The organism is Paracoccus sp. Ld10, from assembly GCF_045064235.1.
Taxonomy (GTDB): Bacteria; Pseudomonadota; Alphaproteobacteria; order Rhodobacterales; family Rhodobacteraceae; genus Paracoccus.
On the sequence record NZ_JBISHD010000029.1, the window covers coordinates 1 to 57,064 of the forward strand.

Genomic DNA, 57,064 nt, shown 5'->3' on the forward strand with positions numbered 1-57,064 from the left:
TGCTTGCGCGCCAGCCACTCTCGTTCATCGGGTGCCCGGGAACCTGATCCCCGTGCTGTCGACCAGCAGGTTCAGCGACCCCGCTTTGCGACGGTGGGTGATCTGCACAGCAAGGGTCTTCTGCCTGTGGCTCAAGGTGGAGAAGTCCGGCACCGGCCAGTCGCGCCCTGCCATCGCCGATGCTGGTCACCATGCCATCTCGCCATGGTCACTCGGACCGTCGCCCATCGGGCTTGAACCGATGGCGCCGCGATGGGCAACCGTCCTCATGGCTCGATTTGCCGAAGCGGCAGGCTGAAGAGGACCTTCACCATCAAGCAGAACTGGACCGCAGCGTCGAAGAACACGGGCGGTCGGCCCTCCCTGATCGCCACCCACGCCATGTCCTTGTCCAGCCAGCTCAGCAGCGAGCCGCGCTGCTTGAGGGCGTCATTGCAGGACTTGCAGTTCGTCGTGCGGGAGCGGGCAGGCTCGGGCTTCGTCATGCCAGGGCGCTGAACCTACAGCAGCCCCCGCGGGAATCCTCGCCAGGGAGAGTTCTGCAACAATGCCGAGTCACTGCCAAAGTCCATCAATGATGACCGTGCGCTCCTACGTTGTTTCCGTCGAATAGCATGGCTAGCGGCATTCATATAAGACAGAATAAATGTGCCCCCGTTATACCCCTAAACGAAAACAGGGCTTAGCCGCGAACGGCTAAGCCCTTGTAATCTTTGGCTCCGGCGGTAGGGGTCACACCCAATCCGCAAGAATCGAACCTAAAATCAAGTCTCTACGACTGACGCGCGGACAACTGACCGTAAACAACATGGACATGATGTAGCAGCACGGCCAACTCTCAGCAACAGGCCTCTTTGCGTTCTCAAGAATTTCAACCTATTGGAATGTTTGTGACTTGTGCACTCTTCTGCAAAAAGCCATTATTTTCTAATAATGCAGGGGTAGCACATTGAATCAACCTGTTCCGGTTTGGATAAATTATAAGCTAAAGTTTGATGGTCGAGACGCAGACCGGCATATGCTCGAAGCACATCCTGCCGGACAGAGTATCGAAGGCTTTTCATGGGCTCTGGCTCTCACTTTAAATTACGGGATCACGGGGCGTCTTCGCTACTCCAGGGATCTATCGAAGTCTGCAAAGATATTTATTTCTCCGCCAAAGCAAGGAAGCCTATTCTATGACCTCAACATACTGGTGCAGGAAAACCCGTTCTTGACTGTTGTCGTTGGCAGCTACGCTATGAATACTGTCACACCCTACATTAACGGCTTGATCGGATACGTGTTCAAGCAGGCGATGGGAATTGGCGAAGATTTTGTCGATGGTGCTGATAAATACCTGAAAAAATTAAAGAATGACGATTTAAAAGAAGTAATTAAAAGGATCGAACCTCCGCTAACACGAGCGCATTCCGTGATTGGACGAACTGCGGACGAAATCACGCTTCATCGTGGCAGCGCTGAAATCGTCAAGCTCGATCAATCAACGAAGGATAACCTGAAAGCTAAACCAGTTGGAAAATACGACACAATAAATAGCAATGTCACATCATTTAATATTCTGACGGAAAATGGACGAATTTACAGTCAAGAATTACAGGCAACCGTCCCCTTCGGACTTCGCAAAACCTATCGCTACGGAACCACGACAGCGCTAATTTCCAGCATGGAGCAATATGCGATTCAGCGGACCGGCACCATTCGAATTGTTGGGGAACGTGTTGAAACATCCAGCGGACGTTTGGTTAAGTATATTGTTGGCTCTGCAGAAGAGATACCCCAATCGGATTGGATCGACGGTATTGATCCGATGCGTCAAAGGCGGGAGCAATAAGTTCCGAATTGCCAAGCAAAGGTTATGACTGCGAACCTGCAGATCCTGACGCCAATCCGTAATGCCGCCGCACTGTTCATCAGTGGGTCAAGGTCCGGCTCATGGCGGACTGATTAGACGTTGGGTGTTCCAAGAAGGAGACCCAAACGCTGAAGAGGCGGCCGCCTCCAAAGCAGTTTTCGAAAGTGTTGGAAAGCTCAAAAACAGTGGCACACGATTACCGTCGGGATTTTCAAAGAGGCTGAAAGCCGATTGATCCAGCGGGAGGCGTAGGGGTTTCGAAAGGGGATAAAAAGCCGTTAGGATTTTTCTCCCCTTCGCCGGATATCCATAACGCAACCCCCTTGCGGGGTGAGTTATGGATAGTAGGTTATGATATGGCGCAGCCAACCCAAAACAATAAATCTCCCAACGGCAATCCAAAAGCCGCTTCAACTCGAATTCAACTGAAAAATGTCCGCTCTTTGGCTGGTCAGCGCAAGCATGACAAGCGCATTGGGAAACAGCCAGACTATATCGACGAATCCCGAAAATACCTCAACCGGATATTGATGGAGCCAGAGCCGCCCAGTGCGATGAGGGCCATCTGTGAGGGGCGCAGGTCCAATCGCGAAACAAGCCGTAAGATGAAAAAGGACGCGTCAGTTGTGGCCTGTGGTATCATCACCTTCGGCACGGAGGCGGCAGAACTGTTCAGCGCGCTGTCTCCAGAGGTCCAAGATGCGGCTTTTCTCGATCTTGCTGAATCGATAGCAGAGAGGTTGAACACCACGCTTCATGGGCTTGTCGTTCATCTGGATGAAACAACCATCCACGCTCATTTCCAGACAGCGGCCTATAATCTGGATGGGGTGCCGCTTTCTCAGGCGACAGGGCCGGCAGTAATGTCCAGCCTTCAAGATCTCACGGCGGAAATTATGACCCGGCACTGCCCAGGCATTGAGCGCGGCAACCGATATGGCGACAGGATTGCGGCCGGGGCTAATTTTCGTGAAACCCTCAATCGGTCGGTTCGGCAACTTCATAGGGATCTTCCCCGCGAACTGGAAATGAAGCGCACAGAAATCGCGGAACTGGACGCGATAGAAGGGGCAGCGCAGGTCCGTGTCGATGAGATGCAAGGCCGGGTTGATAAATTGATGATGAAAGTGGGACTTTCAGAAAAAGAAGCCAAGCGTCTGCAAACCTATGAGAAGCGACTTGCTGACAGAGTTGCGGAACTTGAAGCCGCGACGGTTTCCGCACAGGCCGCTACTGCGGAGGAACACCGGCTTGCGGCCATTGCAAGGTCCGATGCTACGGAGGCGCAGGAACGGGCTATAAAGGCCGATGAGGACGCGCGCAGGGTATCGCAGAAGGCAGGTGCGCTGTTGACTGCGACGGAGGCACTTACCGCCGAAATGGCGGCAGGCACTTTGCGCAGAACAGATGCAGGCAAGGTCAAGGCGGCGAACCCAGATGCCATCCGGCCCGGCCTACCCGACTTGGCCGCAGCGCTGAATGCGGCGACGGACGCCGCAGAGGCTCGCAGGCGTGAGGAGGCAGCGGCAGAGGCGGCAAGGTGCCAGCGTATTGATGACGAGGCAAAAGCCACAGACGCGCGCAGTGAGGCCGCAAGGCTTCTTGCTCATGCGCAGAGAGAACGGGACGAGGCCAAGGGGATATGGGCAGAGGCTCACAGACTACGCACGAAGTTTGAAAAAGCGTTCGGGTTGGTGTCCGGTTGGCTGAAGAGTCCAAATCTTACGGACAAAGCACGGAAGGAGGGCGAGGTGCTGGTGCAGGTCATCAATGAGGATAAGGACTTTACACCAGCTACCAAGCCTGATGATCTCGGTGAGGCTTTCGTGGTGTGATGACGGGCCGGGGAACATCCTCGAACGCTGGCGCAATCTTCAACGCGTGAAGACGCCGCCAGCCACAAATAATCGGTCAGTCATTCTTAGACGAAATGCGGACCTCTTGGAAACCGGGCCTCGATTTTAGGCGCAATTCCGAAGCGTGGGAACGAACCCAGCACTTCCAGAAGTGCGGCCCGATTTTCTGGGTCTGCTTTCCTGATGAGATCAATTACAGGGTTTTCCTCTACGCGGTTGAGGAAATTCGCGAGAGCATCAGCAAACCCGCCGCCGCAGTCGACCGCCTCCAGAAGCGTATCATTCGCGGCTTCATATCGCGCCTTGTCCGCTTCTTTCGTGTTTTCGTTTTTGATTTCCTGTCGAACTGCATTTTTCAGTTTGGCGAGTGCGTCATTGTCAGTCATAATCATTTGTCCTTTATAGTTTTGATGTGAACACACCGTGTGTTCACTTGTGATAGAATTTTTATCAGTTCAATTATGGAATTCCCCCTGATTTTTCTCAATAGATCCTTTCTTTTGTTGTTTATTTTTACCTGATTTTTCTCCTGCATCAGTTTTTGACCGAAGCATTCGCACTTGCGCTTCAAGCGCGTCTGTGTCTCGGCGCGAGACGATTGCCTGTGTATGGAATGCCGCAAATTTTTTATACTTATCCGCACTTTTCCAGACCTCATCAGGATTTAATGCGTAGATGAATGCTCCGGTGCCCATCTTAAAGCGAACAACAATGCCATTATCGACCAGATATTCAGCAGAACGGCGCGCCGTCATTTTTGATATATCCAAGGCTTCTGCAATCGTTTCATAAGATACACATACAGCCCCACCAAGCGGTGCGATATGCTTTGAAAAAAAGGCATAAAGCCGTGCGACATGCGGACTTCTTGACGGCAAACTTAGCAAAAGATCCCATCCGGCAGGATAAACCTGGACAAAATCACGGTTCTTTTTTTCAACCGGCTCGGCTTCCTCTTTTAAAATATCAGATTCTTTCATAATCTACCCTCCTCCCTTCAAAGGGTTAGCGCTTAAATCTCAAGACAGGCTACCTGTCAATATATTTTTCAACTGTGATAAATATATTTCCACAATTTGATAAATATCATATATTCCGAGTGTTCATCTGAAGAACACTTCGGGTGTTCACCTGAAGAACACTTGGAGTGTTCACAGCTATGAACACATGCAGATCTCTAAGATATTGAAATTGTTCATTAACTCAATAGGTCCCTCTCATTCTCCTCTTACCGAAACTTCCTTCGTCGTTTGCGGTGCGATGAGACCTTATTGATAATGCCGGGGGACACCCCCGGACCCCCAGCGCCTTTGGCGCATTCTCTCAAGAAATCAGTGAACTATAACAGAGCACAAGCAAGCGGCGAAGGAAGTTTCGGCCCGCCTTCGGAGTGCCCAACACTTTGGCCACGCCGAAGGCCCGCGCGTTTCACGCGCGCTCGCCGGTCAGCCTCGGCTGACCGGGCCAGCCCTTGTGGGGCTGGAAGAATAAAAGGAATCCTTAAAATACGCGGGGCAATGCCTCGACAGCGGCGCGCAGCGTCGCAATAGGTGCCCGTCCGCCATAGCGGTCATCTTCGACATCACCGACAAGATGGCCAAAAAGTTCAGCCCTGACATGCTTTTCAACGTTGGATTCCGCCCGCAGCCCCTGCACAGCATAGTGCCGAAAGGAATGGAATGACTTTTTCATCTGCGGCCCGATCTGGTCGCTCTGAATGTTCCGCCACAAATAAGCCGTCGAATCGCCAATCTGGGATTTTGGGCTTTTCCGGTTAAGGTCGTGAAACAGGTGGCCGCAATTGCGCGCATGCTGTTCCCCAACATAATCCAGAAAACCCAGATCAATGAGATGCGAATGGATCGGAATCCGCCGCTCGGATTGGGCGTTTTTCAGCCCGCGCCGGGTATTTGGACGTATCAGAAAGACCGGGATTCCGTCCTCTTCGGCTATGTCTGCCGTCTCTAAACCGCAAATTTCTTCACGGCGTGTCCCGGTATAGGCGGCGATAAGGGGAACCCAGAAAAGCCAGTCCTTGACTATCACGTTCCCTGGTTGGCGGCGTCGTTTCACGCTTTTGGCTCCCGTCCACACCGGGGCCGCGAAAAGTCGCTTCACGTCATCCGGTGTGAAGGGGTCGCGGTCGTCCTTGACGTTCTTCTTCTCAAAACGCCGCAACAGGGACGGATTCACGCTTGGGTCAATTCGAATCCCCTCGGATTGTGCCGCTTTCAGAATCTTGCCGATCTGAATCAGGTTGCGGTTGATGGTCGCGGCAGAAAGTCCGGTTTTGAGGCCTGCGGCCTCAGCCTCGGCGATTATGGCGGCAATAGGCTTTGTCCGCTCGGCCTCGGATCGTCGATAGGTTGGCGGCAAGCGGTCCAGCGTATCGACAAACCCGGCGATATGGGCTTGCCGGATGGTCCGTGCGTCACCTACCCCGGTGATCTCAATGAACAGGGACGCAATTCCGGCGCATTGCTCAATGGACTTGTCCGACGCGCGGCCGGTGCGTTTGTGAACGCGGGACAGCCGGGCAACTACATCCTGAACCAATGGGGAGGGGCCCGAAAACGGCTTTGCGCGCTGTGGCGCGGCTGTTTGGGGCGGTAAGGGGGCTAACGGTGCATGACTCTCCGGCACAGGCGCAGAGGGCGTTGAAACAGGGGGACGTGGTGGCGGTTCAGGGCCATCACCGGCGCGCATATCATCGGACGCCGCCTGATGTTTGAGGGGCTTCTTGGGCGGCTCCGGTTCGTCGTCCGGGCAATCGGTGGGGGGATCGAAAAAGAAAAAGAAGGCGCGTCCTCCGGGTCGTGAATGTTCGGGATCTCCACCGGCGGCTTCATAGTCCAAGGCCAGCCGCTCACGCGCCACCGCGTTCAGAATCTCTCGCTTCACATCGTGAAGGGTGGTTCGCCCCGCGTCAAGAAGACTCCACCCGACAGAAGCGGCAGCAGTCGCAGTGGCAGCGAGTCGGCGCGCTGTGGCGGGGTCGGTCGTCGCAAAGGGGATCTGGACGGCCTGTCCGCGCCAGACGCGCCGCCACGCATAAAACGTGCCGCGTCGGATGACATAATTCGCAATAGCCACTATTTGGCCCTTCGGTGAAGGGTCAGCGGGCCGGGCGTGGTGTCATGCGATGGACGCGGGGTCCATAACATACCAAATAGCCTTCAAAGCATTGATTCAGAAGGATTTGGCTCCGGCGGTAGGGATCGAACCTACGACCAATTGATTAACAGTCAACTGCTCTACCGCTGAGCTACGCCGGAACACGGGGCGGATATAGCAACGTCGGTTGGGGGCGTCCAGTGGTGTTATGGGGTTTTTTGTCATGGAATTGAAAAAACCGTCTCGATCGACAAAACGCCGGTAAAATCAATGGCTCCGATCTGGGCGAGGGCGATCAGGTGGGACAGGACATTGCGTGTCGCGATAGGCAGGACCGGCTCGGGGACCGCATAGATGCGTCGGGCTAGCCCCGCGGCGGAATCGGGGGTGGCACGCAGCGCGGCCAGGATCTGGGCGGTACGCTGGCGACGGTGATGCGCCAGTTCGTCGATGCGCGCTTGCGGGGTCGTGATCGCAGGGCCGTGTGTCGGCAGCAGGACGCGCGGGGACAGCGCGGTCAACCGTTCCAGCGAGCGGAAATAATCGCCCAGATCCCCGTCGGGCGGAGAGATCAGTGTCGAGGACCACCCCATTACCAGATCGCCGCAAAACACCCGGTCGCCCCATTGGAACGACAGATGCCCCGCTGCGTGACCGGGCGTATGTAGCGCGGTCAGCGACCAGTCGGGCGTGGCGATGACCTGTCCGTCGCGCAGATGTTGGTCGGGGGCAAAGTCGTGGTCCAGACCCTCGCCGCCGGCCAGGCCGTCCTGGGCCAACCGGACCATCAGCGGTGATTGCCCGGCCAGCGCATCGCCAAAGGCCAGAATGGGCGCCCCTGTCAGACGGGACAGGCGCGCGGCCCCCGCGCTGTGGTCGCGGTGGGCGTGGGTGATCAGGATATGGCCGATGCGGTCGCGCCCGGCGCGGGCCACGGCCTCGATATGGGCGGGGTCGTCGGGGCCGGGGTCGATGACGGCGACATGGGCATTGCCGAGCAGGAAGGTGGTCGTGCCCGGCCCGGTCAGGGGGGACGGATTCGGGGCCAGGATCTGCAGCGGCTCTTTCGCAAACGAGGTCATGCGGCTAGCCTAGCGCGCAACGCAGGAGGCCGCCATGCCGAACGATAGTGACGTCAAGCAGATGCGCAAGCTGGTCCCGCCGGGGCTGTATGCGCGGGCGGCGCTGATCCTGTTTTTGCCCGTGGTTGTCGTCACGACGGTGGTCAGCGTGATGTTCCTGCAGCGCCATTTCGAGGGCGTGACACGCCAGATGACCATCAGCATGTCGCACGAACTGACCTTTGTCGCGCGGCTGATCGACGGGGCCGCCACGCCTGATGCCGCACGCCGCGCGGGTGTGTCCGTGGCCCGCCCGCTGGATCTGGAACTGATGCTGCCCGCAGATGCCCCGACCGAGGACCAGCGGCTGTTCTATGATTTCTCGGGCCGGGTGGTGACCGAGGTGCTGCGCGATGCTTTGCCGCAGGTGATCTCGGTCGATCTGGCCAGCGACGACCGCCGGGTGGCCGTGGCCTTGGACGGTCCGCACGGCCCCTATGCGCTGATCTTCGAGCGGCGCAGGGTCAGTGCGTCGAATCCCCACCAGCTGCTGGTGCTGATGGTGTTCACGTCCCTGCTGATGACGGGGATCGCAATGATCTTTCTGCGCAATCAGCTGCGCCCGATCCGGCGGCTGGCCTACGCGGCCGAGGAGTACGGCAAGGGGCGGATCGTGCCCTATCGTCCGTCCGGCGCGGTCGAACTGCGCAGCGCGGGGACCGCGTTCCTGGACATGCGCAACAGGCTGGAACGCCAGAACGATCAGCGAAAGTTGATGATGTCGGGGATCAGCCACGACCTGCGCACGCCGCTGACGCGGATGCGGTTGGGCCTGTCGATGATCGGGCCCGACATGCCCCCCGAACCCGGCGACATCACCGCGATGGAGGCCGACATCGCCGAGATGAACCGCATGGTGGACGGGTTTCTGGACTATGCCCGCGACGACGCGCAGGACAGCGCGGCCCAACCGGTTGCCGCCGCCGGCTTTCTGGAGGCTCTGGTCGCTGATGCACAGCGCGCGGGCCAGGACGCCAGCCTGATCCAGTTCGAGGGCGACCCCCAGGGGCTGGCCACGTTCCGACCCGACATGCTGCGCCGCGCGCTGGAGAACCTGATCGGCAACGCGGTCCGCTATGGCACCCGCGCCGAGATGGATGCGTCGCTTGGCCCGCGCAGTCTGCGCATCGGGATCGAGGATGACGGGCCGGGCATCCCCGAGGACAGTCTGGACGCGGCCATGCGCCCCTTTACCCGGCTGGACCCGTCACGCCGTCGCAACAGCGCGCAGGGGGCCGGGCTGGGCCTTGCCATCGCCGCCGATGTCGCGCGGGCGCATGGCGGACAGTTGCGGCTGGGCCGCGGGCCGCGTCTGGGCGGTTTGCGGGCAGAGATCGTCATTCCGCGCTGATGAAATAGGTGGCATTGTTTCGGTCATATTGAACGTGGGGGGCGACACCCCTAGATTGATCGCATGCAGAGGTCGCGCGTCGCCATGACGGGACCGCGGCTTCGGGCAGAAAGGACATACCATGACGGAATTCACCACACAGACCTATCCGGTGCTGCCCCTGCGGGATATCGTCGTCTTCCCGCACATGATCGTTCCCCTTTTCGTCGGACGTGAGAAATCGGTTCGCGCGCTGGAGGCCGTGATGGAATCGGACAGCCCGATCCTGTTGGCTGCCCAGAAGGACGCAGCCATCGACGAGCCGACCGAGGAGGGCATTTTCCGCGCGGGCGTTCTGGCCAACGTGCTGCAGCTGCTCAAGCTGCCGGACGGTACCGTCAAGGTTTTGGTCGAAGGCCGCGAGCGTGTCGAGATCACCGATTTCGTGCCCCATGACGACCATTTCATGGCCGAAGCGCGCGTTCTGGACGAAACCATGGGCGATGAGGACACCGTCGAGGCCCTCGTGCGCACCGTGACCGAAGAGTTCGAGCGTTACGTCAAGGTCCGCAAGAACATCCCCGAAGAGGTCGTGACCGCCGTGTCCGAGGCGTCCGAGCCCGGCAAGCTGGCCGATCTGGTCGCCGGCCACATGGGGATCGACCTGGAGCGCAAGCAGGACCTGCTGGACACGCTGGAGGTCGCGGCGCGTCTGGAGAAGATTTATGGCCACATGCAGGGAGAGATGTCGGTCCTGCAGGTCGAGAAGAAGATCAAGTCGCGCGTCAAAACCCAGATGGAGAAGACGCAGCGCGAGTACTATCTGAACGAGCAGATGAAGGCGATCCAGAAGGAACTGGGCGACGGCGAGGACGGACAGAACGAGCTGGCCGAGCTAGAGCAGAAGATTGCCGCGACCAAGTTCAGCAAAGAGGCCCGCGACAAGGCCGACAGCGAGCTGAAAAAGCTGAAGTCGATGTCGCCGATGTCTGCCGAAGCGACCGTCAGCCGCAACTATCTTGACTGGCTGCTGTCGCTGCCGTGGGGTGTGAAATCGCGCACCCGCAAGGATCTGGGTCGTGCCGAGGCGATTCTGGATGGCGACCACTATGGACTGGACAAGGTCAAGGAACGGATCGTCGAGTATCTGGCGGTGCAGGCCCGCAGTCAAAAGCTGAAGGGTCCGATCCTGACGCTGGTCGGCCCTCCGGGCGTGGGCAAGACCTCGCTTGGCCGGTCGATCGCAAAGGCGACGGGGCGCGAGTTCATCCGGATCAGCCTGGGCGGCGTGCGCGATGAATCCGAGATTCGCGGCCACCGTCGGACCTATATCGGATCCATGCCGGGCAAGATCATTCAGGCGCTGAAAAAGGCCAAGACCACCAACCCGCTGATCCTGCTGGATGAGATCGACAAGATGGGCCAGGATTTCCGGGGCGATCCGGCATCCGCCATGCTGGAGGTGCTGGACCCGGAACAGAACTCGACCTTCGTCGACCACTATCTGGAGGTGGAATACGATCTGTCGAACGTGATGTTCGTGACCACGGCCAACAGCTATAACATGCCGGGCCCTTTGTTGGACCGAATGGAGATCATCAGCCTGTCGGGTTATACCGAGGATGAGAAGCGCGAGATCGCCAAGGGCCACCTGCTGTCCAAGCAGGTTGCCGCGAACGGGTTGCGCAAGGGAGAGTTCAGCGTCTCGGACGAGGCGCTGACCCGCATGATCCGGTATTATACCCGTGAGGCTGGCGTGCGTTCGCTGGAGCGCGAGATCGCCAAGCTGGCGCGCAAGGCCGTGACCGAGATTCTCAAGGGCAAGGTCAAGTCGGTCGACGTGACGCCGGAGAAGGTTGAGGAATACCTGGGCGTGCGTCGCCACCGCTATGGCCTAGCCGAAAAAGAGGACCAGGTGGGCGTCGTGACGGGTCTGGCCTGGACATCGGTCGGCGGCGATCTGTTGCAGATCGAGGCGCTGCGTCTGCCGGGCAAGGGTCGGATGAAGACGACTGGGAAGCTGGGCGACGTGATGAAGGAATCGATCGACGCTGCCTCCAGCTTCGTGCGGTCAATTGCGCCCGAAATCGGGGTGAGGCCCCCGGAATTCGACAAACGGGACATCCACGTCCACGTCCCCGAAGGCGCGACCCCCAAGGACGGGCCGTCCGCGGGCATCGCCATGGTGACGTCGGTCGTGTCCGTCATGACCGGTATCCCGGTCCGCAAGGACATCGCCATGACCGGCGAGGTGACGTTGCGCGGCAACGTCCTGGCCATCGGCGGGCTCAAGGAGAAGTTGCTGGCGGCTTTGCGCGGGGGCATCAAGACGGTGCTGATCCCGCAGGACAATGAAAAGGATCTGGTTGAGATCCCCGACAACGTCAAAGAGGGTTTGACGATCATCCCGGTCAGCAACGTCCGTGAGGTTCTGCGCCATGCGCTGGTGCGCCAGCCCAAACCCATCGAATGGGACGAGGCCGCCGAAGAGGCTGCTGAGGCCGCGCGTATCGCCAGCCACCGTGGCAATGACGGTCAGGGTAGTACCGTCGCGCACTGACAGAAAAGGGCCGGGGGCAACCCCGGCCCTTTTTCAATGACATAGCCCCAATGTCGGAAAGATTGATGCAACGTAAAATTGCTCAAGGGTCCTGATAACGGCCAAGCCAGAACGGCCCCAACCAGAACAATAGCGGAGGAGCAGTTTACCGGCCGCCTGTCGCATCATGCTGCAACCTGTGTCCCATCGTCCTAGCGGCCGAACATGTTCCCCATCCTGTTGTGCCGTCTGAAGCAGCGCTTATCGTATTTTCAGGGATCTGAGGGAACGTCCTGCTGGGAATAAAGGTGTTCACCCCTTTCGTAGTACAACGCTTATTGCTGCCGGTCGGCATCGTGGCCTTGATGCTCTAGGATCAATAGGACTGCGGCAGGTTGCCCGAAGGCGCCGCCGCCCCAGTGAGATCACTGGCCTAGCTCGCCTGTATGAAAAGGCGAATGAGCCGACGTTTCGCATCAGTATCGGCGCGCAGCTTTGGGCTCATGCCGACTTTCGTTCGACCGATCTGGCGGCCGCTTCTGCTTTTTGGCGCTCAGGCTGCAAGCCGTGCGATGCTCCATCAGATATGAGGTATCGATCATGATGACCTCTGGATCAGCGCTCTTGGTGGCGAGGCCGACCATGATCCGGGCAAACAACCCGTCGTCGCGCCGGCGCTGCCAGCGACCATAAAGGGTCTTGGCTGGCCAATATTCCTCTTCGGGGCATTCTCTCAAACCGATGTCGTTCATGCCCTTGTCGTCGCACCATCGGGAACGCGTGCGGTTGATCAAGATGATGCCGCCCAGTAGCCGTAGATCCCCTTGGCCCTTGGAGGAACGAACGGAAATGGGCAATCGGCACCTTGGCAAGTCAGGACGGAGTGCCCATCGCTCAGGTCTCTCCATAGCGAATGAACCAACCAATACCCTCAAAAACAATGGGCATGGAGCCTAGGTTCAGGACTCGCTCTTGATCACAGCCAGAACAGAACGGTTGCGGGCAACGCGATTGCGGAGAGGTAGGTCTCTGGGCACCTGTCGTAACATGTGGCGACACGTCTCCAGTCCTTCAGACGACCGAACATGATCTCGATGCGATTGCGCCTTTTGTAGCGGCGCTTGTCGTATTTTATGGTCTTCTTGCGCGACGTCCTGCCGGGGATGCAGGCTTTTATCCCTCTGTCCTGCAACGCTTTTCGCAGCCAGTCAGCGTCATAGCCCCGGTCTGCCAGAAACCAGTCGGCCTGCGGCAGGCTGTCCAGAAGCGCCGCTGCGCCGGTATAGTCACTGACCTGTCCTGCCGACATGAAGAGGCGAATGGGCCGACCTTTCGCATCGGTGACGGCGTGCAGCTTGGTGTTCATGCCGCCTTTCGTTCGACCGATCTGGCGACCGCGCCCCCCTTTTTCGCACGCAGGCTACAAGCCGTGCGGTGCGCCTTCAGATACGTCGCGCAGGTCATGATCGTCTTGGAATCGGTGTCCTTTGCGGCCAGGCCGACCATGATCCGAGCAAAGACCCCGTTATCGCTCCAACGCTTCCAGCGATTATAAAGCGTCTTGGCCGGTCCATATTCCCTCGGTGCGTCGCACCACCGTAAGCCATTGCGGTTGATGAAAATAATGCCGCTCAGAACCCGCAGATCGTCCACGCGTGGGCGGCCATGGCTCTTGGGAAAGAACGTGCGAAGGCGCGCCATCTGCGCTTCGGTCAGCCAGAACAAGTTGCTCATCGATCAGGTCTCCTTGCGGCGGCCTGAATCACGCAAAGGGCGTAAAATCAATGGGTCTGGAGCCTAGGCTGATCTCAGCATTCCAGTATGGGGAAACCGCAATGTCATCCGGAACGAGCATGGTCGACAGCCCGACAGTCGGCATCTAGTCCCGCATGTCGCCGTGGTCGCCTAACAGGGCGACTATTATCAACAGAGTCGCCGACACAGGCATCCGCCGAATCGACGGCTGCCTCATCATCAAGACGACCCTGGCGGAACGTAGGCCGGTCCTGTCTGCGGTGCGGACGCTGGCGGCCCCTCCGTTAGGCCGCGCGCGACTCACCCTGACAGGTGATGCCCCCGGGGAAGACATCATCACCCTGCGCCGGCGAAACGGAAAAAACAGCGAGGCGAAACGCGCATCGCCCTCTTGCAACCAGTCGCGGCTGGCGGTAATGACCAGCCCGACGGGTGATTAGCTCAGTGGTAGAGCGCTTCGTTCACATCGAAGATGTCAGGGGTTCAAATCCCTTATCACCCACCATTCCCTTGCCAGTTTGCACTTTTTGTCACGGGCGCCTATATCGGCGGCCTTGACCCGCAATTCCGGACCACCGCATGCCCGACCCGATCAGTGATGCCGCGCGCCTGTCGGTCGCGCCGATGATGGATTGGACCGACCGGAATTGCCGGCGGTTCCACCGCCTGATGTCGCGTCGCGCCTTGTTGTACACCGAAATGGTGACGGCCCCCGCGATCATTCATGGCGACCGGCCGCGTCTGCTGGATCATGACGCGGCCGAACATCCGCTGGCGCTGCAACTGGGCGGGTCGGACCCGGCGGAACTGGCCCAGGCCACGCGCATCGCCGCCCCGTGGGGCTATGACGAGATCAACCTGAACTGCGGCTGCCCAAGCGACCGCGTACAGTCGGGGGCGTTCGGCGCGATCCTGATGACCACGCCGCAACTGGTCGCCGATTGCGTGTCGGCCATGCAGGACGCCAGTACCGTGCCCGTTACCGTCAAATGCCGTATCGGCGTCGATGATCAGCAGGCCGATCAGATCCTGCCCGAGTTTCTGGACATGCTGCAGCGCGCGGGCATCCGCCGCGTGACGGTCCACGCCCGCAAGGCTTGGTTAAAGGGTCTCAGCCCCAAGGAGAACCGCGAGATCCCACCGCTGGACTATCCGCTGGTCCACGCGATGAAGGCAGAATTTTCCGCGCTGCATCTGTCGATCAACGGCGGCATCACGACGCTGGATCAGGCGCGCGATCAGCTGGCGGTGATGGATGGCGCGATGATCGGCCGTGCGGCCTATCACGAGCCGTGGAACATTCTGGGTGCGGCGGACGGGCTGTGGGGCGACGTGCCGCCCTTTGCCGATCCGGCCGGTGTCGCCGTGGCGATGCGCCCGATGATCGTCGACCATATTGCCCATGGCGGACGGCTGCACCAGTTCACGCGGCACATGCTGGGCCTGTTCCACGGCCTGCCCGGTGCCCGCGCGTGGAAGCGCACCCTGTCCGAAGGCGCATCCAAGGGCGGTATCGAGGTTTTTGACGCAGCCTTGGCGCAGGTGACCGAGGCCGCTCTGGGCTAACCCACGGCCTTTTCCGCGACCTTGGCCGCGTTCCACAGGCGGTCCATTTCGGTCAGGTCGCTGTCCTCGGGGCGGCGGCCATCGGCGGCCAGTGCGGCCTCGATCGCGCCAAAGCGCCGGGTGAACTTGGCGTTGGCGCGGCGCAGGGCCAGTTCGGGGTCGATCTTCAGATGACGGCCCAGATTGGCCATCACGAACAGCAGGTCGCCGAACTCTTCCTCCATCGCATCGGGGCCCAACGTGTCGCGGGCCTCGACCAGTTCGGCGGTCTCCTCGGTGATCTTGTCCAGCACGTCGGCGGGGCCGGGCCAGTCGAAACCGACGCGCGCCGCACGGTTCTGCAGCTTCAGCGCTCGTGTCAGCGCGGGCAGCCCAAGGGCCACCCCGTCCAACGTGCCGCGCTCGGCCTTGCCCGCCCGTTCGACGGCCTTGATCGCCTCCCAGTCCTTGACCTGCTGTTCGGCGGATTTGTCGCGGGACTCGTCGCCAAAGACATGCGGATGGCGGGATATAAGCTTGTCGCTGATCGCGGCGGCGCAGTCGGCGAAATCGAACATCCCGGCCTCGCGTGCCATTTGGGCGTGGAACACCACCTGCAACAGCAGGTCGCCCAACTCTCCGGGCAGTTCGTCCCAGGCCTGTCGTTGGATCGCATCCTCGACTTCGTGGGCCTCTTCGATCGTATAGGGGGCGATCGAGGCAAAATCCTGTTCGATGTCCCAGGGACAGCCGGTCTGAGGGTCGCGCAAGGCGGCCATGATGTCCAGCAGGCGCGTGATCTGCGCGGCAGGGTCGAGGGTCATTGCAATTCCCTTCGTCAGGCGGAAGATGGCCCTCCGACTGCCACAGCACAAGGCCCAAGTCCACATGCCCGTCCTGAACCGCATCGCCGATTTCGCAGATCAGATGACCGAATGGCGCCGCCATCTGCACCAGCACCCCGAACTGGGTTTCGACTGCGGCCAGACCGCGGCCTTTGTCGCGACGCGCCTACGCGAGTTCGGCGTCGATGAGATCCACGAGGGGATCGGCCGCACCGGGGTCGTGGCGATCATCCGGGGGCAGGGGGACGGCCCGACCATCGGCCTGCGCGCCGACATGGACGCGCTGCCCATGACCGAGGTGACGGGGCTGCCATGGGCATCGACCGTGGCGGGGCGGATGCACGCCTGCGGGCATGACGGGCACACCACGATGCTGCTGGGGGCGGCGAAATACCTGGCCGAGACGCGCAACTTCGCCGGCCGCGTCGCGCTGATCTTTCAGCCCGCCGAAGAGAATGGCGGCGGCGGCGACGCGATGGTGCGCGACGGTATGATGGACCGGTTCGACATCGAACGCGTCTTTGCGATGCACAACAATCCCGGCCAGCAGACCGGCAGCTTTCAGACCACCCCCGGCCCGATCATGGCCGCCGTCGACACGTTCGAGATCGACGTGCAGGGGCGTGGCGGGCATGGCGCGATGCCGCACCTGACGGCCGATCCGATCGTCGCCGCCGTGGCGGTGGTCGGCGCGATCCAGACGATCAGCAGCCGCAACCACCACACCGCCGACGACCTGGCCCTGTCGGTCACCCAGATCCATACCGGCAGCGCCGACAACATCGTGCCGGACACGGCCTATATCTGCGGCACGGTGCGGACCTTTGCCCCGCATGTGCGTGACATGGTCCGCCGCCGCATGACCCAGATCTGCGACGGTCAGGCACAGGCCTATGGTGTGGAGATTCGCCTGAATTATCAGGAGGGGTATCCGGCCACCGTCAACGACCCCGACCAGACCGCGTTTGCCGTCCGCGTCGCGCAGGAGATCGCGGGCGACGGCAATGTCGACCCCGATGCCGGCCGCGAGATGGGGGCCGAGGATTTCAGCTATATGCTGAACGCGCGGCCGGGTTGCTATCTGTTTCTGGGGCAGGGGGACGGGGCGGGGGTCCACCACCCGGCCTATGACTTCAACGATGCCATCTCTCCGGTCGGGGCCAGCTTTTTTGCGCGGCTGGTGGAACGCGCGCAGCCGGCGCAATCCTGATCACGAGGACGTTCGCCGCCCTTGCCCACGGAGGTCCGGGCGCTTTCTTGCCAAGGGCGGGCAGCGCGGCTAGGTTGCGCGCCAATCCTGCCGCGGCCCCGGTCGCGTCCCCAGCCCGAAAGGACCCTTGATGTTCGTGACCCCCGCCTATGCCCAAGCCGCCGGCGGCGCCGGTGCCGGTGCTGCATTCGCGCAGTTCATCCCGCTGATCCTGATCTTTGCGATCATGTATTTCCTGATGATCCGCCCCCAGCAAAAGCGTCTGAAAACGCATCGCGCGATGGTCGAGAACGTCAAGAAGGGCGACCATGTGGTCACCCAGGGCGGCATCCTGGGCAAGGTCATGACGGTCCGCGACGACGAGCTGGAAGTCGAGATCGCGACCGGCGTGCGCGTCCGCGTGATCCGCAGCACCCTGGCACAGGTCGTCAACAAGACCGAACCTGTCGCCGCAAACAGCTGAAAAGGCCCTGAGCACGATGCTTCAGATCGACCGATGGAAGCGCATCCTGATCTTCGGGATCTGCCTTCTGGGCCTGCTTTACGCATCGCCCAACGCATTCTACGCCCGCGTCGAGGCGCATAACGATGCCGTGGCCCAGATCGAGGCCACCGGCGTCGAGACGCCCGAACTGGTGGCGGCGCGTGACGGGTGGCCGTCGTGGATGCCGTCGCATCTGGTCAATCTGGGGCTGGACCTGCGCGGTGGCGCCCATCTGCTGGGCGAAGTGCAGGTCGATCAGGTCTATAAATCGCGCATGGATGCGCTGTGGCCTGAACTGCGCCGCGCGCTGTCGGATGCCCGCGACACCGTGGGGTCGGTCCGCCGTGCCGCCTCGCCCGACGGCGTTCTGGCGATCGAGATCGGCAATGCCGACCAGATGGCCGCCGCGACCCAGATCGTGCGCGGGTTTTCGACGCCCGTATCGACCCTGACCGGCGCGGGCCAGCAATCGCTGGCCATCAGCACCCAAGGGGCAACGCTGACCATCCAGCTGTCGGACGCCGAAAAGGCCGTGACCGACGACCGCACCATTCAGCAATCATTGGAGATCGTGCGCCGCCGCGTCGACGAGGTCGGCACTCGCGAACCCACTATCACCCGTCAGGGCGAGGATCGCATCGTGATCCAGGTGCCCGGTATCGGATCGGCCGCGGAACTCAAGGAACTGATCGGCACCACCGCGCAGCTGACCTTCAACCCGGTCGTGGGCTCTACCGCTGACCCGCAGGCCCAGCCCGGCGTCGGCCAGACCATCGCGCCGTCGATCGACCAGCCCGGCTTGTTCTACATCCTGGAACAAAGCCCCGTCGTCACCGGCGAGGATCTGGTGGACGCGCTGCCCGCCAGTGACGAGAACGGCCTGCCGTCCGTCAACTTTCGGTTCAACCCGACGGGTGCGCGGGCGTTCGGGGCCTATACCTCGGCCAATATCGGCCAGCCGTTCGCCATCGTGCTGGACAACCAGGTCATCTCGGCCCCTGTCATCCGCTCGGCGATCACCGGCGGGTCGGGACAGATCTCCGGCTCGATGGATTTCGATCAGGCGAACCAGCTGTCGATCCTGCTGCGCGCCGGCGCCCTGCCGGCCGAACTGACCTTTCTGGAAGAACGCACCGTCGGCCCCGAACTGGGTCAGGACAGCATCGAGGCCGGGCGCATCTCGGCCATCGTCGCCACCGGGCTGGTCGCGGCCTACCTGATCGCCAGCTATGGCCTGTTCGGGGTGTTCGCGTCCATCGCGGTCGGGGTCAACGTGATCCTGGTCCTGTCGATCATGGGCATGATGGGTGCCACGCTGACCCTGCCGGGCATCGCCGGCATCGTGCTGACCGTCGGCACCGCGGTCGATGCCAACGTCATCATCTTTGAACGCATCCGCGAGGAACTGCGCCGCGCCAAGCGTCCGTTCCGCGCCGTCGAGGACGGCTTCCGCGAGGCGATGAGCGCGATCATGGACGCCAACGTCACCGGGTTCATCGCGGCGGCGGTGATGTTCTACCTGGGGTCCGGCCCGGTCAAGGGCTTTGCCGTCACGCTGACCATCGGTCTGGTCACCTCGGTCTTCACGGCGATCTTCCTGACGCGCCTGATGATCCTCACCTGGCTGGAATGGCGCAAGCCTGCCCAGTTGAACCTGTAAGGGGGACGCAATCATGGCTTTCCGTCTGAAACTGGTCCCCGACGTCACCAAGATCGACTTTTTCCGCTGGCAATGGCTGACCGTCGGGATTTCGGCCGTGGCGGTTGTGGTGTCGATCCTGGCGACGATCTTCATGGGGCTGAACTATGGCATCGACTTTCGGGGCGGCACGACAGTCCGCACCGAAAGCACCACCGCGTTCGACATCGGTGAATACCGTCAGGCGCTGGACGGAATGGGCTTCAGCGACGTGGCCATCACCGAGGTGTTCGATCCCTCGTTCGGGGCCGATCGCCACGTCGCGCTGGTCCGCATCGGCACCACCGAAGAGGCGGGCTCTGTCTCTCCCGAACAACTGGCCGAGGTGCAGACCGCATTGCAGCAGGTCGATCCGCAGGTGACATTCGCCTCGGTCGAATCCGTTGGACCCAAGGTGTCGGCGGAATTGATCCGCACGGCCATCATGGCGGTCGCGGCGGCGACAGTCGGCATCCTTTTCTACATCTGGCTGCGGTTCGAATGGCAGTTCGCCATTGGCGCCGTGGTGTCGCTGTTGCACGATATAATCCTGACGGTCGGCATCTTTGCCGTGTTCCAGATGAAATTCGACCTGACGACCATCGCGGCGCTGCTGACCACGCTTGGTTTTTCAGTCAACGACACCGTCGTCGTCTTTGACCGGCTGAGAGAGAACCTGATCAAGTTGAAGACCATGAAACTGATCGATGTGATGAACCTGACCGTGAACGAGACGTTGTCGCGGACCGTGATGACCGCCGTCACGACCGCCATCGCACTGACCGCGATGCTGGTGTTGGGCGGTGATGTGGTGCGCGGGTTCGTCTTTGCGATGCTATGGGGCGTGTTCGTGGGCACCTATTCCACCGTCTACATCGCCAAGAGCGTGGTTCTGTGGCTGGGCGTGAAACGCGACTGGTCCAAGGACGGCAACGGTCCGAAAAAGAACCTGTCCCCCTTTGAGGGCGCAGAGGAGGTCTGATGCCTGCGTTAACGCCCACGGATTTCACCGGCCAGAACGCGGTGGACGGCTATGGCCCCGGGTTCTTCCGCATCAGCGGAAAGGTCCATCAGGGTCCGCAGGTCATCGAGGCCGACCGCGTGACCCCATGGGGCGGGCTGGACGATCCCGGCCCGCTGCTGGCGCTGGCCGGGCGGGTTGACGTGCTGTTCCTGGGCCTTGGCGCGCAGGTCGCCTATGCGCCCCGCGATCTGGCGGCACAGCTGGACGCGCTTGGCGTGCGGGTCGAGGCGATGGCCTCGGCCACCGCGGCGCGCACCTACAACGTCACCCTGTCCGAGGGGCGGCGCGTCGCCTGTGCCCTGATCCCCGTTTGAGCCTGCTGGCCGTCCATGACCTTGCCGTCGCGCGCGGCGGTCTGCGGACGGTCGAAGGCGTCAGCTTTGCGCTGGACCCCGGTCAGGCGCTGATCCTGCGCGGGCCGAACGGGCTGGGCAAGACCACGCTGCTGCGCACCATCGCGGGGCTGCAATCGCCGGTCGCGGGACGGATCGATATGGCCGACGACGCGGTCGCCTATGCCGCGCACGCCGATGGGCTGAAACCGGCCCTGACGGCGCGGGAAAACCTGACATTCTGGGCGCGTGTCTTTGGTGGGCAGGGCGTGGACCGCGCGCTGGCCGCGATGGACCTGACATCCCTTGCCGAACGCCCGGCGGCGGCGCTGTCGGCGGGCCAGAAACGCAGGCTGGGTCTGGCCCGGCTGCTGGTGACAGGCCGACCGCTGTGGGTGCTGGACGAGCCGACGGTCTCGTTGGATACCGCATCGGTCGCGCGCTTTGCGCAGGTGGTGGCCGATCATCTGGGACAGGGCGGCGCGGCGTTGATCGCCACGCATATCGACCTGGACCTGCCTGAGGCCCGCGTGCTGGACCTGACCCCGTTCCGTTCCCGACCGGGCACGCCCGTCACGCGGCCCTCCGGCTTCAACGAGGCCTTCGGATGATCGCGCTGCTGATCCGCGACCTGAGATTGGCCACGCGGGCGGGCGGCGGGTTCGGCCTGGGCGTGGCGTTCTTTCTGATCCTGTCGGCGCTGGTGCCTTTCGGGGTCGGCCCCGACCGCGCCACGCTGGCCCCCGTTGCACCGGGCATCCTGTGGGTCGGCGCGCTGCTGGCCTGCCTGTTGTCGCTGGACCGCATCTTTGCGCTTGACCATGAGGACGGCAGCCTGGACCTGCTGGCCACTGCCCCCCTGCCGCTGGAGGGCGCGGTCGCGATCAAGGCTCTGGCCCATTGGATCACGACCGGCCTGCCGCTGGTATTGGCCGCACCGCTATTCGGGGTGCTGCTGCACCTGCCGATGCAGGCGGGCCCGGCGCTGGTTCTGTCGCTGGCCTTGGGCACGCCGGCGCTGTCGATGCTGGGCGCGTTCGGGGCGGCGATCACGGTGGGTCTGCGCCGGGGGGGGTTGCTGTTGTCGCTGCTGGTCCTGCCGCTCTACATCCCCACGCTGATCTTTGGCGCCGAGATCACCCGCCGCGGGGCCGAGGGGCAGGCCATTGCCACGCCGCTGGTGTTTCTGGCAGGCATCACGCTTGCGGTGCTGGCGCTGATCCCGCTGGCGGCGGCGGCGGCGTTGCGGGTCAATCTGCGGTGAGATGCCCTTGAGGGCGCGTGGAAAACAGGGAATACACGGACACATGTCGATCTGGGAATATGCAAACCCCGCAAAGTTCATGCGCACCACCGACGGGGCCTTGCCCTGGCTGGTGGGCAGCGCGGCAATCTGCTGCGTGGGCGGGGTGGTCTGGGGGTTCCTGACGCCCCAGGATTTCAGGCAGGGATCGACGGTCAAGATCGTCTTTCTGCACGTCCCCGCCGCGATGATGGCCATCAACATCTGGGTGATGATGCTGGTCGCATCGCTGATCTGGATCATCCGTCGTCACCATGTCAGCGCCCTGGCCGCCCGTGCGGCCGCGCCCATCGGGGCGGTGATGACGCTGATCGCGCTGGCAACCGGCGCCATCTGGGGCCAGCCGATGTGGGGGACGTGGTGGGAATGGGACCCGCGGCTGACCTCGTTCCTGATCCTGTTTCTGTTCTACATCGGCTATATCGCGCTGTGGGCGTCCGTCGATGACCCGGACAGTGCCGCCGACCTGACGGGCGTCTTGTGCCTGGTGGGGTCGGTCTTTGCGCTGCTGTCACGCTATGCGGTGCTGTTCTGGAACCAGGGCCTGCATCAGGGGGCCAGCCTGTCCGTCGCGCCGGGTGAGCGCATGTCGGCCGTCTATCGCCACCCGCTGTATGTATCGATGTTGGGCTTCTTTCTGCTGACGCTGGCGCTGATCCTGATCCGCACCCGAACCGAAATCCGCAAGCGCCGCCTCGCCGCGCTGCAAGCCAGGGACATGCGCGCATGATCGATCTTGGACAGTATGCCGGGACCGTGCTGGCCGCCTATGTGGTCAGTGTCACGCTGATCGCGGGGCTGGTCTGGCACACCGTCGTCGCCAACGCCCGCGCCCGCCGCGCCCTGCAGGAGTTCGAGCGCAATGGCTAGGATCGCCCCCCTGATGCTCCTGCCTCCGCTGGCCTTTGCAGCGCTGGCCGCCACGTTCCTGTGGGGCATGAACCGCGACGATCCGGGCAGCGTGCCGTCCGCGATGATCGGACGACAGGCTCCATCGGTGCCCGCGACCACGCTGCCGGGCAAGACTCAACTGACCGATGCGATGCTGCGCGAACCGGGGGTCAAGCTGGTGAACTTCTGGGCCAGCTGGTGCCCGCCCTGCCGGATCGAACACCCGACCCTGATGGCCCTGTCCGAACAGTTGCCCGTCTATGGCGTCGATCTGCGTGACATCGACGCCAACGCGCTGGAGTTTCTGTCCGCGGACGGCGACCCGTTTGCCGCCATCGCGACCGACACGCGGGGCCGGTCGGCGATCGACTGGGGCGTGACCGCCCCGCCCGAAACCTTCATCATCGATGGCGACGGCACGGTGCTGTACCGGTTCGCCGGTCCGTTGGTCGACGCCGACTATCAGGCCCGTTTCCTGCCCGAACTGGAACGCGCGCTGGCGGATCAGGACTAGGCCACGCTTGCGCCGCGGCCCCGTGCGCGACATGCTGATCCAAAGGCATGCACAAACCGGGGAGACGGCAGATGACACGGACGGGACTGGCGCTGGCGCTGTTGATGGGCAGCGCGACATGGGGCATGGCCCAACAGGCAACCGATGCGATCGCGCCCGAGGGCGCATCCGGCACGCAGGTCGCGACCGAGGGGTTCGGCGATCTGACGCAGGCCGCTCGCGACGGGCTGGCCGCAAAGGCCGAGGGCCGTCCCGTCACCGCCCCCGACTGGATGATCACCGCCGCCCATCCGCTGGCCGTGCAGGCCGGTGCGCGCGTTCTGGAACAGGGGGGCAGCGCGGCGGACGCGATGGTCGCGGTCCAGGTCGTGCTGGGTCTGGTGGAGCCGCAAAGCTCCGGCCTTGGGGGTGGGTCGTTCCTGGTCTGGTACGACGCCGCCACGGGCGAGGTGACCACCCTCGACGGACGCGAGACCGCACCCATGGCCGCCACGCCCACGCTGTTCCAAGACGATGACGGCCAGCCGCTGGCGTTCATGGAGGCCGTCGTGGGCGGTCGATCCGTCGGCACCCCCGGCACGCCCCGCCTGCTGGAGGTCGCGCATCGCAAATGGGGCCGCGCCAATTGGTCCGGCCTGTTCCAGGACGGCATCGATCTGGCACAGAACGGGTTCACGGTTTCGCCCCGGCTGGCCTCGCTGGTCGCGTCCGAAGGCGATGCGCTGGCCCGCTATCCGGCCGCGACGGACTATTTCTTTCCCGACGGCCAGCCCGTCGCGGAGGGGGCAAGCCTGACCAACCCCGCCTATGCCGACACGTTGCGGATGCTGGCACGTGACGGTGCGGATGCGTTTTATGACGGTCCCATCGCGGACCGGATCGTTGCCGCGGTCCGCGGCGCCGAGGATAATCCGGGCATGCTGACGCGGGCCGATCTGGCCGCCTATCGCGTCGTCGAGCGTCCGGCGGTCTGCGTCGAATATCGGGCCCATGATGTCTGCGGCATGGGCCCGCCATCGTCGGGGGGGCTTACGGTGGGACAGATCCTGGGGATGCTGGGCGGCTTTGACCTGGCGGCCCTGGGCGCCGAAAGCCCCGAGGCTTGGCGCCTGATCGGCGATGCGTCGCGCTTGGCCTTTGCAGACCGGGGCCGATACATGGCCGATGCCGATCACGTGCCGATGCCGACCGAGGGGCTGATCGATCAGGCCTATCTGGACGAACGCGCGGCCCTGCTGCAGGGCGACGACAGCCTGCCCGAGGTCACCGCCGGCCAGCCCGGCTGGAGCCATGCCGGCCTGTGGGGTCAGGACAGTGCGCTGGAGCTGCCCTCGACCACGCATATCTCCATCGTGGACGGCGACGGCAACGCCCTGTCGATGACCACCACCATCGAGAACGGGTTCGGGTCGCGGGTCATGGCCGGGGGCTTCCTGCTGAACAACGAACTGACCGATTTCAGCTTTGAGACCCATGACGCCGACGGCTGGCCCATCGCCAATGCCGTGGCACCTGGCAAGCGTCCGCGGTCGTCGATGGCGCCGACCATCGTGCTGCGCGACGGGGCGCCCGCGATGGTGATCGGATCGCCGGGCGGCAGCCGGATCATCGGCTATGTCACGCGGGCCATCGTGGCGCATCTGGACTGGGGGATGGACATTCAGGCCGCGATGGGTGCGCCGAACCTGGTGAACCGTTTCGGGCCGATGGACGTGGAGGCGGGCCTACCCGCGGCCCTGACCGACGGGCTGACTGCCATGGGGTTCGAGTTGAACGAGATGGAGCTGACATCCGGCCTGCAGGGAATCGTCATCACGCCCGACGGGCTGGAGGGCGGCACCGATCCGCGCCGCGAAGGTGTCGCCATCGGCGGCTGATCCACGCCCCTGATGCACATGGACATGAAAAAACCCCCGGCGCAGTGCCGGGGGTTTTCGTTTGCATTGCTGCCTAATCAGGCGGCGGCGAGGTTGCGCAGCACATAGTGCAGCACGCCACCGTTCTTCAGATAGTCGATCTCGACTTCGGTATCGACGCGGGCCTTAAGCTGGACCGTCTTTTCGGTGCCATCGGCATAGCGGATCGTGCAGGGGACCATCGACAGCGGTTTGAAATCGCCCGCCAGCCCGTCGATCGTCACGACCTCGTCGCCGGTCAGGTTCAGCGAATGGCGGGTGTCGCCATTGGTGAACTCGAACGGGATGACGCCCATGCCGACCAGGTTGGACCGGTGGATGCGCTCGAACGATTCCGCGATCACGGCCTTGACGCCCAGCAGGTTGGTGCCCTTGGCCGCCCAGTCACGCGACGAACCGGCGCCGTATTCCTTGCCGCCGAACACCACCAGCGGGGTGTCCTGCTCGACATAGGACATCGCGGCGTCATAGATCGCCGCCTGATTGCCGGATGCGTCCTTGGAATAGCCGCCCTCGACCCCGTCCAGCATCTCGTTCTTGATACGGATGTTGGCGAATGTGCCGCGCATCATGATCTCGTGGTTGCCGCGGCGCGAGCCGTAGCTGTTGAAATCACGCGGCGCGACCTGACGTTCGGTCAGGTACTGGCCTGCCGGGGTTGTCGGCTTGAACGAACCGGCGGGGCTGATGTGGTCGGTGGTGATCATGTCGCCCAGCAGCGCCAGAACGCGTGCGCCCTTGACGTCGCTGATCGTGCCCGCATCCTTGGACATGCCCTGGAAATAGGGCGGGTTCTGGATATAGGTCGACGCGGCCGGCCAGTCATAGGTCTCGCTGTCGGTGATCTCGACGCCCTGCCACCGCTCGTCGCCCTTGAAGACGTCGGCGTATTTGGCCTGGAACATCTCACGCGTGACGATGGTGTCGACCAGATCCGCAACCTCCTTGGAGGTCGGCCAGATATCCTTAAGGTACACGGGCTTGCCGTCGGGCGTATGGGCCAGCGGATCCTTGGTCACGTCGATGTTCATGTCGCCCGCGATGGCATAGGCCACCACCAGCGGGGGCGAGGCCAGATAGTTCGCGCGAACATCGGGGCTGATGCGCCCTTCAAAGTTGCGGTTGCCCGACAGGACCGACACGGCCACCAGGTCGTTGTCATTCACCGCCTTGGAAATTTCGGGCTGCAGCGGACCAGAGTTGCCGATGCAGGTGGTGCAGCCGAACCCGACCAGGTTGAAGCCCAGGGCGTCCAGATCCTCCTGCAGGTTCGCGGCCTTGAGGTATTCCTCGACCACCTGCGAACCGGGTGCCAGCGACGTTTTCACCCAGGGCTTGCGGGTCAGGCCCAGGGCACGCGCCTTGCGGGCGACAAGGCCCGCAGCCATCAGCACATAGGGGTTCGACGTGTTGGTGCAGGACGTGATCGACGCGATCACGACCGAACCGTCACGCAGGATGTAATCCTCGCCCTCGACAGGTGCGCTGTTCAGGTGGCCGTGGCTGCCACCGGGAATTTCCTCGGGGGCGGGATCGGGGGATCCGGCCTCTTCGGTCATCTCGGCCTTTTCCTGAGCCGGCACGGACATCGCGGGACGGATGCCGCGGATGTATTCGCCGAACGCGGTCGCGGCCTCGGTCAGGGGCACGTGGTCCTGCGGACGCTTGGGGCCCGAGATCGCCGGAACGACGGTGCTCTGGTCCAGCGACAGAGTCGAGGAGTAGACCGGCGCATAGTCCGGGGTCCGCCAGAAACCGTTTTCCTTGGCATAGGCCTCGACCAGGGCGATGCGGTCCTCCTCGCGGCCGGTCTGACGCAGATAGCGCAGCGTCTCGTCGTCGATCGGGAAAAAGCCGCAGGTGGCGCCGTATTCGGGGGCCATGTTGGCGATGGTCGCGCGGTCGGCCAGCGGCATGTGGTCCAGGCCGGGGCCATAGAATTCGACGAACTTGCCGACGACGCCATGGGCGCGCAGCATCTGCACGACCTTGAGCACCAGGTCGGTGGCGGTCACGCCCTCGGCCAGTGCGCCGGTCACCTCAAAGCCCACGACCTCGGGGATCAGCATCGAGATCGGCTGGCCCAGCATCGCGGCCTCGGCCTCGATCCCGCCCACGCCCCAGCCAAGAACGGCCAGACCGTTGACCATGGTGGTGTGGCTGTCGGTGCCGACCAGCGTGTCGGGGTATGCGACGGTCGCGCCGGTCTGATCGGTGTCGGTCCAGACGGTCTGGGCCAGGTATTCCAGGTTCACCTGATGGCAGATCCCGGTGCCGGGCGGGACCACGCGGAAATTGTTGAACGCCCTCTGGCCCCACTTCAGGAACGTGTAACGCTCCATGTTGCGTTCATATTCCAGCTCGACGTTTCTCTGGAACGCGCGGGGGGTGCCGAATTCGTCGATCATCACCGAATGGTCGATGACCAGATCGACAGGGTTCAGCGGGTTGATCTGCTGCGGGTCGCCGCCAAGCGCCTTGATGCCGTCGCGCATCGCGGCCAGGTCGACCACGGCGGGAACGCCGGTGAAATCCTGCATCAGAACGCGGGCAGGGCGGTACGCGATCTCGCGGCTGCTGCGGCCGCCGTCGGTGGCCCATTGCGCGAACGCCTTGACGTCGTCGACGGACACGGTCCGGCCGCCATCCTCAAAGCGCAGCATGTTTTCCAGCACGACCTTGAGCGCGGCCGGCAGTTTCGAGAAATCGCCAAGCCCCGCCTCGGTGGCGGCAGCGATCGAGAAATAGTCGACGCTTTGGGCGCCCGCGCTCAGCGTGCGGCGCGTCTTGGCGGTATCGGTTCCGGTCTGGATGGGCATCAAGGCCTCCCTGTCTGCAAGAATGGATGGGTCTGGCGTGTGCCTTGCTTTGCCCGATCGCAGGGCATCGCGCAAGGGTTGCGTCACGAATTGTATGCGATTGCATACCATACCCCATCCTGTTGCTCAAGAGGCACGCACCCGGCTGGCGCGCGTGCTGACGAAGCCTTGATTTGGCCTTCCCCCCCACGGCCCGTTAACACATTGCATGTGAAACATGACGGGAAACATCCGATGGCCCTATGGCCCCGATCTGCATTGAGGCCGCGCCGCGGAATGGGCTGGGCCCCACTGGTCGTGGCGATGCTGGCCGTGGTGCCGGCAGCGGCGCAGGGTCCGGGCCATGCCGGCATGCGGCCACAGGCACCGCTGATCACGGCCCCGGACGATCCGGGCAGGCAGATACCCTCGACGCTGTCGCTGACGGAATCGGGGGGCGTGAACGGGTTCGCCTCGGCCAATGATGCGCCGCCGGTGACCGCCGACCTGCCCTCTGCCAATCGGCCGGTGGTGGTCGAGCTGTTCACCTCTCAGGGGTGTTCGTCATGCCCGCCGGCCGATGCGATGCTGACGATGCTGGCGGGGCAGAACGACGTTCTGGCGCTGTCATATCACGTCGACTATTGGGATTATCTGGGCTGGGCGGACAGTTTCGCGCGGCCCGAATTCACCGAACGCCAAACTGCCTATGCCCATGCCGTTGGTGAACGTTCGGTCTATACGCCCCAAATCATCGTGGACGGACAGGACACAGCGGTCGCGCCGGGGCCTGCGCAGCTGATGGGACTGATCGACGCGCACCGCTTTGCCCCCGCGCAGGTCACCATCCAGCGTGACCGCACCGACATCGGCGAGACGATCGAGCTGCAGCCCCTGTCCGACCTGGGCGGCAAGATCGACGTCCTGCTGATCCGCTATGCGCCCGAGCGCCCCGTCGACATGACCGCCGGAGAGAACCGGGGCAAGACCGTCGTTTATACAAACGTCGTGCTGGCGATGCAGCATCTGACACGGTGGGATGGCCTGCAGCCGTTGCGTCTGACGGTGCGCGCCGATCTGGTCGGCGATGCCGCCTTTCCCGACGACACCCGCCACGCCCTGCTGGTCCAGCGGATGATGGGCAAGCGCGCCTTGCCCGGACCGATCGTGGCGGCGATCCGGCTGGACTGACACGCCGCGTCTTGCACATCCTGCAATCAGGGGCCATCAGGCGGCATGGGCGATTACATCATCCAGATTGCCGGGACCGAACAGGGAGCGCGGCTGGCGTCGATCCTGGCGATCACGGCGGCGTTTCTGCACGCGGTCTTCGGGGCATTGCAAAAGGGCCGGCACGACCCCTGGATCAGCCGCGCCGCGATCGACCTGTCCTATCTGATGCTGGCGCTGCCTGTGGCGCTGTTTCTGGTGCCCTGGCCCGATCCGCATCTGTGGCCGGTGCTGGCGGGCGCGATGGGCATTCACATCGCCTACAAGGTCGCGCAGGCGCGGACCTATCAGCGGGGTGCGTATACGGTCGTCTATCCGGTCGTGCGCGGCTCCGCGCCGCTGGTCGTGGTTCTGGTCGCGATGATCGTGTTCGACGAACGTTTCAACGCGGTGCAGTGGGTGGGACTGGCCATGCTGGTGGGCGGAATCTTCGGGCTGGCACTGAACAGCCTGCGCAAGCTGCAGGTGGGTCGCGACACGCTGGTTCCCGCGCTGGTCTGGGCGCTGATCACCGGGGTGACAGTCGCGGCCTATACGACCTATGACGCCTGGGGCATCCGGCTGGCCGCGAACCCGTTCACGTTTCTGGCATGGTTTTTTGTGCTGGACGGCATCTTCATGCCGCTGCTCAGCTGGCGATCTCTGGCCGCCCTGCCGCGTGCGGAGATCGCACCGCTGGCTGCGCGGGGGATGATCGGCGCGGTCGTGGCATTCGCCAGTTTCGGGTCGGTGATGCTGGCCACCCGCATCGACGAGGTGGGCCGCGCTGCCGTGTTGAGGGAAACCTCGACCGTGTTCGCCGCCCTTGTGGGCTGGGTGATCCTGGGCGAAAAGGTGGGGCCGCGGCGCGTCGCGCTGATGGCACTGATCGCGCTTGGCGCGGTGATCGTGGAATTCGCCGCCTGACGGGTGGCCACAAAAAGGCAATCGGGATGGAAAACACGAAACCCTGGGTCAAGCCGGCGCTGGAGTTCGGCCCCCTGATCCTGTTCTTTGCGGTGTTCATGCTGTATCGCAACGACACCGTGACGATCGCGGGGGAAAGCTATGGCGGGTTTATCCTGGCCACGCTGGCCTTCATTCCCGCGCTGATGCTGACCACCGCGATTCAGTGGCGCATCACCGGAAAACTGGCGCCGATGCAGGTCGCTACGCTGGTTCTGGTCATCGTCTTTGGCGGGTTGTCGGTCTGGCTGAACGATCCGCGCTTCTTCAAGCTGAAACCCACGATCATCTATCTGCTGTTCGCGGCCATTCTGGGCGTGGGCTTGATCCTGCGCCGCAACTGGCTGGGCGCGGTCCTGTCCGAGGCGTTGCCGATGGACGCCGAAGGATGGCGCAAACTGACACTGCGCATGGCGCTGTTCTTTGTGGCGCTTGCCATCGCGAACGAACTGGTCTGGCGCAACATGTCGGACAGCACCTGGGTCTGGTTCAAGACATTCGGCCTGCCGGTGCTGCTGTTCGCGTTCCTTTTGGGTAATGCCAAGCTGTATCGCGACCACGCCCTGCCTGCCAAGGACGACGGTCAGGCCTAGGCCCGCAGCCCGCCCAAAACGGCTGGTCCCGCCAGCAGCCGCGACCAGCGCGGCTGCGGCCGCAACGGCAGGTGATGGCGCAACAGGCCCAGAGGCAGCGCCCAGGGGTGGCACATTGCAGCGCGATAGAACGCAAACAATCCCTGCCGTTGATAGGGCGTCCAATGCGACATCAGCCGTGCCGCGCGGGCGGTGGGAAAGCCCAGTGTCTCCAACGCCTCCAGCGTGGCGGCATCGTCGATCTGCAGATCCACCCAGTTGGTGCGCGCCTGCGCCAGCCCCGCCCCAAGCGCCCGCCTGCGCCCGCGCGACAGCAGCTGTTCCAGCCCGAAATCGAACAGGTCGTTTTCGCGGGCGGTGACGTTGAGAACCTCTGCCATCCGGCCTGCGGGACTGTCCAGCGCGGTCATGGCCGTGTCCTGAAATTCGGCGGCGTTCAACAGGACGATCCGGCCGATGCTGCCCGGCGCGGCATGATCCAGCGCCTGCAGAGCCACCCGACCGCCAAGCGAATGCCCGATCAGCCCCACGGGCCGTCCCGCCACCGTCGCCAGGTCATTGATCAGGCCACCAAGGGTCGCCCCGGCCCATGCCGCGCGGTCATAGGCGTGGCGCAGCCGGCCCCGCGCCTCCCAGCCAAAGGCCAGTGCCAGACCTTCGGCCGGATCGCCGCAAAATCCCAACTGCTGCGGCCAGGATATCCCGCCTGGGCCGGGCGTGGGAGACAGGATATGGCGGTGCGGATCATGCGACGGATGGGCGGGGGAGTAGCGGTAACCGTGCAGCATCACCAGGATCGGCGCCCCTGCGGGCAACCGGCGCGCCGCCTCCCGCAGGGCAGGGGCCGCAGGCTGGTCGGCATCCATCCGCATCACGGGCATCGTGCTCTCCGTTCCCGGTCGATACCGGTATAGGGGCAGGGTGCGACGGTCGCGTGAAAAATCTGTTAATGCTGCGTGACAGTGCGCGGTTGCCGTAAAAACGCCCATGCCGGTCCGGGATCGTTTTCGGCATTGAATTTTGGTGGGTTTCCCCGCTATGTTGGCATCACGCGCATGGCCGCCCGCAACCGGGGGTTGCCACGCGCCGACAGTTTCGCAGCGCGGCACCTCTGATCCCGATATCCGGGCAGCCATGTGTCCCGCGGAAAACCAAGCCTCCGCCGCGCCACCGCTTTGCGGGACGGCGCAGGAGGTCAGATGAACAGCGGCCCCGCCTTGCGGCATCGGGCCATCCTAGGGAACAGACGCGATGACGCGCGCTTTGGACGGCAGACTTCGGGACGGGCGGGCAAGATGCCCCGTCGGACCGGACGTCTTCGACGGTGACGCGCCCGTGTCCATATCACACCGCAGACCGAACCGGGGGATGCCATTGGCGCCGCCCGGTCTTTGGCTGCGCGAAAGACACAACAATGGCAATGAAAATGCTGATCGACGCCACTCATGCCGAGGAAACTCGGGTGGTCGTGGTCGATGGAACCAAAGTCGAGGAATTTGATTTCGAGACAGCCAACCGGCGCCAGATCGCCGGGAACATCTATCTGGCCAAGATCACGCGGGTCGAACCCTCGCTGCAGGCGGCCTTTGTCGATTACGGCGGAAATCGTCACGGCTTTCTGGCCTTTGCGGAAATCCACCCGGATTATTATCAGATCCCCGCGGCCGACCGCGAGGCCCTGAAGGCCGAGGAACGCGCCGATGCCGAGGCCCAGGAGGCCGAGGAGGAGCGTGGCCGTTCGCGCCGCAAGCCCCGCGCCGAGGCGGTCGAACAGTCCGACGAGACGACGACCGACGATGCGGCCCAGGACGCCACCGACAAGGACGACGAGATCGAATCGGTCGCCGACGAGGACGTGACCGAGGAGGTCCGCGCGCCGCGCAAGCCGCGTGCCCGTCGCTATAAGATCCAGGAGGTCGTCAAGGTCCGCCAGATCATGCTGGTCCAGGTCGTCAAGGAAGAGCGTGGCAACAAGGGTGCGGCGCTGACCACGTACCTGTCGCTGCCCGGTCGTTACTGCGTCCTGATGCCCAACACCGCGCGTGGCGGCGGCATCAGCCGCAAGATCACCAATGCCGCGGATCGCAAGAAACTCAAGGACATCGCGGGCGAACTTGATGTGCCCAAGGGTGCTGGCCTGATCATCCGTACCGCGGGCAGCGAACGCACCCGTCTGGAGATCCGTCGCGATTACGAATACCTGCTGCGCCTGTGGGAGCAGATCCGCGACCTGACGTTCAAGTCGATCGCGCCGGCCGCCATCTATGAGGAAGGCGACCTGATCAAGCGCAACATCCGCGACCTGTATTCCAAGGACATCGACGAGGTCCTGGTCGAGGGCGAGCGCGGCTATCAGGCTGCGCGCGACTTCATGCAGATGATCATGCCGACGCATTCCGACAGCGTGAAGCATTACCAGGACCAGATGCCGCTGTTTGCGCGTTTCCAGGTCGAGAGCTATCTGGCGGGCATGTTCAACCCGGTCGTACAGCTGAAATCGGGCGGCTATATCGTCATCGGCATCACCGAGGCGCTGGTCGCCGTCGACGTCAACTCTGGCCGGGCCACCAAGGAAGGCTCGATCGAGGAGACCGCGCTCAAGACCAACCTGGAGGCTGCCGACGAGGTTGCCCGCCAGCTGCGTCTGCGCGATCTGGCCGGGCTGATCGTCATCGACTTTATCGATATGGACGAGCGTCGCAACAACGCCGCCGTGGAAAAGCGCATCAAGGACAAGCTGAAGTCCGACCGCGCCCGCATCCAGATCGGTCGTATCTCGGGCTTTGGCCTGATGGAGATGTCGCGCCAGCGTCTGCGTCCCGGCATGTTGGAATCGACCACGCAGCCCTGTGCGCATTGCCACGGCACCGGCCTGATCCGCAGCGATGACAGCCTGGCGCTGACCATCCTGCGCGCGATCGAGGACGAGGGAACGCGCAAGCGCTCGCGTGAGGTTCTGGTCAAGGCGCCTGTCGCCGTCGCCAACTTCCTGATGAACGCGAAACGCGAGCATGTCGCGGGGATCGAGGCCCGTTACGGCCTGTCCGTCCGGGTCGAGGCCGACCCGGCGCTGGTGTCGCCAGACTTTGCGATCGAGAAGTTCAAGACCGCGACCCGCGTGCTGCCCGAACCAAGCCATGTGCCCCTGGGCGTCAATGCCGACCTGATGGCCAGCATCGACGAAGAAGACGATACGGTCGTGGCCGAGCCGCAGGACGAACCCGCGGTCGAGGTCGCCGAGGCACCCGAAACCGAGCCGCGCGCCGAGCGTCCGGCCGATCCCGACGCCGATTGTGAGGGCCGTTCGCGCCGCCGCCGCCGTCGTCGTCGCCGCAAATCCGGCGACCGCCCCGAGGGCGAGGATCTGCGCGCCGACGACGACCAGGACGACGACGGAGAGGACCAGTCCGACGATGACGCAGCAGCACCCTCCGCGGAACCCGTCGCTGCCGATCAGGGCGAGGCCAATGCACCGCAAGCCGAGGGAGAGGCCGCGTCGGGCCGCACCCGAAGCCGTTCGCGCGGTCGGTCGCGGTCCAGAAAGCCCGTCGATGCTCAACCGTTGGCCGATGTCGTCGACCTGCAGGACAGCCAGGATGCCCGCGCAGACGCGCTGCCCGGTCTGAACGCCGCCCCGGTCCCCGCCGAAGCGGTGGCAGAGGCGCTGGTCGAAACCGCGGCTGCACCCGTTCAGGCGGAGCCGCAGGTCGAGGCCCTGTCCGAACCCGCCGCGCCGACCAAGCGCCGCGGTTGGTGGGCCGGCCGCTAAAGGCTGCAACACGAAAGGGGCGTGGTGCCAACACCGCGCCCCTTTTTACCACCCGGCCCACGCATCCGTGACGCGGTGACCCCTGTTCTTTGCATCGCCAACCGCTAAGGTGCCGCAATGTTGGGAATCGAACTTGCCACCGCCGCCTTCCTGCCCGCCGCCTTTGTGGCGTTGCTGGCGGGTTTCCTGTCGTTTCTGTCGCCCTGCGTCCTGCCGATCGTGCCGCCCTATCTGGCCTATATGACCGGCGTTGGGGTGAACGGGTTAAAGACCCGCGAACGCAGCGCCGTCGTGCCCGCGCTGTTCTTCGTGATGGGCCTGTCGACGGTCTTTCTGGTCATGGGGTTCGCGGCCTCCGCCTTTGGGCGGGCCTTCCTGCAGTACCAGGACATGCTGGCGCGCGCCGCCGGTTTCATGGTCGTGGTGATGGGCCTGCATTTCCTGCACATCATCCGCATCCCCATTCTGGACCACGAGGCGCGGATGCAGTCCGGCCAACAGGGCGGTGGCGCGACAGGTGCCTATGTGCTGGGCCTTGCCTTTGCGTTTGGCTGGACGCCGTGCATCGGCCCGCAACTGGGCATGATCCTGTCGCTGGCCGCCACCGGCGGGGAACTGTCGCGCGGGACCGGTCTGCTGGCAATTTACGCGCTTGGGCTGGGGATCCCGTTCCTGTTGGCCGCAATCTTCATCAACCGGGCCATCGGTCTGATGAACCGCGTCAAACCCTACCTCAAGACGATCGAACGGGTCATGGGTGCATTGCTGGTCATCGTGGGGGTCATGCTTTTGACAGGCGCATTTTCGGCCTTCAGCTTCTGGCTGCTAGAGACATTCCCGGCGCTTGCCACACTGGGCTGACGCGCACTGCCTTCACGTTCCGGCATGGCCCCCCGTTCAGGCTCAATCTGTGGTAGCGCGTCTGCGACAATCGCGCTATCCTTGGCGGCAGATCCGGGAAAACCGGACAAGACAGAGGCAGTGACGGCGGTATTCCCATGACCGAGATGGTCTTCGGCACGACGCCCGTTCGGGCGGGCGATCCGATTCTTCCACGCTGGTGGCGGACCCTGGACAAGTGGTCGTTGACCTGTGTCCTTGGCCTGTTCGCCATCGGCCTGTTGCTGGGGCTGGCCGCGTCGGTGCCCCTGGCGGAAAAGAACAACCTGCCGCGGTTCTATTATGTCCAGCGGCAGATGGTGTTCGGGTCGATGGGCCTGTTCGTGATGCTGGTCATCTCGATGCTGAACCCACGCCAGATCCGCCGTATCGGCGTTCTGGGCTTTGCCGTGTCCTTCCTGTTGATCCTGGCGCTGCCGGTCATCGGCACCGATTTCGGCAAGGGCGCGACGCGGTGGCTCTCCCTCGGCTTTGTCTCGATCCAGCCGTCAGAGTTTCTGAAACCGGGCTTCGTGGCGCTTTGTGCATGGTTCATGGCCTCGGCACAGGAACCGGGCGGTCCCCCGGGGCGCGCCTATTCCTTTGGCGCGGCCATGACCATCGTCATCCTGCTGGCATTGCAGCCAGACTTTGGACAGGCATCGCTGGTGCTGTTTTCCTGGCTGGTCATGTACTTCGTCGCCGGATCGCCGGTCATTCTGATTGTGGGTGTCGCGGGGCTGGCCGGCATGGGCGGGTTGTTCGCCTACAACGCCTCGGAACACTTTGCCCGCCGGATCAACAGCTTTCTGTCGTCCGAAATCGACGCCAACACCCAAATCTATTTCGCCACCAACGCCATTCAGGAAGGCCGTTTCTTCGGCGTCGGCGTGGGTGAGGGGACGGTGAAATGGTCGCTGCCGGATGCGCATACCGACTTCATCATCGCCGTCGCGGCCGAAGAGTATGGCTTCATCATGGTGCTGGCCATCATCATTCTGTACATGACCATCGTCATGCGCTCGCTCTTGCGGCTGGTGCGGGAACGCGATCCGTTCGCGCGCATTGCGGGCACGGGGCTGGCCTGCGCCTTTGGCGTTCAGGCGCTGATCAATATGGGCGTCGCGGTGCGTCTGCTGCCCGCCAAGGGGATGACGCTGCCCTTTGTCAGCTATGGCGGCTCGTCGCTGATCGCATCAGGAATCGCGGTCGGCATGCTGCTGGCGTTGACCCGCACCCGCCCACAGGGCGAGTTCGCCGAAATCCTGCGCCGAGGCCGCTGATGACCGCACCCCTTGCACTGATCGCCGCCGGAGGCACCGGCGGCCACATGTTTCCGGCCCAGGCATTGGCCGAACTTCTGCTGGACCGGGGATGGCGGGTCAAGCTGTCCACCGACGACCGCGGCGCGCGCTATGCCGGGGGCTTTCCGGCGGCTGTCGAACGCCAGGTCGTGCGGTCCGCTACCACGGCGCGCGGCGGTCTGTCGGGCAAGCTGGTGGCGCCGTTCACGATCGCTGCAGGGGTCCTGGCTGCCCGCCGGGCCTTCAGGCGCGACCGCCCGTCGGTCGTGATCGGCTTTGGCGGCTATCCGACCATTCCGGCGCTGTCGGCGGCGCATCTGCTGGGCCTGCCGCGGATGATCCACGAACAGAACGGCGTCATGGGTCGTGTCAACCGGCTGTTCGCGGCGCGCGTGCACCGCATCGCCTGCGGCACCTGGCCCACCATCCTGCCGCAGGGCATCGCGGGCCAGCATGTCGGCAACCCGGTCCGCGCCGCCGTGCTGGACCATGCCGCTAGCCCCTATCAGGCGCCGGGTGCGGGTCCACTGAGCATGCTAGTCATCGGCGGCAGCCAAGGCGCGCGCGTCCTGTCACAGGTGGTGCCCGCGGCCATCGCCGCGCTGCCTGTGGAGCTGCGCACGCGCCTGCAGGTCAGCCATCAGGCTCGCCCCGAGGATGCCGACCACGTCACCGCCGCCTATGCCGCAGCCGGCATCGCGGCCGAGGTGCAGCCCTTTTTTACCGACGTCCCGGACCGCATCGACGCCGCCCATCTGGTGGTCAGCCGGTCGGGCGCATCGTCGCTGGCCGACATCACCGTGATTGGTCGCCCGGCGATCCTGATCCCCTTTGCCGCCGCCACCGGCGATCACCAGACCGCGAATGCGCAGGCGCTGGCCGATGCCGGTGCGGCGCATGTCCATCCTGAATCCGTGCTTGACGCGGACAGCCTCACGCGCGACATCCGCGCGATCCTGACGGACCCCGCCCAGGCCACGGCCATGGCGCAGGCGGCCCTGACCTTGGCGCGCCCCGACGCGGCGCGCCGCCTGTACGACCTTGTCGAGGAGATCACCCGATGAACGCAGCGACGAAACTGCCCGGAGAGCTGGGCCCCATCCATTTCGTGGGCATCGGCGGCATCGGCATGTCGGGCATCGCCGAGGTGCTGCTGACCCTGGGCTATCGCGTCCAGGGCAGCGATTCCAAGAAATCCAAGATCACCGACCGGCTGGAGACCCTGGGCGCCACCGTCTTCGAGGGCCAGAGCGCCGAAAACGTGGCCGGCGCAGGCGTCATCGTCATCTCGACCGCGATCAAGAAGGGCAACCCCGAACTGGAAGAGGCCCGCCTGCGCGGCCTGCCCATCGTGCGCCGCGCCGAGATGCTGGCCGAACTGATGCGCCTGAAATCGAACATCGCCATCGCGGGCACGCATGGCAAGACGACGACGACCACGATGGTCGCCACGCTGCTGGACGCGGGTGGGCTGGACCCGACCGTGATCAATGGCGGCGTCATCCACGCCTATGGGTCGAATGCGCGGGCCGGTGCGGGCGAATGGATGGTGGTCGAGGCCGACGAATCCGACGGCAGCTTCAACAGGCTGCCCGCCGACATCGCCATCGTCACCAATATCGACCCCGAGCACATGGAGCATTGGGGCAGCTTTGATGCGCTGCGCCAGGCGTTCACAAAATTCGCGTCGTCGGTGCCGTTCTACGGGCTGGCAGTCTGCTGCACCGACCACCCCGAGGTTCAGGCCCTGGTCGGGCGTCTGACCGATCGGCGCGTGGTGACATTCGGGTTCAATGCGCAGGCCGACGTGCGTGCGGTGAACCTGACCTATGCCAAGGGCATCGCGCATTTCGACATTGCCCTGCAGGGCGAGGCGACCGACGGCCCGATCCCGATGATCGAGGGCTGTACCCTGCCGATGCCGGGCGATCACAACGTGTCGAACTGTCTGGCCGCCGTGGCCGTGGCGCGCCATCTTGGCATCAAGAAATCCGAGATCCGCGAGGCGCTGGCGAAATTCGGCGGCGTGGGCCGCCGCTTTACCCGCGTGGGCGAAATCAACGGCGTGACGATCATCGACGATTACGGCCACCACCCCGTGGAGATCGCCGCCGTCCTGAAGGCCGCGCGTCAGGCCAGCAGCGGCCGCGTCATCGCGGTTCATCAGCCGCACCGTTATTCGCGCCTGTCGAGCCTGTTCGAGGATTTCTGCACCTGCTTCAACGAGGCCGACGTGGTGGCCATCGCCGACGTCTATTCGGCCGGTGAGGAACCCATTCCCGGCGCCTCGCGCGATGATCTGGTGGCCGGGCTGATCGCGCATGGCCACCGCCACGCCCGCGCCATCCTGTCCGAGGATGACCTGGTCCGACTGGTTCGTGAACAGGGGCGGCCCGGCGATATGGTTGTCTGTCTGGGCGCGGGCACGATCTCGACCTGGGCCAACGCGCTGCCGGCGCGATTGCTGGGCGAGGCCGCGTGACAAGAACCCCCGACCCGGCGATCATGCCGCTGCTGGCCCTTGTGGTGGCTGTCGTCTGGCTGGCGCTGTCCTGCCTGACGCCGCGCCTGCAGCGCCGCGGACAGCGCCGTGCCAGTCGGGCGCTGGTGCTGGCCGGGGTGCCTGTTCTGGGGTGGTTGACGCTGGAATGGGGGCCCGGACTGGGTGTCCTGGGCTTTGGCATGGGCCTGCTGATGTTGCTGACCCGCCCGACCGCGCGGCGTCCTGTCCCGCCGGTGCCCGCGTCCGCCCCGATGAACACGCCCGAAGGACAGCGATGAACCCATGGCTTGTTGCGGCCCTGTGCCTGTCCGGCGCCGGTGTCATAGCCTGGGGCAGCGCGCGTCTGAACCTGCGTTGGCCGCTGTTGGTGCTGTCGGCCCTGTTGGCGGCAATCGCAATACAGCTTTTTCTGGCGGCGCAGGGGCAGGGGGGCTTTCACGATCTGGCGGCCGTCGTCGCCCAGAGTTTCACCGTCCTGCCGGCGTTGCTGGGCGCTGTGATGGGCCTGTGCGTGGCACGGGTTCGCGGGCATCACCTGGCGTGGCGCAGCCTACACTTGCTGCTGACGCTGGCCGCAATGGTGACCGCAGGGCTGGCAGTGGCGGCGACGCTGATCCTATAGCCCCGTGGTTGACGGGGGGGGCGCGGCTGGATACCACCCGTCGCCATGAGCATCGACCTTCCCACCCCCCGCGGCAGCCTGATCCCTGACAGAACCCTTGACGGCCTGACGTGGTTGCGTGTCGGCGGCCCTGCCGACTGGCTGTTCCAACCTGCGGACGACGACGACCTGGCCGATTTCCTGTCCGCGCTGGACCCTGCGGTTCCGGTTTTTCCGATGGGCGTTGGCAGCAATCTGATCGTGCGGGACGGTGGTATCCGCGGCGTCGTGATCCGCCTTGGCCGGGCATTCAACAGCGTCGAGATCGACGGGGACACCGCTGTCGCCGGTGCCGCCGCGCTGGATGCGCAGGTGGCCCGACGCGCGGCGGAATCGGGGCTGGACCTGACGTTCTTGCGCACCATTCCCGGCAGTATCGGCGGTGCCGTACGCATGAACGCGGGCTGCTATGGCAGCTATGTGGCCGATCATCTGATCGACGCACAGGCTGTAACGCGGCAGGGGGCGCGTATCACGCTGACGCCGGCCGACCTGCACTTCGGCTATCGCGAGACGCATCTGCCCGCCGATTGGGTCATCACCAGCGCCCGGTTGCGTGCCAGCCGCGGTGACCCCGACCGCCTGCACGCCCGGATGGCTGACCAGCTGGCCCGCCGCGACGAGAGCCAGCCGACACGCGAACGCAGCGCCGGATCGACGTTTCGCAACCCGGCAGGCTTCAGTTCGACGGGTCAGGCGGACGATGTGCACGATCTGAAGGCATGGTCGCTGATCGACCGGGCCGGCCTGCGCGGTCACAGCTGGGGCGGCGCGCAGATGTCCGAAAAGCACCCCAATTTCTTGCTGAACACCGGTGGCGCCACCGCCGCCGAGCTGGAGGCACTGGGCGAACTGGTCCGTCGCCGCGTGCTGGAGGAAAGCGGTCACGACCTGCAATGGGAGGTCATCCGCGTCGGTGAACCCGGTCCCGACGCGGACTGACGCCAGCCCAGCAACATTCCGCGCGCACAGCTGAAATTCAGCTTTTGTGGTTCGCGCTTTGCGCGTATCCTGTGGCGACATGACGCCCCCGTTAAAGGGAGCGCGGACCAGATCAAGCCCGGATCAACCGGGCACGAAAGGCGAAAAGTGGCGGGCAGGTCGAGCAGGACAGTCCACTCGGTCGCTGTTCTGATGGGCGGACCCTCGGCTGAACGCCAGGTGTCGCTGTCGTCGGGGCGCGAATGCGCGGATGCGCTGCGGGTGGCAGGATATCAGGTGACCGAGATCGATCTTGGCACCGCGCGCGGGGACGAGATCGTCCGCCGTCTGGCCGATGCGTCCCCCGATGTCGTGTTCAACGCCCTGCATGGCCGATGGGGAGAGGATGGCTGCGTCCAGGGTCTGCTGGATTGGCTGGACCTGCCTTACACCCATTCGGGCGTGCTGGCATCGGCGCTGGCGATGGACAAGACCCGCGCGAAGCAGGCGTTCCGCACAGCCGGCCTGCCGGTCGTGGAAAGCGTGATCGCCGACGCGGCCGAGGTGCGCCTGCGCCACGTCATTCCGCCCCCCTATGTGGTCAAACCCAATGACGAAGGCTCATCCGTCGGCGTCTATATCGTCCATGACGGCACCGATCAGCCGCCTGCGCTGTCGTCGGACATGCCCGACCGCGTGATGGTCGAGACCTATGCGCCCGGACGCGAGTTGACGACCACGGTGATGGGCGACCGCGCCCTGGACGTGACAGAGATCCTGACCAGTGGCTGGTACGATTACGCCGCGAAATACACCGTGGGCGGGTCGCGCCACGTGATCCCCGCGGACATCCCCGACGACATCCGCGCCGCCTGCCTGGAGATGGCCGTCCGCGCGCATCGCGCGTTGGGGTGTACCGGCCTGACGCGGACCGATTTCCGGTGGGACGAGGCGCGTGGACTTGACGGGTTGATCATCCTGGAGGTGAACACCCAGCCCGGCATGACGCCGACCAGTCTGGCGCCCGAACAGGCGGCCCATGCCGGCATCGACTTTCCCGCGCTGATGCGCTGGATGGTGGAGGACGCGCTGTGCCGGTCGTGATCGATCACCGCCCCGGCAAGCAGATCACGCCACCGCCCGCGCGGCAGCGCCGCGACCCCGCACCATCGCGTCTGAAGTATCGTCTGGAGCGGATGTGGCTGACGCCGCTGTATCGTCGGGTGCTGCGTGTGGGTCTGCCCGCCTTTGCCATCGCGATGGTCGCCGGGCTGTGGCTGGCTGACGAGGATCGGCGCGCGGCCCTAACAGGCACGGTCGCCAGCGCGGTGACCAAGGTACAAAGCCGCGACGAATTTCAGGTCCGCATCATGACGATCGAGGGTGCGACCCCGGTGGTCGACCGCGCGCTGCGGGCGATGCTGCCGGTGGACCTGCCGGCATCCAGCTTTGACATCGACCTTGCGGCGCTGCGCCTGCAGGTTTTGCAATTGGATGCGGTCGAATCCATCGATCTGCGGATCAAACCGGGCGGCATCCTGTCGGCGGTGGTCACAGAGCGCGAACCGGCGATCCTGTGGCGGCACGCGCGTGGCATCGACATGCTGGATCAGGGCGGTCACCGCGTGGCCAGCCTGACCTCTCGCGAAGTGCGCTCCGACCTGCCGCTGATCACCGGAGAGGGTGCCGATCTGGCCACGACCGAGGCGCTGGCGCTGTTCGACGCGGCCGGCCCGATCCTGCCGCGCGTGAGGGGCCTCGTGCGGCGCGGCGAACGGCGGTGGGACCTGGTGTTGGATCACGGCCAGCGCATCCTGTTGCCCGAAACCGGTGCGGTGATCGCGCTGGAGGCCGCCATCGCGATGGACCGGGCCGAGGACATGCTGGGCCGCGACATCGACATCGTCGATCTGCGCGACCCGACGCGGCCGGTCCTGCGGTTGGGGATCGACGCGCGCAACACGATCCGGACGGCGCGCGACCTGCCGCTGCTGGCACCCGATGGCAGCGTGCTGCCCGATGACGACAAGACGGAGGGCTGAGGAATGGCGGACTTGTATCAGACGCAGCGCGCGATGCGAAACATCCGCCGGGCGGCCCTGCAGCGGGGCGTGATCGGCATCCTGGACATCGGCACGTCCAAGATCGCCTGTCTGGTCCTGCGGATCGACGGCAACGGCACATTCCGCGAGACGGACGGCGTCGGCCCCATGGCGGGGCAGGTGAATTTCCGCGTGATCGGCGCGGCCTCGACCCGGTCACGCGGCATGCGCCGCGGCGAGATCGAGACGATGGCGGAAACCGAACGCGCCATCCGCACCGTGGTCGCCGCCGCGCAAAAGGTGGCGGGCGTGCGCGTCGATCACGTCATCGCCTGCCTGTCGGGCGGGCGCCCCGCGTCCTATGGCCTGGCCGGAGAGATCGTGCTGGAATCGGGCAAGGTCGGCGAACATGACGTGGCATCGGTGCTGGCCGCCTGCGATGCCCCCGATTTCGGCCGCGGCCGCGAGGTCCTGCATGCGCAGCCGGTGAATTTCGCCGTCGACAACCGCAGCAACCTGGCCGATCCACGCGATCATCTGGGCAACAAGCTGTTCTGCGACATGCATGTTCTGACGGTCGACGGCGATTGCGTCGGCAACCTGGTGCAATGCATCCGGCGGTGCGATCTGGAGCTGGCGGGGATCGCGTCCGCACCCTATGCCTCGGCGCGTGCATCGCTGGTCGAGGACGAACAGGAGCTGGGCGCGGCCTGCGTCGATTTCGGGGGCGGTGGCACCGGTGTGTCGATCTTTGTCAAAAAGCATATGATCTTTTCGGATCACGTGCTGATCGGCGGCAACCTGATCACCCAGGACATCGCGCAAGGGTTGCGCGTCACCCTGCCGATTGCAGAGCGACTGAAGACACTCAATGGCGGCGTCGAGGCGACGGGCCGCGACGACCGCGACATGATCGAGGTCGGCGGCGAGACCGGCGACTGGGAGGCGGATCGCCGTCAGGTCAGCCGCGCCGACGTGATCGGCGTCATGCGCCCCCGCGTCGAAGAGATCCTGGAGCATGTCCGCGAAGTGCTGGACGCCGCGGGGTTCGATTGGATGCCCAGCCAGCAGATCGTGCTGACCGGTGGTGGCAGCCAGATCCCCGGCCTAGATGGCTTGGCGACGCGTATCCTTGGGCCGAATGTCCGCTGTGGCAGGCCGCTGCGCATCGACGGGCTGGCCCATCAGCTGACCGATCCCAGCTTTTCCAGCGCGGTCGGGCTGGCCCTGTTCGCGGCCCATCCGCAGGATGAGTGGTGGGATTTCGAGATGCCCGCCGACCGTTATTCCGCCCGCAGCCTGCGGCGCGCCTATCGCTGGTTCAAGAACAACTGGTGATTGCGACAGCTTGGTCCTGTGCCATGGTAGGGGGATCCCCACCATATTCAGAGGACATGGCAAGATGCCGCCTATTTCAAGGGATGCACCGCCAGATTTTGCAGAACGCCCGGCTTTTTCGGGTGACGGAACTGGCGCGAATTGTTACGGTAACCATCAAGAAATGGGATTCGAGCGGCACACCCGCCTCCCCAATGCAAGCAGCGGTAACAGGCGGACACCATGAACCTCAATCTGATGATGAATGACGAAGAAGAGCTGAAGCCGCGCATCACCGTCTTCGGTGTCGGTGGTGCGGGTGGCAATGCCGTCAACAACATGATTCAGAAACAGCTCGACGGGGTCGAGTTCGTGGTGGCCAACACCGACGCGCAGGCGTTGCAGCAGTCCAGCGCAACGTCGCGTATCCAGATGGGCCCCAAGGTCACCGAAGGGTTGGGCGCGGGTGCCAAGCCGACAATCGGTGCCAAAGCCGCCGAGGAGACGATCGAGGATATCGTCGATCACCTGATGGGCGCGCATATGTGTTTCATCACCGCCGGAATGGGCGGCGGTACCGGTACCGGCGCCGCGCCGATTATCGCGCAGGCGGCGCGCGAGATGGGTATTCTGACCGTCGGTGTCGTGACCAAGCCGTTCCAGTTCGAGGGCACCAAGCGGATGCGCCAGGCCGAGGAGGGCGTCGAGGCCCTGCAGAAGGTCGTGGACACGCTGATCATCATTCCCAACCAGAACCTGTTCCGTCTGGCCAACGAAAAAACCACGTTCACCGAGGCCTTTGCGATGGCCGATGACGTGCTGTACCAGGGCGTCAAGGGTGTGACCGACCTGATGGTTCGGCCTGGCCTGATCAACCTGGACTTTGCCGACGTGCGCGCCGTGATGGACGAGATGGGCAAGGCGATGATGGGTACCGGCGAAGCCTCCGGCGAGAACCGCGCCCAGGAGGCCGCCGAACGCGCCATCGCCAACCCGCTACTGGACGAGATCAGCCTGAATGGCGCCCGCGGCGTGCTGATCAACATTACCGGCGGCTATGACATGACCCTGTTCGAGCTGGACGAGGCTGCCAATGTCATCCGCGACAAGGTCGACAGCGATGCAAACATTATTGTCGGTTCGACGCTGGACCCGGACATGGACGGAGCGATCCGCGTGTCGGTCGTGGCGACCGGTATCGACGCCGCCGCCGCAGTGGCCGAAGTTCCCTCGCCCCGCCGCAGCATGGCTGCGCCGTTGACGCAGAACCCGCAGGTCGCAGCAACGGCCGATGAACAGCCGGCGATCCCGTCGCGTCGCGTGGCGCCCCCGGTCGCCAGTGCCGCCGAAACGCCGCGCAGCGAGGCGCCCCGCCACGAGACGCGTGCGGATGAGGACATGCCGCAGCCTGCGTACCAGCCCAAAGACAACGCTCGTCAGACCGCTGTCCGGATCGAAGACGACGCATCGGCATTTGTCGCGCCCCGTGCGCCGCAATCCCCGCGCGCCGGGCAACCTGCGCCCGAAGTGATGGATCGCCTGCGTCGGGCCGTGGACAACCACGGTCGCGCGCCTGCGCAGCCGCAGCAACAGCCCGCCCAGGGTGCCAACAGCCGGATGAGCGGCCTTGGCCGGATGTTGGAGCGCATGGCAGGCCACGGCAACGATCAGCCGGGCGCCGGCAAACCGGCCGCTTCGTCGATCGCAGAGCGTGTGAACGAGCGTGTCGCGGTGCGTGCGCGTCAGGACACGGATTTTGACGATCTGGCCAGCCCGGATACCAGCGGCAAGGATAATGTCGAAATTCCGGCTTTCCTGCGCCGTCAGGCTAACTGACCAGCATCACAAAACCGACACATCCACAGGTTGAGGGGTCGCTGCGAGGCGGCCCTTTTTCGTTTTTAAACAAGCATCTTATCCAGATTTTCTGTGTGTTCCGGCGACGGCATGCGTGAATGTTTCACCCCGTTACAAAACGTTAATTGAATGCGTTTGACGCCGGACCTAGCTGGAGTGACAGACGAGGCAACATCGCCTCGCGACGAATCCGAAGGCAGGCAGACCATGCAGGCGACGCTGAAAGACACCGTGATACTTCAGGGCGTTGGGCTTCACTCCGGTGCGCCTGCGCGTCTGGTCATGCATCCCGCACAGCCCGGCCACGGTATCGTTTTCCGTCGGACAGATTTGTCACCTGCGGTCGACATCCCCGCGCTGTGGGATCACGTGACCCCATCCAAGCTGTGCACCTTGCTGGATAACGGCAAAGGCGTAACCCTGTCGACTGTCGAGCATGTGATGGCCGCACTGGCAGGCACTGGCATCCACAATGCGCTGATCACCGTCGACGGCCCGGAAATTCCGATTCTGGACGGTTCTGCCGCGCCGTTCGTCGATGCGATTCTGGATACCGGCATTGCCCGCCAGGCCGTCGCATTGCGCGCGATCCGTGTCCTTCGCACGGTCGAGGTGCGCGAGGGTGAGGCTTATGCACGCCTGTCGCCTGCCGATCACCTTGAGATCGACTTCGAGATCGATTTCACGGACGCCGCGATCGGTCATCAGGAAAAGCGTCTGGACATGGCCAACGGCGCGTTCTTGCGCGAACTGGCCGACAGCCGCACCTTTTGCCGCGCATCCGACGTCGAGGCGATGCGTCGCAACGGTCTGGCCCTTGGGGGCACCTATCTGAACGCTGTGGTGGTCGATGGCGGCCGCGTGCTGTCGCCGGGTGGCCTGCGCCACGCGGACGAGGCCGTGCGCCACAAGATGCTGGACGCCACCGGCGATCTGGCGCTGGCTGGTGCGCCACTGCTGGCGCGCTATACCGGGCATCGTGCGGGCCATGCGATGACGAACCGCCTGTTGCGGGCGCTGTTTGCAGACCCAACCGCATGGACGTGGGAGCGGTGCACCCCAGAGCTGGAAAACCGTCTTCCGGGTGCAGGGGTCGCCAACTATGCGCGTCCTGAACTTGCGGCATCTTTTGCTGCCGAGTGACAACGCGCGACACCGGGTTCTTGGCCGAAATCGACGGATTGCCATTTTGCGCCCCCTGATGTTCTGTGCTAGAGGAACCCGGCAGCGCCGCCCGCAAGCGGACAGCGCATCGACAAATCGTAGGGCAGGATAAAGATGGCGGGCTCGAAAATCTCGGCTTCGGTGGTGGCTGCGGTGCTGGCGGGTTTTGTCCTGACCGGCTGCGGCGGCAACCGGAACGCGGCGCAACAGCAGAATCTGGACCGCTATACCGCCGATGAAATCTACAAGCGTGGGGAATTCGAGCTTGAGAACAGCGGCGATCCCGAGGATGCGGTCGTCTATTTCAGCGAAATCGAGCGGCTGTACCCTTATTCCGAATGGGCCAAGCGTGCGTTGATCATGCAGGCTTATGGCAACCACAAAGCGGGCAATTACGAAGAAGCGCGCGGGGCCGCGCAGCGGTTTCTGGACACTTATCCGACGGACGAGGACGCGGCCTATGCGCAGTACCTGTTGGCGTTGTCCTACTATGATCAGATCGACGACGTGGGCCGTGACCAGGGCCTGACGTTCCAGGCGCTGCAGGGCCTGCGGACAGTGATCGAGCAGTATCCCGACAGCGAATATGCCCGCAGTTCGATCCTGAAATTTGACCTGGCCTTTGATCATCTGGCCGCAAAAGAGATGGAGATCGGGCGTTATTACCTGAAACAGGGTCATTACGTCGCATCCGTGAACCGCTTTCGTGTCGTCGTCGAGGAATTCCAGACCACCACCCAGACACCCGAGGCTTTGCTGCGGCTTGTCGAGGCGTATCTGGCCCTTGGCCTGTTGGACGAGGCGCAGACCGCAGGTGCGATCCTGGGTCACAACTTCCAGTCCTCGCCTTTTTATGATGATGCGTTCCGGCAATTGCGCGGCCGTGGTCTGTCGGCCGAGGTGCAGGGTGACAGCTGGCTGACCAACGTCTATCGCCAGACCATTCAGGGACGTTGGCTGTAATGCTGGTCGCGCGCAGGGGTCTTGGCCCATGCTGAGATCGCTGGACATCCGCGACATGCTGCTGATCGACCGGCTGGCCCTGTCGTTCGGCCCCGGTCTGAACGTGCTGACGGGCGAAACCGGGGCAGGCAAATCGATCCTGCTGGACTGCTTGGGTTTCGTTCTGGGATGGCGCAGCCGCGCCGAACTGGTCCGCCAAGGTGCTGCGCAGGGCGAGGTTCAGGCTGTGTTCGACCTGCCGGCGTCACACCCCGCACGCGCCCTGCTGGCCGAGGCGGGGATCACCATCGACGACGACGAACTGATCCTGCGCCGGGTCAACGGGTTGGAAGGTCGCAAGACCGGCTGGGTGAACGACCGGCGCGTCTCGGGCGAGGTGCTACGAAATCTGTCCGAGGTTCTGGTCGAACTGCACGGACAGCATGACGACCGCGGGTTGCTGAACCCGCGCGGTCACCGCACTCTGCTGGACGCGTTCGGCGCGATGGACATGACGGCGGTCCGCCGGACATGGGCCGCCCGGCGTGAGGCCGCTCGCGCGCTAGCCGATGCCGAAACCGCAGTGGCTGCCGCTCGCCAGGAGGAGGAGTTCCTGCGCCACGCCGTGGCCGAACTGGACAAGCTGGCCCCCGAGCCCGGCGAAGAACAGCGCCTGGACGTTGCCCGGCGTGCCATGCAGGGTGCCGAGCGTATCCGCGATGATGTGGCCCGTGCCCTGCAGATGCTGGCCGGAGATGGCGCCGAAGGCGCTATGGTCGATGCCGCGCGCTGGCTGGAGGGCGCGTCCGAGCAGGCCGACGGTCGCCTTGACGCACCGCTGGCCGCGCTGTCGCGTGCGCTGATCGAACTGGGAGAGGCAACCCGAGGGGTCGAGGACACCCTTGCCGCGCTGGATTTCGACCCCCACGCGCTGGAATCGACCGAGGAACGGCTGTTCGCGCTGCGGGCGCTGGCGCGCAAGCATGACATCCTGCCCGATGAGCTTGCGGGTTTGGCCCAGCAGTTGCGCGACCGACTGGAGCGTCTGGACGCAAGCGAGGCGCGGATGGGAGACCTGCGCCGCGCTGCGCGTGACGCTGAAACGGCATATGACACCGCTGCGGCCGCCCTGACAACCGCCCGGACCATGGCCGCGGGTCGGCTGGATCAGGCCGTGACCGCCGAACTGGTCCCCCTCAAAATGGAGCGCGCGGTGTTCCGCACCGTGGTGTCCCCCGCAGATCCCGGCCCGGATGGCTGTGACACGGTCGCCTTTACCGTGGCCACCAACCCCGGCGCGCCGTCCGGCCCCTTGGACAAGATCGCCTCGGGGGGGGAACTGTCCCGGTTCCTGCTGGCGCTCAAGGTCTGTCTGGCGCGCGGCAACGACGTTCTGGTGATGATCTTTGACGAAATCGATCGCGGTGTGGGCGGAGCCACCGCAGATGCGGTCGGACGTCGGCTGCAGAACCTGGCTGATGGCGCGCAAGTCCTGGTCATCACCCATTCGCCACAGGTTGCGGCCTTGGGTGCGGTTCATTTCCGGGTATCGAAATCGGTGACGGACGGCATGACGACGTCGACAGTGACATCCTTGCCTCAGGACGCGCGCGTGGCCGAAATTGCGCGCATGCTGTCCGGCGACCGCGTCACGGATGCCGCAACCGAGGCCGCACGCGCCTTGCTGGACGGCTAGTCCAGAATTCGTGGCGCAGGGCGCAGCACGGACAGGATATGCCCGTCCACCGCATCTATCCTGACCAGATGGCCGCCGACCACCGCGTATCCATACCCATTCGCCGGTTGGGACAGGCCGTAACGCCCCGGCATCGTAATGTGATGAATCTCATCTTCTGGCATGTCCATGCCGACTGTGGGAGTGGGCTGTGACAGGTCCGAACAGGTCGGGTTGCAGCCGGAAATGACCGTCAATCCGCGCACCTGCGGCGTGTTCGGAGCTGTCAGGGCGGCGAGGCCGAGCATCACGCCCGCCGCCGCAGCGGCAATGGGGTGCAGCGGCGTCATCATATCCTCGGATCAGTTGCACAGAGGCAACCCGGGATGTGACAGAGGGTTCCGCCGCCACGACACATGGCCGATATGGCGATGCAACAATGCTACGGTCGGTCGGGCAGGGGGCGCAGAACGGACAGGATCTTGCCGCTGTCGATATGAACGCGGACCAGGTAACCCGACACCACCGCATACACGCTGCCCGGAAGGTCGGGCCCAAGCCCAACGATACCGGGGTTGGCAATCCGTCGGATCTGGTCCGGTTCCGGAACATCGCCGACGGGCGGGGGTTGCTGCGCGGCCACGCCCTGCGGACCCATTCCGCATACGCCGATCATGAGGGCGGTCGACAGGCACCGCAGGGTCCGTTCCATCGTGGCTGCACCTCATTCGCCGGTTTGCCACGACATTTCATCACGACAGGGCTTAAGATTTCGTTTCAATCAGCCGTTGCGCGCCGTGAACCGGGGAAGCATTGCCGAAAAATCCCGGCCACGCCCGTCTTCGCGGGTGACAAAATCATCGTAGTGCCGATGCGCAAGCGCCCCCATCGGTGTTTGCGCCCCCACCGATTCGGCCGCCTGCTGGGACAGGCCCAGATCCTTGAGCATCAGTTCCGCGGCAAATCCGGGTGCGTAACCACTGTCCGCCGGGCTGACCGGACCGACGCCCGGCGCCGGGCAATAGGCGTTCATCGACCAGCTGTAACCCGAACTGGTCGACACGACATCGAACATCTTCTGTCGGTCCAGCCCCAGCTTGTCGGCCAGCGCAAAGGCCTCGCAGGTGGCAATCATGGTGACGCCCAGGATCATGTTGTTGCAGATCTTGGCCGCCTGTCCGGCACCGCTGTCGCCGCAATGGACGGCCTTTTGGCCCATCACTGAAAACAGCGGCTGGACGGTGGCGAAATCGGCCTCGCTTCCGCCGACCATAAAGGTCAGCGTCCCGGCCTGCGCGCCACCGGTGCCACCCGACACCGGCGCATCCAGCGCGCCCAGCCCGGCGGCGTCTGCGGCGTCGGCCACTGCCCGCGCGCTGTCCACGTCGACGGTCGAACAGTCGCACAGCACCGCGCCACCGCGCATGGCGGGGATGATCTGATCGGCCACGGCACGCAGGATCTGACCGTTTGGCAACATGGTGATGACGACATCGGCGCCCGCCACCGCCTCTGCCGCGCTGGTTGCCGGCGTCACCCCGGCAGGCGCGGGTGCAGCCGTGTCAAAGCCCGTGACCTGATGGCCTGCAACGGCCAGGTTGGCGGCCATGGGCGCGCCCATGTTGCCCAATCCGATGAAACCGATCCTCATTCCGCACTCTCCCACTGCAGTTCGTCATCCCCAAGCGGGGCCAGCATGGCGTTCAGCTTGTCCTCGGAGGCATCGCTGTGCCACGCGGGTTTGCGGTCCTTGTCGATGATCTGGGCCCGCACGCCCTCCAGGAAATCGCTGTCAGCGGTGGCGCGGGCGGTAAACCGGTATTCCCGCGACAGGGACTGCTGCATGCGGTCGTCACTGCGGGCCGCCCGAACCATCGCCAGGCCCGCCGCCATCGACAGTGGAGAGTTGCGCCGCAGCGCATCCAGCGCGTCGGTATCGCCCTGCTGTTCCAAAGCCGCGATGATGTCAGGCACATTGCGGCCACCGAATGCGGACAGATCGCGCCGGTCCAGGGTCGCAGCCGGGGCAGGGTGACCACGCAACGACATCGCATCACCGCTGACCTCCAGCATGGCGATCAGGCCCGGCCAGTCGGCCTCAGGGATGTACAGATCGGCAAAGTCTGCATGGATCGCGTCGCCCGCCGCCATCCGTGCGCCGGTCAGGGCCAGGTATTCACCGATCCGGCCCGGCGAGCGGCCCAGCAACCATGTGCCGCCCACGTCGGGGATCAGGCCGATGCCGCTTTCAGGCATGGCGATGCGGGTCGTGTCGCCGACGATCCGGTGGCTGGCGTGCCCGCCCACCCCTACGCCACCGCCCATGACAAACCCCTGCATGAAGGCCACGATGGGTTTGGGGAAATCGGCAATGGCGGCGTTCATGCGGTATTCGTCGCGGAAAAAGTCGCGCCCGACCCGGTGATTGCCTGCGATACCAGCGTGATAGACCGCAGCGATATCGCCGCCGGCGCAAAAGGCGCGGTCGCCGTCGGCATCGATGATCACCAACGCGATCGTGGGATCGTCGTGCCATGTGTCCAGCGTGTCGTGGATGGCGCGGGCCATGTCATGTGTCAGGGCGTTCAGCGCCTTGGGGCGGGTCAGGGTGATGCGTCCGGCGCGGCCGGTGGTGCGTATGTTCAGGTCGTTCATGTCAGGGCCTTTCCGCCAACAGGGTGCGGCTGATGATCAGGCGCATGATCTCATTCGTGCCCTCCAGGATCTGGTGCACGCGCAGGTCGCGAACGATCTTTTCGATCCCGTAATCGGCCAGATAGCCATAGCCACCATGCAGCTGCAGGCACTGGTTGGCCACATCAAAGGCGCGGTCGGTGACATACAGCTTGGCCATCGCGCAGAACTTGGTCGCGTCGGGTGCGGCATGGTCCAGCTTCCACGCCGCCTGTCGGAGAAAGATGCGGGCCGATTGCAGGGCGGTTTCCATGTCGGCCAGACGGAACTGCAGGGCCTGGAACTGGTCCAGCGATTTGCCGAATGCGCGGCGGTCGGACATGTAGGCCAACGTGCGGTCCAGCGCCGATTGCGCCCCGCCCAGGGCGGCGGCGGCGATGTTCAGGCGCCCCCCGTCCAGTCCCGCCATGGCATAGGTGAAACCGCGGCCTTCCTCGCCCAGCAGGTTGTCCTCGGGCAGGATGCAATCGTCGAACTGGACCTGGGTGGTGGGCTGGGAACGCCAGCCCATCTTGTCCTCCGGCCCGCCAAAGGACAGGCCGGGGGTGCCGTTTTCCACGATGACGGTACTGATGCCCTTGGGGCCGTCGGCGCCGCTGCGGACCATCGCGACATAGACGTCACTGTAGCCGCCGCCGCTGATAAAGGCCTTGGTGCCGTTCAGGCGCCAGCCCCGATCATCGCGGTCGGCGCGGGTGCGCAGGGCGGCGGCGTCGGATCCGGACCCCGGTTCGGTCAGGCAATAGCTGAAGATGCGGGTCATCGCGCACAGGTCGGGCAGCCATCGTTCGCGGGCTTGATCGTCGCCGAACCTGTCGATCATGCCGCCGCACATGTTGTGGATCGACAGAAAGGACGCGACCGAGGGGCAGGCCATCGACAGCGCCTCAAAGACCAGCGTGCCGTCCAGCCGCGACAGGCCTGTGCCGCCGTGATCTTCACGGACAAAGATGCCGCCCAGACCCAGGGCCGCCACGTCTGGCCACAGGTCGCGCGGAATGGTCCCTTGGCGTTCCCAAGCCTGCGCATGGGGCGCGATGCGGTCGGCCCCGAAATCGCGTGCCATGCCAAAGATGGCCTGCTGTTCCTCGGTCAGTGCGAAATCCATCGGCAGCCCCTCCCCGGACCGTGCTGAATTGAGCAGGCGTTTAATTGACAGATGTTGCGACAGTGTTGCAAGCGGTCACAGGTCGCGGGTGAACTCCTGCGTCAGGTGGCGGGTGACGGCCCGCAGGGCGTGGTCATTGTCGGCGCCTGCATGACGGGCGCGGGCATGGACGGCGCGCTGTGTCTCGGACGAAGTGCCGTGGGACACCATCTCGCGCAGGCGCGCGACATGGGGCTGACAGTCCAACGCGTCGGCGTCCTGTGCGATCAGGCCCAACCAGTCGTCAGCGATCTGGTCGAACGGAATGATCCGGCCCGCGCCGAAATCGATCAGCCCTTCGGTTGTGCCATAGCGCAGCGCGCGCCAGCGGTTCTCGGCCAGCAGGAATGGCTCGTATTGCCGCCAGCGCTGGTTGCTGCGCGACAGGCGCCACAGCATGCGCAGCGTGGTCTGAATCAGGGCGGCCAAGGTCAACGCATCCTCGATCCGCGGGCAGGCGTCGCAGATGCGCGTTTCCAGGGTGGGATATTTGCCGCTGGGGCGCAGATCCCACCAGATCTTGCTGCTGTCTTCGATGATGCCCAGGTCGGTCAGTGCCCGGACCGAGCGTTCGAATTCGTCCCAGCTGCCCATTTGGGGGGGCAGGCCGGTGCGGGGCATGTCGCCAAAGACCGTGGTGCGATAGGACGCAAGGCCGGTATCCTCGCCCAGCCAGAAGGGGCTGGAGGCGGACAGGGCCAGCAAATGCGGCAGGAAATAGGCCAGCTGGTTCATCAGGTCGATGCGCTGCGCAGGATCGGGGATACCGACGTGGACATGCATGCCACAGATCAGCATGCGCCGTGCCACGCCGCCCATGTCGCGCGACAGCTGATGATAGCGGTCCTTGTCGGTGTGATCCTGATCGCGCCAGTCGGCAAAGGGGTGGCACGAGGCCGAGATGGGGGCCAGCCCGTGTTCGGCGGCGCGCCGGGCGACGGTGCCGCGCAGGTTGCGCAGGTGGTCGCCCGCGGTGCGGATGTCGGCGCTGACAGGGGTGCCGATCTCGACCTGACAGCGCAGGAATTCGGGGCTGACCTGATCGCCCAGATCGGCCTTGAGCGCATCCATCAGGGCGTCGGGCGCCGTGGCCAGCTGCAGGGTTTCGGCATCGACGAGAAGATATTCCTCTTCGATGCCCAAGGTGAAGTCGGGATCAGTCGTCATGGGCCCGTCCTGATTGCCACGACGCGCCGGCTTTGCGTCCCGCGACGTGCCGGGGGGCTGGCTGCCCCCCGGCACGTCGCGGCGTTGCGTGCCGTTTCGGCGTCAGTCCATGGCCTTGAAGTTGAACTCTCCGCCTTCTTTGATCCCGGACGGCCAGCGTGCCGTCACGGTCTTGGTCCGCGTATAGAAGCGGAACGCGTCAGGGCCGTGCTGGTTCAGGTCGCCGAAACCCGATTTCTTCCAGCCACCGAAGGTGTGGTAGGCCAGCGGCACCGGGATCGGCACGTTGATGCCCACCATGCCGATATTGATGCGGTTCGCGAAATCGCGCGCCGTGTCGCCGTCACGGGTATAGATCGCCGTGCCGTTGCCGTATTCGTGGTCCATTGCCAGCTTGATCGCGTCCTCATAGGTGGCGGCGCGCACCGTGGACAGGACGGGGCCAAAGATCTCGGTCTTGTAGATGTCCATGTCGGGGGTCACGCGGTCGAAGAGATGCGGACCGACAAAAAAGCCATCCTCGTATCCCTGCAGGTTGAAATCGCGGCTGTCCACGACCAGATCCGCGCCCTGATCGACGCCAGTCTGGATCAGGCGCAGGATGTTTTCCTTGGCGGCCTTGGTCACGACCGGACCGTAATCGATGTCGTTGCCGGCGGTCCAGGGACCGACCTTGAGTTTTTCGATCCGCGGGATCAGCTTTTCTATCAGCGCATCGGCGGTCTTGTCGCCCACCGGCACGGCCACCGAGATCGCCATGCAGCGTTCGCCTGCGGCCCCGAAACCGGCACCGACCAACGCATCGGCAGCCTGATCCAGATCGGCGTCGGGCATGATGATCATGTGGTTCTTGGCACCACCAAAACACTGCGCGCGCTTGCCGGTCGCGGCGGCGCGTTCATAGATATACTGCGCAATGGGGGTAGAGCCGACAAAGCCCACGGCCTGGATCACCTCGCTGTCCAGGATCGCATCGACCGATTCCTTGTCTCCGTTCACCACCTGCAGCACGCCGTCGGGCAGGCCGGCCTCTTGCAGCAGCTTGGCCAGCATCAGCGGAACGGAGGGGTCACGCTCGGACGGTTTCAGGATCATCGCGTTGCCGGCGGACAGGGCGGGGCCCATCTTCCACAGCGGGATCATCGCCGGAAAATTGAAGGGCGTGATGCCCGCGACCACGCCCAGGGGCTGACGCATGGAATACATGTCGATGCCGGGGCCGGCGCTGTCAGTGAATTCGCCCTTCAGCAGCTGGGGTGCGCCGATGCAGAACTCGATCACCTCCAACCCACGCTGGATGTCGCCCTTGGCGTCGGGAAAGGTCTTGCCGTGTTCGGACGACAATGCCTCGGCCAGCTTGTCCATGTCGCGATTGATTAGGCCGACGAATGCCATCATCACGCGGGCGCGGCGCTGTGGATTGGTGGAGCCCCATGCGATCTGGGCCTTGGCGGCACGGGCGATGGCGTCGTCCATCTCGGTCTTGGTGATCAGCGACAGGCGGGCCTGAACCTCGCCCGTGGCGGGGTTGAAGACATCGGAAAACCGGCCCGAAGTGCCTTTGTATTCCTTGCCGTCGATCCAGTGATGTATCTCTTTCATCGCGTCCTCCTGCAACTGTAGCGGCAGCCTAGTCTTGCGGAATTGCGGAGGAAAGGGGAATGCTGGCAAAAGGGTTTTGCGTTTATGCAAAGGTGGCGGCATGGATTGGGACGATCTGCGCATATTTCTGGCCGTTGCCCGGGCCGAAAGCCTGTCGGGCGCGGGACGCAGGCTGGCGATGGACGCATCCACCGTGGGGCGCCGCATCGCCAGACTGGAGGCGTCGATCGGTGCCGCGCTGTTTCTCAAGACGCCCGGCGGCTATCAGCTGACCGCTGAAGGGTCGCGCCTGATGGCCCCGGCCGAGGCTGCCGAACGTGCCGCCACCGCCGCGACAGAGGCTGTGACCGGCGATGCGGGCCTGACGGGGCAGCTGCGTATCGGTGCGCCGGACGGCTGCGCGAACTATCTGTTGCCGCAGGTGGCGCGGGACCTGTGCGCCGCCCATCCGGGGCTGGAGATCCAGATCGTCGCCCTGCCGCGCGTGGTGAACCTGACCCGGCGCGAGGCCGACATGGCGATTGTCGTGTCGCCCCCCGATA

51 protein-coding genes, 2 tRNA genes and 1 pseudogene (1 of these 54 cut by a window edge) are annotated in these 57,064 nt (G+C 64.2%); 36 read left to right on the forward strand and 18 right to left on the reverse strand.

Features of this window, described 5'->3' with window-relative positions; all coding sequences use genetic code 11:
* Positions 1-33: 33 nt before the first annotated feature.
* Positions 34-485: pseudogene (locus ACJJVR_RS11620) on the reverse strand (transposase); the annotation flags it as partial.
* A 533-nt stretch (positions 486-1,018) separates the two neighbouring features.
* On the opposite strand from ACJJVR_RS11620, the gene ACJJVR_RS11625 reads away from it, so the two are divergent.
* Together ACJJVR_RS11625 and ACJJVR_RS11630 are read left to right on the forward strand one after the other, a co-directional pair.
* On the forward strand, positions 1,019-1,834 hold the full coding sequence (locus ACJJVR_RS11625) for a hypothetical protein (RefSeq protein ID WP_405404733.1): 816 nt from the start codon (positions 1,019-1,021) through the stop codon (positions 1,832-1,834).
* Between the two features lie 377 nt (positions 1,835-2,211).
* Complete coding sequence (locus ACJJVR_RS11630) at positions 2,212-3,690, forward strand: plasmid recombination protein (RefSeq protein ID WP_405404735.1); 1,479 nt, start codon at positions 2,212-2,214, stop codon at positions 3,688-3,690.
* Between the two features lie 86 nt (positions 3,691-3,776).
* On the opposite strand, the gene ACJJVR_RS11635 is transcribed toward ACJJVR_RS11630, so the two are convergent.
* The 5 genes from ACJJVR_RS11635 to ACJJVR_RS11655 all read right to left on the reverse strand — a co-directional run bounded on the left by ACJJVR_RS11635 (position 3,777) and on the right by ACJJVR_RS11655 (position 7,907).
* Entirely contained in the window at positions 3,777-4,097 is a 321-nt protein-coding gene (locus ACJJVR_RS11635) for a hypothetical protein (RefSeq protein WP_405404736.1), read from the reverse strand.
* A gap of 69 nt (positions 4,098-4,166) precedes the next feature.
* Positions 4,167-4,691, reverse strand: coding sequence for a hypothetical protein (locus ACJJVR_RS11640; RefSeq protein ID WP_405404738.1), 525 nt, complete (start codon positions 4,689-4,691; stop codon positions 4,167-4,169).
* Positions 4,692-5,211: 520 nt separating this feature from the next.
* Positions 5,212-6,804: a site-specific integrase gene (locus ACJJVR_RS11645; protein ID WP_405404740.1), complete on the reverse strand. Its 1,593-nt coding sequence runs from the start codon at positions 6,802-6,804 to the stop codon at positions 5,212-5,214.
* A 107-nt stretch (positions 6,805-6,911) separates the two neighbouring features.
* Positions 6,912-6,986, reverse strand: a tRNA-Asn gene (locus ACJJVR_RS11650).
* Positions 6,987-7,046: 60 nt separating this feature from the next.
* The gene (locus ACJJVR_RS11655) at positions 7,047-7,907 is read right to left on the reverse strand and encodes an MBL fold metallo-hydrolase (protein WP_405404741.1); all 861 of its coding nucleotides are present in this window, start codon (positions 7,905-7,907) and stop codon (positions 7,047-7,049) included.
* Positions 7,908-7,941: 34 nt separating this feature from the next.
* Between ACJJVR_RS11655 and ACJJVR_RS11660 the strand changes: the two genes are divergently transcribed.
* The gene (locus ACJJVR_RS11660) at positions 7,942-9,297 is read left to right on the forward strand and encodes an ATP-binding protein (RefSeq protein ID WP_405404742.1); all 1,356 of its coding nucleotides are present in this window, start codon (positions 7,942-7,944) and stop codon (positions 9,295-9,297) included.
* 121 nt (positions 9,298-9,418) lie between these two features.
* Positions 9,419-11,836 (forward strand): endopeptidase La, encoded by a 2,418-nt coding sequence (gene lon / locus ACJJVR_RS11665; RefSeq protein WP_405404744.1) that lies wholly within the window; start codon positions 9,419-9,421, stop codon positions 11,834-11,836.
* A 455-nt stretch (positions 11,837-12,291) separates the two neighbouring features.
* On the opposite strand, the gene ACJJVR_RS11670 is transcribed toward lon, so the two are convergent.
* Both ACJJVR_RS11670 and ACJJVR_RS11675 read right to left on the reverse strand, forming a co-directional pair.
* Complete coding sequence (locus ACJJVR_RS11670) at positions 12,292-12,567, reverse strand: hypothetical protein (protein WP_405404746.1); 276 nt, start codon at positions 12,565-12,567, stop codon at positions 12,292-12,294.
* Positions 12,568-12,791: 224 nt separating this feature from the next.
* Positions 12,792-13,549, reverse strand: a protein-coding gene (locus tag ACJJVR_RS11675) for an IS5 family transposase (RefSeq protein ID WP_405404749.1) whose coding sequence is annotated in 2 segments (ribosomal slippage) — positions 12,792-13,231 and positions 13,231-13,549 — 759 coding nt in all. Because the reading frame shifts where the segments join, the coding sequence is not laid out codon by codon here.
* A gap of 451 nt (positions 13,550-14,000) precedes the next feature.
* On the opposite strand from ACJJVR_RS11675, the gene ACJJVR_RS11680 reads away from it, so the two are divergent.
* Both ACJJVR_RS11680 and dusA read left to right on the forward strand, forming a co-directional pair.
* A tRNA-Val gene (locus ACJJVR_RS11680) sits at positions 14,001-14,075 on the forward strand.
* A gap of 74 nt (positions 14,076-14,149) precedes the next feature.
* Positions 14,150-15,136, forward strand: a complete 987-nt coding sequence (gene dusA / locus ACJJVR_RS11685; RefSeq protein WP_405404751.1) for a tRNA dihydrouridine(20/20a) synthase DusA — start codon at positions 14,150-14,152, stop codon at positions 15,134-15,136.
* Here dusA and mazG read toward each other — a convergent pair.
* The gene (mazG, locus tag ACJJVR_RS11690; RefSeq protein WP_405404752.1) at positions 15,133-15,939 is read right to left on the reverse strand and encodes a nucleoside triphosphate pyrophosphohydrolase; all 807 of its coding nucleotides are present in this window, start codon (positions 15,937-15,939) and stop codon (positions 15,133-15,135) included. The genes dusA and mazG overlap by 4 nt on opposite strands.
* Positions 15,940-16,003: 64 nt before the next feature.
* Here mazG and ACJJVR_RS11695 point away from each other — a divergent pair, with 64 nt between their 5' ends.
* The 11 genes from ACJJVR_RS11695 to ggt all read left to right on the forward strand — a co-directional run bounded on the left by ACJJVR_RS11695 (position 16,004) and on the right by ggt (position 25,273).
* On the forward strand, positions 16,004-17,170 hold the full coding sequence (locus ACJJVR_RS11695) for a M20 aminoacylase family protein (protein ID WP_405404847.1): 1,167 nt from the start codon (positions 16,004-16,006) through the stop codon (positions 17,168-17,170).
* Positions 17,171-17,300: 130 nt separating this feature from the next.
* Positions 17,301-17,633 (forward strand): preprotein translocase subunit YajC, encoded by a 333-nt coding sequence (gene yajC / locus ACJJVR_RS11700; protein ID WP_405404754.1) that lies wholly within the window; start codon positions 17,301-17,303, stop codon positions 17,631-17,633.
* A gap of 16 nt (positions 17,634-17,649) precedes the next feature.
* A complete protein-coding gene (secD, locus tag ACJJVR_RS11705; RefSeq protein ID WP_405404756.1) occupies positions 17,650-19,314 on the forward strand; it encodes a protein translocase subunit SecD in 1,665 nt (554 codons plus the stop codon).
* Positions 19,315-19,327: 13 nt separating this feature from the next.
* On the forward strand, positions 19,328-20,314 hold the full coding sequence (gene secF / locus ACJJVR_RS11710; protein ID WP_405404758.1) for a protein translocase subunit SecF: 987 nt from the start codon (positions 19,328-19,330) through the stop codon (positions 20,312-20,314).
* Positions 20,314-20,670, forward strand: coding sequence for an Mth938-like domain-containing protein (locus tag ACJJVR_RS11715; protein ID WP_405404760.1), 357 nt, complete (start codon positions 20,314-20,316; stop codon positions 20,668-20,670). The genes secF and ACJJVR_RS11715 overlap by 1 nt, the downstream gene beginning before the upstream one ends.
* Positions 20,667-21,299, forward strand: a complete 633-nt coding sequence (gene ccmA, locus ACJJVR_RS11720) for a heme ABC exporter ATP-binding protein CcmA (RefSeq protein ID WP_405404762.1) — start codon at positions 20,667-20,669, stop codon at positions 21,297-21,299. The genes ACJJVR_RS11715 and ccmA overlap by 4 nt, the downstream gene beginning before the upstream one ends.
* The gene (gene ccmB, locus ACJJVR_RS11725) at positions 21,296-21,952 is read left to right on the forward strand and encodes a heme exporter protein CcmB (RefSeq protein ID WP_405404764.1); all 657 of its coding nucleotides are present in this window, start codon (positions 21,296-21,298) and stop codon (positions 21,950-21,952) included. The genes ccmA and ccmB overlap by 4 nt, the downstream gene beginning before the upstream one ends.
* A 43-nt stretch (positions 21,953-21,995) precedes the next feature.
* Positions 21,996-22,721 carry a heme ABC transporter permease gene (locus tag ACJJVR_RS11730; protein ID WP_405404766.1) on the forward strand — a complete coding sequence of 242 codons (726 nt, stop codon included), beginning with the start codon at positions 21,996-21,998 and terminating at the stop codon, positions 22,719-22,721.
* A complete protein-coding gene (gene ccmD, locus ACJJVR_RS11735) occupies positions 22,718-22,861 on the forward strand; it encodes a heme exporter protein CcmD (RefSeq protein ID WP_405404768.1) in 144 nt (47 codons plus the stop codon). The genes ACJJVR_RS11730 and ccmD overlap by 4 nt, the downstream gene beginning before the upstream one ends.
* Positions 22,854-23,396, forward strand: coding sequence for a DsbE family thiol:disulfide interchange protein (locus ACJJVR_RS11740; protein WP_405404770.1), 543 nt, complete (start codon positions 22,854-22,856; stop codon positions 23,394-23,396). Before ccmD ends, ACJJVR_RS11740 begins: the two co-directional genes overlap by 8 nt.
* Positions 23,397-23,467: 71 nt before the next feature.
* On the forward strand, positions 23,468-25,273 hold the full coding sequence (gene ggt / locus ACJJVR_RS11745; RefSeq protein WP_405404772.1) for a gamma-glutamyltransferase: 1,806 nt from the start codon (positions 23,468-23,470) through the stop codon (positions 25,271-25,273).
* Between the two features lie 77 nt (positions 25,274-25,350).
* Here the strand turns inward: ggt and acnA are convergent, their stop codons facing one another.
* A complete protein-coding gene (gene acnA, locus ACJJVR_RS11750) occupies positions 25,351-28,131 on the reverse strand; it encodes an aconitate hydratase AcnA (protein ID WP_405404773.1) in 2,781 nt (926 codons plus the stop codon).
* 276 nt (positions 28,132-28,407) lie between these two features.
* Between acnA and ACJJVR_RS11755 the strand changes: the two genes are divergently transcribed.
* Genes ACJJVR_RS11755 through ACJJVR_RS11765 form a run of 3 tightly spaced genes read left to right on the forward strand, consistent with a single transcriptional unit; the run spans position 28,408 to position 30,878 of the window.
* Positions 28,408-29,301: a DUF1223 domain-containing protein gene (locus ACJJVR_RS11755; protein WP_405404774.1), complete on the forward strand. Its 894-nt coding sequence runs from the start codon at positions 28,408-28,410 to the stop codon at positions 29,299-29,301.
* A gap of 45 nt (positions 29,302-29,346) precedes the next feature.
* Positions 29,347-30,246 (forward strand): EamA family transporter, encoded by a 900-nt coding sequence (locus ACJJVR_RS11760; RefSeq protein ID WP_405404776.1) that lies wholly within the window; start codon positions 29,347-29,349, stop codon positions 30,244-30,246.
* Between the two features lie 26 nt (positions 30,247-30,272).
* Positions 30,273-30,878: an inner membrane-spanning protein YciB gene (locus ACJJVR_RS11765; protein WP_405404777.1), complete on the forward strand. Its 606-nt coding sequence runs from the start codon at positions 30,273-30,275 to the stop codon at positions 30,876-30,878.
* Here ACJJVR_RS11765 and ACJJVR_RS11770 read toward each other — a convergent pair.
* Positions 30,875-31,759 carry an alpha/beta fold hydrolase gene (locus tag ACJJVR_RS11770; protein WP_405404779.1) on the reverse strand — a complete coding sequence of 295 codons (885 nt, stop codon included), beginning with the start codon at positions 31,757-31,759 and terminating at the stop codon, positions 30,875-30,877. The two genes, ACJJVR_RS11765 and ACJJVR_RS11770, sit on opposite strands and share 4 nt — an antisense overlap.
* Positions 31,760-32,292: 533 nt before the next feature.
* Here ACJJVR_RS11770 and ACJJVR_RS11775 point away from each other — a divergent pair.
* From ACJJVR_RS11775 to recN, 15 genes are all read left to right on the forward strand, one after another.
* Positions 32,293-34,647 carry an Rne/Rng family ribonuclease gene (locus tag ACJJVR_RS11775; RefSeq protein WP_405404780.1) on the forward strand — a complete coding sequence of 785 codons (2,355 nt, stop codon included), beginning with the start codon at positions 32,293-32,295 and terminating at the stop codon, positions 34,645-34,647.
* 117 nt (positions 34,648-34,764) lie between these two features.
* A complete protein-coding gene (locus ACJJVR_RS11780) occupies positions 34,765-35,508 on the forward strand; it encodes a cytochrome c biogenesis CcdA family protein (RefSeq protein WP_405404782.1) in 744 nt (247 codons plus the stop codon).
* A 137-nt stretch (positions 35,509-35,645) separates the two neighbouring features.
* Entirely contained in the window at positions 35,646-36,809 is a 1,164-nt protein-coding gene (ftsW, locus tag ACJJVR_RS11785; protein WP_405404784.1) for a putative lipid II flippase FtsW, read from the forward strand.
* Entirely contained in the window at positions 36,809-37,894 is a 1,086-nt protein-coding gene (locus ACJJVR_RS11790; protein WP_405404786.1) for a UDP-N-acetylglucosamine--N-acetylmuramyl-(pentapeptide) pyrophosphoryl-undecaprenol N-acetylglucosamine transferase, read from the forward strand. The genes ftsW and ACJJVR_RS11790 overlap by 1 nt, the downstream gene beginning before the upstream one ends.
* Positions 37,891-39,312, forward strand: a complete 1,422-nt coding sequence (gene murC, locus ACJJVR_RS11795; protein ID WP_405404787.1) for a UDP-N-acetylmuramate--L-alanine ligase — start codon at positions 37,891-37,893, stop codon at positions 39,310-39,312. The genes ACJJVR_RS11790 and murC overlap by 4 nt, the downstream gene beginning before the upstream one ends.
* The gene (locus tag ACJJVR_RS11800; RefSeq protein ID WP_405404789.1) at positions 39,309-39,611 is read left to right on the forward strand and encodes a DUF2484 family protein; all 303 of its coding nucleotides are present in this window, start codon (positions 39,309-39,311) and stop codon (positions 39,609-39,611) included. The genes murC and ACJJVR_RS11800 overlap by 4 nt, the downstream gene beginning before the upstream one ends.
* A complete protein-coding gene (locus ACJJVR_RS11805; protein WP_405404790.1) occupies positions 39,608-39,955 on the forward strand; it encodes a hypothetical protein in 348 nt (115 codons plus the stop codon). The genes ACJJVR_RS11800 and ACJJVR_RS11805 overlap by 4 nt, the downstream gene beginning before the upstream one ends.
* A gap of 45 nt (positions 39,956-40,000) precedes the next feature.
* A complete protein-coding gene (gene murB, locus ACJJVR_RS11810) occupies positions 40,001-40,936 on the forward strand; it encodes a UDP-N-acetylmuramate dehydrogenase (RefSeq protein WP_405404792.1) in 936 nt (311 codons plus the stop codon).
* Between the two features lie 192 nt (positions 40,937-41,128).
* Positions 41,129-42,019 carry a D-alanine--D-alanine ligase gene (locus ACJJVR_RS11815; protein WP_405404794.1) on the forward strand — a complete coding sequence of 297 codons (891 nt, stop codon included), beginning with the start codon at positions 41,129-41,131 and terminating at the stop codon, positions 42,017-42,019.
* Entirely contained in the window at positions 42,007-42,957 is a 951-nt protein-coding gene (locus tag ACJJVR_RS11820; RefSeq protein ID WP_405404797.1) for a cell division protein FtsQ/DivIB, read from the forward strand. Before ACJJVR_RS11815 ends, ACJJVR_RS11820 begins: the two co-directional genes overlap by 13 nt.
* A gap of 3 nt (positions 42,958-42,960) precedes the next feature.
* On the forward strand, positions 42,961-44,295 hold the full coding sequence (gene ftsA / locus ACJJVR_RS11825; protein ID WP_405404798.1) for a cell division protein FtsA: 1,335 nt from the start codon (positions 42,961-42,963) through the stop codon (positions 44,293-44,295).
* A 222-nt stretch (positions 44,296-44,517) separates the two neighbouring features.
* Positions 44,518-46,110: a cell division protein FtsZ gene (gene ftsZ / locus ACJJVR_RS11830; protein WP_405404799.1), complete on the forward strand. Its 1,593-nt coding sequence runs from the start codon at positions 44,518-44,520 to the stop codon at positions 46,108-46,110.
* Positions 46,111-46,338: 228 nt separating this feature from the next.
* Positions 46,339-47,274 (forward strand): UDP-3-O-acyl-N-acetylglucosamine deacetylase, encoded by a 936-nt coding sequence (gene lpxC, locus ACJJVR_RS11835; RefSeq protein ID WP_405404849.1) that lies wholly within the window; start codon positions 46,339-46,341, stop codon positions 47,272-47,274.
* Between the two features lie 135 nt (positions 47,275-47,409).
* A complete protein-coding gene (locus ACJJVR_RS11840; protein WP_405404801.1) occupies positions 47,410-48,258 on the forward strand; it encodes an outer membrane protein assembly factor BamD in 849 nt (282 codons plus the stop codon).
* A gap of 28 nt (positions 48,259-48,286) precedes the next feature.
* Positions 48,287-49,933, forward strand: a complete 1,647-nt coding sequence (recN, locus tag ACJJVR_RS11845) for a DNA repair protein RecN (RefSeq protein ID WP_405404802.1) — start codon at positions 48,287-48,289, stop codon at positions 49,931-49,933.
* Here recN and ACJJVR_RS11850 read toward each other — a convergent pair.
* The 7 genes from ACJJVR_RS11850 to ACJJVR_RS11880 form a co-directional block, all read right to left on the reverse strand.
* Positions 49,930-50,265, reverse strand: a complete 336-nt coding sequence (locus ACJJVR_RS11850) for a hypothetical protein (RefSeq protein WP_405404803.1) — start codon at positions 50,263-50,265, stop codon at positions 49,930-49,932. The two genes, recN and ACJJVR_RS11850, sit on opposite strands and share 4 nt — an antisense overlap.
* Positions 50,266-50,354: 89 nt before the next feature.
* Positions 50,355-50,624: a hypothetical protein gene (locus ACJJVR_RS11855; protein ID WP_405404805.1), complete on the reverse strand. Its 270-nt coding sequence runs from the start codon at positions 50,622-50,624 to the stop codon at positions 50,355-50,357.
* Between the two features lie 69 nt (positions 50,625-50,693).
* A complete protein-coding gene (mmsB, locus tag ACJJVR_RS11860) occupies positions 50,694-51,563 on the reverse strand; it encodes a 3-hydroxyisobutyrate dehydrogenase (RefSeq protein ID WP_405404807.1) in 870 nt (289 codons plus the stop codon).
* Positions 51,560-52,567 carry an enoyl-CoA hydratase/isomerase family protein gene (locus ACJJVR_RS11865; protein ID WP_405404808.1) on the reverse strand — a complete coding sequence of 336 codons (1,008 nt, stop codon included), beginning with the start codon at positions 52,565-52,567 and terminating at the stop codon, positions 51,560-51,562. Before ACJJVR_RS11865 ends, mmsB begins: the two co-directional genes overlap by 4 nt.
* Before the next feature lies 1 nt (position 52,568).
* A complete protein-coding gene (locus tag ACJJVR_RS11870) occupies positions 52,569-53,714 on the reverse strand; it encodes an acyl-CoA dehydrogenase family protein (protein WP_405404810.1) in 1,146 nt (381 codons plus the stop codon).
* Between the two features lie 75 nt (positions 53,715-53,789).
* Positions 53,790-54,920 (reverse strand): carboxylate-amine ligase, encoded by a 1,131-nt coding sequence (locus ACJJVR_RS11875; protein ID WP_405404811.1) that lies wholly within the window; start codon positions 54,918-54,920, stop codon positions 53,790-53,792.
* A gap of 102 nt (positions 54,921-55,022) precedes the next feature.
* Positions 55,023-56,522 carry a CoA-acylating methylmalonate-semialdehyde dehydrogenase gene (locus ACJJVR_RS11880; protein ID WP_405404813.1) on the reverse strand — a complete coding sequence of 500 codons (1,500 nt, stop codon included), beginning with the start codon at positions 56,520-56,522 and terminating at the stop codon, positions 55,023-55,025.
* Between the two features lie 100 nt (positions 56,523-56,622).
* Between ACJJVR_RS11880 and ACJJVR_RS11885 the strand changes: the two genes are divergently transcribed.
* On the forward strand, positions 56,623-57,064 hold the 5' end (the start) of the coding sequence (locus ACJJVR_RS11885) for a LysR family transcriptional regulator (RefSeq protein WP_405404815.1). Its footprint extends 470 nt past the window's final position; the window shows 442 of its 912 coding nt (coding positions 1-442); it begins with the start codon at positions 56,623-56,625; the stop codon falls past the right edge of the window.

Bases quoted from the DNA above. Each gene is read 5' to 3' on its own strand.
- ACJJVR_RS11625 (WP_405404733.1), top strand. From the start codon at position 1,019: ATGCTCGAAGCACATCCTGCCGGACAGAGTATCGAAGGCTTTTCATGG.
- ACJJVR_RS11630 (WP_405404735.1), top strand. From the start codon at position 2,212: ATGGCGCAGCCAACCCAAAACAATAAATCTCCCAACGGCAATCCAAAA.
- ACJJVR_RS11635 (WP_405404736.1), bottom strand. From the start codon at position 4,097: ATGACTGACAATGACGCACTCGCCAAACTGAAAAATGCAGTTCGACAG.
- ACJJVR_RS11640 (WP_405404738.1), bottom strand. From the start codon at position 4,691: ATGAAAGAATCTGATATTTTAAAAGAGGAAGCCGAGCCGGTTGAAAAA.
- ACJJVR_RS11655 (WP_405404741.1), bottom strand. From the start codon at position 7,907: ATGACCTCGTTTGCGAAAGAGCCGCTGCAGATCCTGGCCCCGAATCCG.
- ACJJVR_RS11660 (WP_405404742.1), top strand. From the start codon at position 7,942: ATGCCGAACGATAGTGACGTCAAGCAGATGCGCAAGCTGGTCCCGCCG.
- lon (WP_405404744.1), top strand. From the start codon at position 9,419: ATGACGGAATTCACCACACAGACCTATCCGGTGCTGCCCCTGCGGGAT.
- ACJJVR_RS11670 (WP_405404746.1), bottom strand. From the start codon at position 12,567: ATGAACGACATCGGTTTGAGAGAATGCCCCGAAGAGGAATATTGGCCA.
- dusA (WP_405404751.1), top strand. From the start codon at position 14,150: ATGCCCGACCCGATCAGTGATGCCGCGCGCCTGTCGGTCGCGCCGATG.
- mazG (WP_405404752.1), bottom strand. From the start codon at position 15,939: ATGACCCTCGACCCTGCCGCGCAGATCACGCGCCTGCTGGACATCATG.
- ACJJVR_RS11695 (WP_405404847.1), top strand. From the start codon at position 16,004: ATGCCCGTCCTGAACCGCATCGCCGATTTCGCAGATCAGATGACCGAA.
- yajC (WP_405404754.1), top strand. From the start codon at position 17,301: ATGTTCGTGACCCCCGCCTATGCCCAAGCCGCCGGCGGCGCCGGTGCC.
- secD (WP_405404756.1), top strand. From the start codon at position 17,650: ATGCTTCAGATCGACCGATGGAAGCGCATCCTGATCTTCGGGATCTGC.
- secF (WP_405404758.1), top strand. From the start codon at position 19,328: ATGGCTTTCCGTCTGAAACTGGTCCCCGACGTCACCAAGATCGACTTT.
- ACJJVR_RS11715 (WP_405404760.1), top strand. From the start codon at position 20,314: ATGCCTGCGTTAACGCCCACGGATTTCACCGGCCAGAACGCGGTGGAC.
- ccmB (WP_405404764.1), top strand. From the start codon at position 21,296: ATGATCGCGCTGCTGATCCGCGACCTGAGATTGGCCACGCGGGCGGGC.
- ACJJVR_RS11730 (WP_405404766.1), top strand. From the start codon at position 21,996: ATGTCGATCTGGGAATATGCAAACCCCGCAAAGTTCATGCGCACCACC.
- ccmD (WP_405404768.1), top strand. From the start codon at position 22,718: ATGATCGATCTTGGACAGTATGCCGGGACCGTGCTGGCCGCCTATGTG.
- ACJJVR_RS11740 (WP_405404770.1), top strand. From the start codon at position 22,854: ATGGCTAGGATCGCCCCCCTGATGCTCCTGCCTCCGCTGGCCTTTGCA.
- ggt (WP_405404772.1), top strand. From the start codon at position 23,468: ATGACACGGACGGGACTGGCGCTGGCGCTGTTGATGGGCAGCGCGACA.
- acnA (WP_405404773.1), bottom strand. From the start codon at position 28,131: ATGCCCATCCAGACCGGAACCGATACCGCCAAGACGCGCCGCACGCTG.
- ACJJVR_RS11755 (WP_405404774.1), top strand. From the start codon at position 28,408: ATGGGCTGGGCCCCACTGGTCGTGGCGATGCTGGCCGTGGTGCCGGCA.
- ACJJVR_RS11760 (WP_405404776.1), top strand. From the start codon at position 29,347: ATGGGCGATTACATCATCCAGATTGCCGGGACCGAACAGGGAGCGCGG.
- ACJJVR_RS11765 (WP_405404777.1), top strand. From the start codon at position 30,273: ATGGAAAACACGAAACCCTGGGTCAAGCCGGCGCTGGAGTTCGGCCCC.
- ACJJVR_RS11770 (WP_405404779.1), bottom strand. From the start codon at position 31,759: ATGCCCGTGATGCGGATGGATGCCGACCAGCCTGCGGCCCCTGCCCTG.
- ACJJVR_RS11775 (WP_405404780.1), top strand. From the start codon at position 32,293: ATGGCAATGAAAATGCTGATCGACGCCACTCATGCCGAGGAAACTCGG.
- ACJJVR_RS11780 (WP_405404782.1), top strand. From the start codon at position 34,765: ATGTTGGGAATCGAACTTGCCACCGCCGCCTTCCTGCCCGCCGCCTTT.
- ftsW (WP_405404784.1), top strand. From the start codon at position 35,646: ATGACCGAGATGGTCTTCGGCACGACGCCCGTTCGGGCGGGCGATCCG.
- ACJJVR_RS11790 (WP_405404786.1), top strand. From the start codon at position 36,809: ATGACCGCACCCCTTGCACTGATCGCCGCCGGAGGCACCGGCGGCCAC.
- murC (WP_405404787.1), top strand. From the start codon at position 37,891: ATGAACGCAGCGACGAAACTGCCCGGAGAGCTGGGCCCCATCCATTTC.
- ACJJVR_RS11805 (WP_405404790.1), top strand. From the start codon at position 39,608: ATGAACCCATGGCTTGTTGCGGCCCTGTGCCTGTCCGGCGCCGGTGTC.
- murB (WP_405404792.1), top strand. From the start codon at position 40,001: ATGAGCATCGACCTTCCCACCCCCCGCGGCAGCCTGATCCCTGACAGA.
- ACJJVR_RS11815 (WP_405404794.1), top strand. From the start codon at position 41,129: ATGGGCGGACCCTCGGCTGAACGCCAGGTGTCGCTGTCGTCGGGGCGC.
- ftsA (WP_405404798.1), top strand. From the start codon at position 42,961: ATGGCGGACTTGTATCAGACGCAGCGCGCGATGCGAAACATCCGCCGG.
- ftsZ (WP_405404799.1), top strand. From the start codon at position 44,518: ATGAACCTCAATCTGATGATGAATGACGAAGAAGAGCTGAAGCCGCGC.
- lpxC (WP_405404849.1), top strand. From the start codon at position 46,339: ATGCAGGCGACGCTGAAAGACACCGTGATACTTCAGGGCGTTGGGCTT.
- ACJJVR_RS11840 (WP_405404801.1), top strand. From the start codon at position 47,410: ATGGCGGGCTCGAAAATCTCGGCTTCGGTGGTGGCTGCGGTGCTGGCG.
- recN (WP_405404802.1), top strand. From the start codon at position 48,287: ATGCTGAGATCGCTGGACATCCGCGACATGCTGCTGATCGACCGGCTG.
- ACJJVR_RS11850 (WP_405404803.1), bottom strand. From the start codon at position 50,265: ATGATGACGCCGCTGCACCCCATTGCCGCTGCGGCGGCGGGCGTGATG.
- ACJJVR_RS11855 (WP_405404805.1), bottom strand. From the start codon at position 50,624: ATGGAACGGACCCTGCGGTGCCTGTCGACCGCCCTCATGATCGGCGTA.
- mmsB (WP_405404807.1), bottom strand. From the start codon at position 51,563: ATGAGGATCGGTTTCATCGGATTGGGCAACATGGGCGCGCCCATGGCC.
- ACJJVR_RS11865 (WP_405404808.1), bottom strand. From the start codon at position 52,567: ATGAACGACCTGAACATACGCACCACCGGCCGCGCCGGACGCATCACC.
- ACJJVR_RS11870 (WP_405404810.1), bottom strand. From the start codon at position 53,714: ATGGATTTCGCACTGACCGAGGAACAGCAGGCCATCTTTGGCATGGCA.
- ACJJVR_RS11875 (WP_405404811.1), bottom strand. From the start codon at position 54,920: ATGACGACTGATCCCGACTTCACCTTGGGCATCGAAGAGGAATATCTT.
- ACJJVR_RS11880 (WP_405404813.1), bottom strand. From the start codon at position 56,522: ATGAAAGAGATACATCACTGGATCGACGGCAAGGAATACAAAGGCACT.